We start from the raw sequence: 42,481 nt of genomic DNA, 5'->3' as shown, positions 1-42,481 counted from the left end.
TCGTTCAGTCGTGACAGACAGCGATCGGCCAGAAGGAGACATTCGTTTGCGTCGGAATACCCCCCCTATCCAGTCGTCAGGCATTAAGCACTGTTGAGATGGTCGCGTATGAACTCGATGAACCGCTGGGTCTTCGCAGGAAGCAGCCGTTTTTCGGTCAGTGCGTAGACCGAGATGCGAGTGCGACTTCGACGAGATGTGCCACATCCTCGAAGGCACCGTGCGCCTGACCGATGCGGACGGCGTGGCGAAGACCTTCGGGCCGGGGGGATTCGTTCGTGGCGGCGGCGGGGTTCAAGGGAACCTGGGAAAACATCACGCCGATGCGCAAGGTGTATTTCATTCTCGGATGAGTTCGGCCCGGGCGGATAACGATGACAACTTTGCCGTCGCCTGCCTGGGCCTGTCCCGCCCCGGCTCCGGGTCCGTCACCCGCGGATCGGACTTGCGCCCGGCCCTGGCAAGCCGGGACGACGCGTCGTGCGAGCAATCAGGTATGCGCCTCGCCTGGGAACGCCGGCAGCCCGTACGTCAACGCAAGCTCCAAGGCCGGTTACAAGGGGTATAACTATCAGAACAAAAGGCGGGTCACCCAGAATAGGTCCTCCAAAGGCAGCGCCCGGGCCAGGCGCCCCAGGCCTGATCGGCCGCCTGCGGCGCGGCGCGGAGCGATGTGATGAGTTCCAGAGCATGGCGATGGGCTCGCAAGAGCCTTCTTGGCTACATCGAGCTGGCCTTGCTGGTCGCTCCACTGTGCGCCAGCGCCATGTTCAAGTGCCAAGCCAGGGACGGAGCCATCAGCTACACCAGCCAAGCCATCGCCAGCGCCCGCTGCACTCGTCTGAATGGCATGGCGGGCGCCGGTGTCGGCGCCAAGGCAATGGCCCTGCCACGGCTTGTGCAGGACGACGACTCAGGCGCGATGCGGATTCGGGTGTTCACCTTCATCCACAGGGGTATTCGTCAATATGTAAGCCGGCGCCCCGTCGGGATTTCCGCACGGGTCGATGTCGTTGAGCTCTATTACATCAAGGGCTGCTATCTGTGCATGGCGCCGAAGGATTTCAAGGTCACCTCACTGCGCCTGGACACCCAATCCTATCGGCGGGAGATCGAAGCCGCTTCGGGTCATTATGGTGTCGACAGGGCGCTGGTCCGCGCAGTGATACATGCCGAATCGGCGTTTCGCCCCAACGCCATTTCCGAAGCCGGCGCCCAGGGGCTGATGCAGTTGATGCCCGCCACCGCCGAGCGCTTCGCCGTGGACGATCCGTTCGACGCACGACAAAACATTCGTGGCGGCGTGCGCTACCTGGCCTGGCTGCTCAAGCGCTTCAACGGCAACCAGATGTTGGCGTTGGCAGGTTACAACGCCGGCGAAGCGTCCGTGGTCGAGTACAACGGGGTGCCTCCCTACGCCGAGACGCAATCCTACGTCACCCTCGTGCAGTCCTTGACCGAACGCTATCGCAACCATCGCTAGTACCGTAGGGCGCATAACCCGGAATAGGTAATACGCCGGGCGGGGAATGGTTCAAGCGGACGTACACTCAACGAAGGCAAAGCCATGGCCCGTCCGATCATGACATCACCACATTAATGGTGATCGTCGCGCAGAAGCCCAAGAGACACAGGATCCCGACACCATAGAAAACGGTGCGCCAAGGCTGGACGCCCTTCAGGTATGCCAACGTGTGCAGGACTCTGGCGATGGTGAACAGAACGCTCAACCACGCCGTGATGGAAGCAGGTACGTTCATGGCAACGGCGAGCCCACCCAGCGCGAAGAATGCCGGGATGCTTTCCAGGTCGTTCGCCCAGGCCCTTGCCGCGCGAGTCACTTGCGCAAGCTCCTTTTCACGAGCGATTCGATTGAAAACAGCGGCGTCCTCTGTGTTCGTGAATGCCCTGAAGCGTATGCGGAAGAAGCCCTGGTAACAGGAGACCGCGAACATCTTGAGGAACAGCACAACCACGCAGAGTGCGTAGACGGTCAAAGCACTGGTCATGCCTGACGCGCCCTATTAAAGCCTTTGACCACGAGGTACAGCAGCGGCCCCACGGAAACAAATACAGCAGTCAGTATCAGGTAGGGAAGCAGGTCAATGAGTGAACCACCTCGCGATCGGTTGTCTTTCGCCATCCAGATGCAGGCCAGCGCTGCCATAAGGTACAAGTCGATAACCAACTGGGCAGTGTCAGGTCGGGAAATCAGCTCAAGCCCGAAGGCCAACAGCGACTGCTCAGCATTCAGCATCGTCCAGCCGGTATACATCGAAAAGAGCACCAGCGATGCCAGCGCAATGAGGCGAAGTACCATAGTCCTGTCCTTGGTAGGGTTTCCTGGCACAGTAGTGGTAGGGTTGCTGGCGCTCAATGACCTGTGAGGTCATGAAAGCCGAGCACAAGGACGTCAGAGGCGAAGCATGAGTAATCACCTGTTCCATCATAAACATCCCCCGCCGGCCACAACGGCGGGCCAGCACGTGCGCCACCTACGTCGGCAGGCAGGGCTAAGCCAACTCGATCTTGCACTCATGGCCGGGGTTTCGCAGCGCCACCTCAGCTGCGTCGAAACCGGCCGCGCCAAGGCGAGCACAAGTACCTTGCACGCCATACTTTCGGCCCTTGGAGCGCCGCTGGATCACTGCAACGAAGTCTTTCTTGCCGCTGGGTACGCGCCCCGCTACGCCGCAACGTCGCTCGATGCGCCCGCCCTGGAAATGGTACACAAGGCCATCGATCACATCCTGCGTGCGAACAATCCGGCGCCTGCCATCGTTATCGACAGCAACTGGGATATCACTGCTGCGAACGTGAGCACGGGGCTACTGCTGACGATGGCGGGGGTGGCACAGGACGTGGCGTCAGGTTTCAATCTGCTGGAAACACTGCTCTGCCCCGGCGGACTCGGTGATCGGTTGGCCAATGCACAGGAGATCCGTGCTGCTGCGTGGCAGCGCGCCTCCAGAGAGTCAGTCGGCAATCCAGCGCTCGCAAAGCGCTTGCGCAACCTGCCAGCTCCAGCCATTGCCTTGCAGAAACCCTCTGTCAGCCCTTTGCTGCTGACCCGTGTGTGCACCCCGGATGGAGAGTTGAGCTTTCTCTCAACCTTCACTACCTTCGGCATGCCCCTGGACATCACCGTGGAGTCGCTGCGAATCGAACATTTGATACCTGCCGATGTGATGACCAAGCGCAGGATGATGCATGCCTTCGAAGATTGGAACGCGGATGACGGCCAATCATGAATGGCCGCACAACCCAATAGCGGACATTCACGAAGGTCTGCTTTCGGCCATTAGCGGTCACTCCACGTGTTTCGGAAATTAGGGGCGATTCAGAGAGCGGCCGGTAGCAAACGGTTAGAACGTCAAATATTCGCACCAATTTAGACACTGTTCTTCCTTCCGCTATCTATGAAATCTGGCGAATCGTTTGATCATATCTATCTTGTAAGTGTGACTCTTTGAAAGCACCTTTGATTGCCTGACGCAGAAAGACCTCCAAGTCTTTCTGCGTCAACAACACAACCAGCCCTGATTTATTTCGGTTTATTATATTAGAGATGTGACGATAATAAGTGTTTTTCACTTCCTCACCACGGAAGGCAATGATGCCAAATCGTCCAAATGTGTCATTAAGGTAATAGTTGATCTGATGAAAATCACTTGCGCTTAGGTCTTCGTAGTTCTTGCATTCCCATACGACTTGGGTAGAACCGTATTTATTCCTTATGACTTCCCAAAAACCGTCAGGCGCTCGGTTAGATGCTATCCAATCACGTATTGAGGCGCCATCGTGACTTCGCTCGTGCGGTTGAACATTCGTCAAAGACCGAAAGAAACACAGTTTGATGATATTGCCTACAATTTCTTCAAACCCTGCAGCCCCCGACGGTCCTTTGGGCAAGGTTCGCAAATTATCTAATGTGTCCTGCAACGCGCCTTTATAGTCATCCAAGTTAAAGGTGTCGGGCAGCTCCTCTAGGATGCCTTCATTCTTCAGCTGCGTTTCGTCGCGCAAATCCTTCAACAGCAGTGGCTGAAGGTTTAGTGCTTCGTGGTAGGTAGGATGAATATAGAAAGTTGAGCTGTTATCAAATGATGGCTTAGCATTTGAATCTTTGCCAGACTCTTTGTACTCGACAGTTCTTTTTCGTCGAATACCAAGAAAACCGATCCCATACAAAACTTCGACAAAACGAAAAGGTGTTGTGTAGTCGTAAAACCAACCGTTGCAGTACTTGTTAATAGACTCCGTAACCAGCAATTTTTGAATAAAATCTTCAATTGCCACCAAGGTATACTCATTGCCTAAGCCAAAAAAGTACTCGAGAATTAAACTGATATTTGGATAATTCTCAGCATACTCATCCCCCAAATCCTTGAGTCTACTTGTGCTATAGCGTTTGGACGCTACATCCATGTCTGCGTCTCTCACCTTTTGGTTGCCGTGATTAATGGCTGAGTCTATTGCATAGCTAGTTAGCATCAGTACATCCCGAGGCCGATGCTGACAGAGGCTCATCACTGAGGGCACGCTAGTCTTTGAATCTTCCTCCTCAAAAAAACAATTCCATGCCTCTCCCCCTAGTTTTGGCTTGGTAGTAAAAGGCTTTACCAATCGACGTTCTACAAGCTCGGTAAGTTTTTCAGAAGACCAGTCAAGAAAAACCACTGACGTCTCAAGCCTCGCAAACTCATTATCGAGGGAACGAATTCTGTCATAGATGTTTTCACGTATGAAAACATAGGGTTTTACGTGCGGAGTTGACGCGATTAGTCTCACCGTGGCATGCATCAATGCCATGAGGCATATGATAGCTGAGCCAGAACCATCCCAGGACTCATCTAGACGATCAATTAAGATGATATAACTCATTGGTGAAGAAAATGAAATTTGATTAATTTCGGCCAGCAGGTTCTTGCTTCGACTTATCTGACGAAGCCATAATTTATCATTATCTTTGGTGTATGCATCAAAAATTTCTTCGGTCAAATTCAAAATGCGCTGATCAAAATCACAATCTTCTATCAGGCCTCTTTCTCGTCGGATAGTATCTGGCGCCTTGTCGAAACTTAAACGCCCTTCCATGACCCATATCTTGATCACCTCATCGATCAAAGCCCTTTCCATCGAGTGCATTAACGATTTGAAAGGACGCTGCCTTGTGTCTAGAAACAACTGCTGCTCTAGTGGAAGCCGTAAGAGATCAAATATCTGTGGAACAATATTGATGGTTCGGGGAAAACGCCGCTCAACTTCAAACGTAATCGCGGTTTTCCCGGCGCCGCGTCGACCTATAAAAAAACAGTTAGAGCTATCCGGATTGAGCGCAGAGAGAGTCGCCGGCGTAGTGACGAATAATTCATGATCACTCCTAATTATATCGTACTCTGCAAATGCTTGGCCCAGTTTTACTCGTTGCAAAGCATCTTTAGGTAACTGAATTTTCGCCAAAGGTAACATCCTTGTGCTTATCAGAGACGCATAAAAAGGGGTGAGTAGCTCTAATGCTCCGCAGCGTAGATTAGCTGAATTCGGCGAAATCTCCATCCACGAACGGTTATTGGTTGGGTGCCAGGATTCATCTTTTCACCGATCCCATCGGTCACTTGCATAAGCCGACCGCCTTGAGACTCCTTTTGGCTCCACGCTCTTATGAACGTGGGTCATGTTCCGTCAACGTCAAGCGTCCGCACTGGGCCGATCTGTACCTGTCGCCACCCTAAACTATTGGGCCGATTCGGACCTTGGTAACAGACAGAAACCGGCCAAAAGCTGTCTCTCACTATTTAGGAAACCTCGGGAGTTCATGTAAAAACAATCGAACCCAGATGGAGGAATACTGACATCGGACTTACTATCTATGCGCTAGAATTTCTATTCACTGGCCTTATCTGCAAAGGAGCAACTCCGGTGGCAAAATTTTCATGGCCTGCCTACCCAAAGTCAAAAGCTGAATTTGAGCAGCTTATGGCCGCAATTGATGATCTTCTGGCGGTGGAGGAATTGAAGCCCTTTCAAAGACCTCTTCACGTAGGACGAAAGTTCTGGGAAGCGTTCGGTTGGGGCGGGTTAGCTTTGCCGGCAGACGAATTGGCGGACCAGCCCGGGTTTCAGGGGGACGTTCTGATGGCCAAAGCCCTTCGCTGGTATAAGGAGACGCTCGGAAATCGATTGAATTCCTATTTCGAATTAGGATATGTACCCGCACTACTTGGTCGTACAATTTGGCGCGTTCGGCTGGCAGGATGGTATGGGACAGTAAATTTTTTTGCGGACAGAAACTTAAGCAATAAAGGTGTCAGTAAAGGAACTAAGACTACTTTGCCCAGTATGAATATATTGACACTTATTGAAGATCTACCTCAAGGGATGGTTGACCGCCTCTCCAGTTCTGAGATCGAAGCTCATTTTCAATTCCATATGTTTGCAGTAGAAAGCATTCAGTGGCGAAATAATCTGCCATGTACCAATATTTTGACTGTTGCAAGAGACGACTATAATTGCTCCACGCAAGAGATCCTCGAAGATCGCTATGCCCAGGCAAGATGGGCCGCACAGCAATGCGTTGAAAAGACGCTGAAAGGTATGCTAGAGATAGCTGGGTCGGCCTATCCTAAGGGAGGGCGAGGTCATGATCTTAGTAATTTAGCTAAAATGCTTCATGAAGAGCATGGCGTAGTCATTAATAATCATTTAATTAAAACAGCGCATTGTTCAACAGGTGCCAGATACAAGGATGAGCCCTCAACTCAGACGCAGGCGCTGCATGCAAATATAGCAGCGCTGGGGATATACGATACTTTAAGTAAAAGCCCGCAAGTCGAGAAGCTACTGGCTGACTACTATAAGGAGCACTCTGCCATCTAGTTTGATTGTTTAAGCAGTGAAAATATTTGTGGCTTTTCTTAATCCCTTCGCCAATAAAAGAGTTTTTAGCTTATGCAGAAGAGAGATGATGCTTTTTCTATAAAAATTAATGATCCGGACTTGATTGATGATTCTGGAATAGTAGCAATGGAAAACATTAATGATGTGTTGCTTTTGATCTTTAAAGAAAATAGTATTTACAAGCTATTAACGGCTGTTTCAACTGACCCACAAAAAACCCAGCCAGATACCGGGCACACATATGAAAAAATAGCAGTTCTTGGCTCTGCCTCTCCATATGTGGCCCGGATATTTCTTCAATTTAAACGTATGATTGATCAAGTTTTTCCGGAGGACTCCATAAAGCCAAAGCTTCTAGAGCAGGTTTGGAGTCTAAACGAACAACTACTGCACTGTGCGCAGTTTGAGTCTAATATTCGTGAGCAGCTTGATGATGTTATGCATAAGTGCGATACCATCATTGAACAGAACAAATCCAGTCGCGCCATCCCGCCGCTCGCTAAAGTTAAAAACTTAGAGAATTACGCAAAATCTTTCCTTTTGGTTGGAAAACAATTTTTAATAGACTGCTTTAAACTAATAAGCCTGTTTACTGACTTGCCTTTGGGCGCAAGAGATGAGGCGCATTTCGATAAGCATATAAAGTGGCTGGAGCAGAATCGCCCTGCTTTAAATAAGCTATGTTTAACCCTCGGTAATGACCTGTCTTGGATTCGTAGATTGTCGGAGTGCCGGAATGCTATTGAGCACTCTGGGCCAGGCCAGTCACTTACGATAGAAAATACAAAGCTTCATCCTGGTAATAAATTTTCACTCCCGACTTGGAGCTACGATCTAACAAATAAAATAAACGTACAAGAATCGTCCATCTCTATTCACCAAGAGCTTGATGCTTATTTAAATAACATGCTTTATTTGCTGGAGGACATTCTTCTCTTCTGTATTTCCGAAAGCTTGCCCAATGATGGGATGTTTTCAATATATCAGCACGCTGAGGCAGACATAAAGCCGAGCTGCCCTATTAAGTATTACGCAAGTCTAAGTATTGAGTTTTATTCAAAACTAAATCCAGTTTAATTTTTGCGGTGATCCAAGTTGACATCCGGGCATGATCAAACTGCACTAAGTCTGCAAGATAGATTTGAGTTGAAATCGACGTTAGCATCTATTTTTGGCCGATCCCCGTTCACAGTGATCGGCAGAAAGCGACCCAGGCTGTGTGAAAACGCGTGCGCCGTTTCGAAGTGTGCGTTGCTACGTGAAATCTGCCAGCGTTTTGGTTAACCAGCAGACTGGAAATTTGCGTAGGAACGCGCTTTTCGTTCCAGTCCTGACTGTCAAACCTGCTCCAAAACGTTTTCACACAGCCTGGACCCAGAGCGGACGCTCACGGCTGCTCGCCCAGACTTTTTAAGCAATTTTTCCCTTTACAAAGTTGATCGCAGAGCAAGCCCTTTCAAGGGCTTGCATCTTAGCGTTTAGAGATATAAATCTGGTTGATGTTGTTGGGATAAACGGTACGATTCGTGATCTCAGCAACGTCAATGGTCGTATTGAAATATCGCCCGGATTGATTGTCCTTGTCTTCTTTGAAACCGTAGTGAAGCAGTGTATTGGAGCACGCCACAAGGTATTTACCCCGCTCATCATCCCTGCCCACGATAGCAACCCAATGATCGCCCATCCTGCCATGCTCAAATCTGGCTAATTTCTTCACGCACAAAACCGCCACACACTCGGTGAAGTCCATAGTTTTAAGAGACTGAATATCGATAGCAGTGACGACAGGTGAATCTTGTGAACCATCAGTCATTACATCGAAACTCGTCGTGATGAACGCCCGCTTTACCTTGACGTCTGTGGCATCGCTTTGAATCCCAAAATCGCTGCCTTCACCTAACACGAAGTTGTGCAGCGATGGTGTGTTGCCGATAACTACCATCCACTGTTCAGAATGTTTTTGGATGAACTTTGACGCTGTTTCCTTAGGGTGTTTGAGCGATTTGTACGCGTTGAATAGAGAATAAATTAGACATAGACCATCAAAGTTACCTTGCGCAAGAACTCGTTGAATCTGGCTCAAAATAGGAATCCATGACTAGTAGGAGAATATGAATTTTACACACCTGCGCGGTACACGGGTGAACCGCACCGGGTTTCGTAGACATGTTTGAATGGCTGCTCCTGGCAGTTTTCTGCCTGTCACGAAGGGCAGAAATCGGCTATCAGCGGCAGTACCGTGTTTGCCCTGCGCTCGCCGGACGCTCCGCGAAGAGCATCTGGCGAGCCAGGCGCGGTTACTGGCCGATCAACTGAGCACTTTTCACGGCACGTTGCGTGAAAGTACCCGGCGCCTTAGCGGCCTGCTCGCGATGGCATCGACTCAATTTTCCGATCTGTCCCAAATCTTTCTTGGCATTTTCCGGCGTTGTGTCGCTTTTTAAGCTTGCTGAAACGTTTCATCAAGTTTATAAAAATGGCACAAATCCAAGAAAGGCTGCTGCCATGACCCCGCTCAAACTCTTTGTTGCCCTTAGCGCACTGTCCGCTGCCTCCCACGCCATGGCCTGGGATTACGTTCTGCTCGACACCGACAAAGCCGCCCAGAACTGGCAGACCACCAGCCAGCAACTCGGCATAAAAACCGACAAACCCTTCAGCGTTACCCTGCGCACCTTGCACGGCGGTCGGCAGGAGGGTGTCAGCATCGTCGACATCGATAACGGCACGATGAAACTCTCGGTAGTGCCGACTCGAGGAATGAACGTCTTGCAGGCCTCGGTCGGCAATGTGCGCATGGGCTGGGATTCACCGGTCAAGGAAGTGGTCAATCCGTCCTTCATCGAACTCAATGGCCGCGGTGGTCTGGGCTGGCTGGAAGGTTTCAATGAGCTGGTCACCCGCTGCGGATACGAATGGGTCGGCCACCCCGGCGTCGACAATGGCGAACTGCTGACCCTGCACGGTCGGGCCGCCAACATTCCTGCGAACAAAGTCACCCTGCACATCGATGAAAAACCACCGTACGCCATCACCCTGCGCGGCGAACTGAAAGAGCAGGCGTTCAAGAAGGTCGACTTCTCCGTCGCGACCGAACTGGTCACCGAACCCGGCAGCGTAGTGTTCGCCCTCAACGACACCCTGACCAACAACGGTGACTATCCGAAGGAATACCAGGCGCTGTATCACAGTAACTTCAGCACCCCGTTCCTGGAGCAGGGCGCTCGTTTCGCCGCGCCGGTGAAACAGGTGTCGCCGTTCAACGACAAGGCCAAGGGCGATCTGCCAGACTGGCAAACCTACCGCGCACCGACCAAGGACTACGACGAAACGGTTTACAACGTGGTGCCGTATGCCGATGCCAAGGGCGATACGTTGACCGTGTTGCATAACAAGGCCGGCAGCCTGGGCGTTTCGGTCGGCTTCAACACTCAGACACTGCCCGTGTTTTCCTTGTGGAAAAACACCGATACCCAAGGCCAGGGCTATGTCACGGGGCTGGAGCCGGGGACAAGTTTTTCCTACAACCGCCGTTATCAGCGGCCACTGAATCTGGTACCGACAATTGGGCCGAAGGAACATAAGCAGTTCCGCATCAGCTACAGCTTGTTGGCGGATAAGGCGGCTGTGGATACGGCCTTGAAGCAGGTGAGCGAGATTCAGGGTGGGCGGGAGACTGAGGTGCGGCAGACGCCGTTGGTTGATCTGACCAAGGGGTGACACCGACTAGAGCATTGTCGACCGATATTGCAGCGCCTCGGCCAAATGTTCGCGTCTGATCCCGTCGGCTTGTTCAAGGTCCGCCAGCGTGCGCGCGACCTTGAGCAGTCGATGGGCCGCTCGCAACGACAGAGTTAAACGCTCGCAGACAGGTGGTCAATTCGATGCAATTACGCACATAGGCACACCGATCGGGAAAAATGGCCTGCCCCTGTTCTGAGGCAGACCGGTTTGCGTTCAATTCACTTCAGATACCACCCCCAGGGTTCGCCGTTGTAGCGGGTGATCTGCTTGGTTTCCAGGTAGTTGTTGTAGCCCCACTCGCCCAATTCGCGACCAATGCCGCTCTGCTTGTAACCGCCCCAGGGTGCCTCGACGAAGGTTGGTTGCGAGCAGTTGACCCACACGATGCCTGCGCGAAAACCGCGAGCGACCCGTTCGCAGCGCGGGATGTCCCGGGACATGACCGCTGCCGCCAGGCCGAACGGCGAGTCATTGGCCAGTCTGATCGCTTCGGCTTCCGTGTCGAATGCGCGCAAGCACACCACCGGGCCGAAAATTTCCTCACGCCATACCGAACTGTCTTCGGGAACATCGGCGAAAATCGCTGGCGTCAGGTAATAACCCTTTTCCGGATAATCCGGTCGCACACCGCCCGAAACCAGCCGCGCTCCCTCTTGCTGACCGGCTGTAATCGCCGCCAGCACCTTTTCCAGTTGCCCCTGACTGACCAGCGGTCCGAGCTTCACCCCGTCCTCGAAACCCTGGCCAATCTGAATCTGCTCGGTAGCGGTAATCAGGCGCTCCAGCAGTGCCGGGTATAACGCGCGCTCCACCAGCACCCGCGAAGTGGCTGAACAGACCTGGCCCTGGTTCCAGAAGATCCCGAACAGAATCCACTCCACGGCGGCTTCAATGTCGCTGTCGGCGAAGATCACGAAGGGTGATTTGCCGCCCAGTTCCAGGCTGATGTTTTTGATATCGTTCGCAGCCGCCTGCATGATCTTGCGCCCGGTCGGCACACTCCCGGTGAAGGCGACTTTGTCGACATACGGGTGTTTGGCCAGCGGCGCTCCCGCCTCGCGCCCCAGGCCAGTGATCACGTTCAGCACCCCGGCCGGCAATCCTGCCTTGTCAGCGATGCCCGCCAGTTCGAGAGCAGTCAACGGCGTCAGTTCGGAAGGTTTGAGTACCACGGTGCAACCTGCCGCCAGCGCCGGGGCGACTTTCCAGGCGGCCATCAGCATCGGGAAGTTCCACGGGATGATCGCCGCAACCACACCGAGCGGCTCCTTGATCACCGATGACGTGAAGCGCGCATCCGGCAGATCGATCGACTGTTCACTCTGTTGATCCGACTGCTCGGCCAGCCCGGCATAGAAGTCGAAGCAACCGGCGGTGTCGGCGATGTCCCACAATGCTTCCGGCAACGGCTTACCGTTGTCGCGCACTTCGATGGCCGCCAGCTCATCCTGACGGTTGCGGATACCCTCGGCGATTCGGCGCAGGACCTCGGCTCGTTGTGCACCGGACCAGCGCGGCCAGTCCCCTTCATCAAACGCCGAACGCGCAGCCGCAACCGCCCGGTCGACGTCCTCGAACGTGGCAGAAGCGACCCGCGCCAGAACCGACTCGTCACTCGGATCGAGCGTGTCGAAAACACCGCGTTGAACCGGGGCGACCCATTCACCGCCGATGTACAACCGTTGATAGTCACCCATGGGACACTCCTTGATCCGCCGGTGTCGACGCTGTTGGTACAGCTGTTCGGCGACCTGCAATTGCTCGCGGTCATTGACCCCGAGTACGTCGATTTCATCCACTTCCACGGCAGTGACCGTCAGCCCCGCCTCGTTGGCCACCGCCAACGCATCGGTGAGATAAAACTCACCCTGGGCGTTCTGGTTGCCGATACGCTCCAGCAGCCACAGGCAGGTATCGGCGCGCAGGCCCATGACGCCGCCATTGCAGAAGTTGATGTCCAGCTCCTTCGGGCTTGCATCTTTGGCTTCGCGGATTGCGCGCAAACGCCCCTGCTCCACCAGCAACCGCCCGTAAGGCCCCGGTCGTTGGGTGTGGAAACCCGCCACCGCCACGGCCGCACCATCGATCAATGCCCTGCGTAAACGGGCCAGGGTCTGCGGGGTAATCAAGGGTGAGTCGCCAAACAGCACCAACACACAGCCCTGTTGCTGTTCGTGCGCCTGCAATACCGGTCGGGCCGCGAGCACCGCGTGGTGCCGTGCCCAGTTGTTCGTGCTGGGTAAAGACCTGCGCTGTCGGTGCGACCTGTTGCACGTACTCGGCCACCGGCCCGCCGCCAGCGCCAACCACCACCGCCCGTTGCTCGATACCCGCCGCCTCCACCGCCGCCAGCACATGGCCGAGCAGCGGCCGATTGCCCACCGGATGCAAGACCTTGGGCAGCGGCGAACGCATCCGCGTGCCCTGCCCGGCCGCCAGAATCACCGCCAGCGTCGACCAGCCAAAGTTGTCGCTCATCGCGATCCTCCTGTGTGCATCCTGGCTTCAGGCCGGATCGCGATAAAACACGTCGTCGGCATACGGGTACCACCAGTCCTGAATCTTCGGCTGATGATCGATGATGACCATTTTCGAGCGACGGAACGCTTCCAGCCCCTGACGCCCGAGTTCACGCCCAAGACCCGACATCTTCCAGCCACCGAATGGCAGTGCATCGTTATCGATCAACGGATTGTTGACCCAGACCATCCCCGCCTCCAGACGCTCGGCGGCTTCCATGGCTTCGGCCAGGTCCGTGGAAAACAGCGAGGCACCAAGGCCGAACGGCGAATCATTGGCCAGCCGCACCGCCTCGTCGAAATCGCTGACACGACAGATCGCCGCCACCGGGCCGAAGCACTCTTCCTGAAGTATGGCCATGTCGCCAGTCACCCCGGTGAGGATGGTCGGCTCATAGAACCAACCCACGCTGTGCCCGGGTGGAATCCGCCCGCCACAGACCACTTTCGCACCCTTGGCCACGGCGTCATCGACCAGGCGCATGACTTTACTGCGCGCCGCTTCGCTGACCATCGGCCCGATCTCCGAGCGCTCCAGGCCATGGCCAATGCGCAAGGCCCGGGTACGCTCGGCGAACTTCGCGACAAATTCGTCATGGATCTCTTCAACGACATAGAAGCGCTCGGCCGACGTGCAAATCTGCCCGCTGAGATGGAATGCAGCCGTCACGGCACCCGCCGCCGCGACATCCAGCGGTGCATGTCTGGAGATGATCAATGGATCGCTGCCACCGGCCTCGATCACGCAAGGCTTCATTCGTTCGGCGCAGGCCACTGCCACGGCTTTGCCCGCCGCGACACTGCCGGTGAAGGCCACCGCATGGGTCTGCGTCGACTGCACCAGTAACTGCGCGGTCACAGCATCACCCGGCACACAAGACACCAGTCCCGGCAACAACGCGGTGAAATGCTCCATGAACTTGAGGGTGCACAGGGTCGTGGCTTCCGCCGGTTTGATGATGCAGGCGTTGCCCGCCGCCAGCGACGCAGCGACCGTCCAGCACATCAACAGGATCGGAAAGTTGAACGGCATGATGTGCACGCTGACGCCATACGGCTCATAACGCACATGCTGGAAGGAGCCGATCTGCGTGGTGCCGGCGACCTTGCCGGCTTCGTCCCGGGCCATTTCCGCGTAGTAGCGAAAGATCGGCGCACAGTTGGCCAACTCGCCCATGGCTTCGGGAAACGGCTTGCCCATTTCCAGGGTCATCAGGCGTGCGACTTCGCGGTTGCAAGGCACGTTCTGCTCTATGGCATTGGCCAGTTGATGCAGGCGCGCGGCGCGGCTTTTCGCATCGACCAGACGCCATTGTTTTTGCGCGGCGGTCGCGGCATCGATGGCGGTTTGCACATCGGCTTCGCCACACACGCCGACTTGCCCGACCGGTTGCAGGGTCGCGGGGTCGAGCACTTCGCGCACGCGGCCATCGGTCAGCGGCAGGAACTCGGGATTGATGAAACGCAAGGCAGAATCGCTGTTAAACGTGGCCATGGGATGATCCTTGAACCAATCGATAAGGGGTTTCACGCAATGTCGCCAGGGTCTCGGCGGGCAACTCATTGCGCCAGCCCGGCACATGCCAGTCGAGCCATTTGCGCAGGGGCGCAAAGGCCTCGGCGTCCAGTGCCCGAACAAACAAACCAAGGGTGCGCGGCAGATGCGCCAGGTAACCGTGCTTGCCGTCACGGCCGGCCAGGCGCACAAAAATCCCCAGCACCTTGGCATGACGCTGGGCCGCCAGGCGCCGGTAATCTTCGAGAAAACGCCGCGCATCGAGCTCCGGGCGCTGCAACAGGTAATGTTTGATCAGTGCCACCCGCAACGCCTCGGGCACATCGCGACGGGCGTCTTCGAGCAGCGACATCAAGTCATAGGCCGCCGCCCCGACCAAGGCGTCCTGAAAATCCAGCAAGCCACAGGTCGCGACGCCTTTGCGCCCTTGCAGCAGCATCAGGTTGTCGACATGGAAGTCGCGCAGCACGAGGGCTTCGCGGCGTTTCGCGACATCGCGGCAGGCGTCGGCGAACAGCGCCAGATACTCATCGCGCAGGGCCTGCGCCGTCTCTTCGCCGATAAGCAAAGGCACGTACCAGTCGATAAACAACCTGTACTCGTCCGCCAGTCGCTGCTCGTCGTAAGGCGCCAGCTCCGCGGCTGGCGCTGCACGGTGCAACGCCACCAGCGTATCGACCGCCAGGTGATACAGCTCCGACTCCGGATGCCCGGCCGCCAGCAACCGGGTGTAGGTGTCGTGACCGAAATCCTCGATCAGCGCCAGCCCCGCCTCTTCATCCACTTGCAGCAAGGCCGGCGCGGACAGGCCCAGCCCTTGCAACTGCCGGGCGATCCGCACAAACGGGCCGATGGGTTCGCTATGGGGCGGCGAATCCATCAGCAACAGGCCGGCGCCGTCCAGGCGGAAGTAACGCCGGGTCGAAGCATCTGCCGGCAAGGCAACCAGCACTGCCTCGGCAAAACCGGCACGGGCCAAAAAGGCTGCGCGCTGGTCCTCACGGCTTGGCAATGACGCCAGTGCATCTGTCATGGCGATCACCGGATCATGTAGACCTTTTTGATGGTCTCGTGGACGGTGCACACACCCTTCCAGTCCTTGCCGAAGAAGGCGGCGGTGTCTGGCTTGATCTCGATCACTTCGCCGGACTCGTGGACGTACGTGCAGCGGCCCTCGAGGAAGTGGCAGAACTCGTCGCTGGTGACATGGCAAAACCACTTGCCCGGGGTGCAGATCCAGATGCCGCATTCGGACTGGCCTTCGGGGCCTTTGTGCAGCACCACGCCGGAGACACGGGATTCACCCTCAAGCATGGTCGGGATCACGCCCCAATCCTTGACGTCAGTGATGCTCAGCGGGTCGTACAGAAACGGGGTTGTCATGTGTTGTTCTCCAAAAAAATCAGTTCAAAAAGGTTCATCACATAACCTGTGGCGAGGGAGCTTGCTCCCGCTGGACTGCGCAGCAGGCCCTGCTTTTCAGGTGAAGAGCTGGGGGGCAGCTTCGCTGCCCAACGGGAGCAAGCTCCCTCGCCACAAGTCCAGTGTCAGGTCCAGGTCCGGTGTCAGGTTCAGGCGAGCATGTAAACGTTGCGCAAGGTTTCCCGGACGTCGCATTCGCCCATCCAGCCGGCCGGGAACAGCACCAGGGTGTTGGGGCGCACTTCAATCACTTCACCGTTGTCGTTACGGTAAGTGGCGTGACCCGCGATGAAGTGGCACAACTCGTCCCGGGGAATCGACAGCCGCCAGCGACCGGGGGTGCAGACCCACAATCCGCTTTCCGGGCTGTTGTTCGGGCCCTTGAACAGCAAGCGGCCGCTGGAATGCGAGACGCCTTCGACAGCGTCGCTCTGCACGCCCCAGTCCACCAGGTCGGTGCGGCTGCTGACGGCTTCGAGGTACGGCGTGATACCCGCCGTGGTGGATGAGTCAGGCATGGTTAAGCACCTTGTCGAGAATCGCGGCTGCATCTTGCGGCCCTTTGCGTGATTGCATCTGCGCGCTGGTGCGCTGCAAGCGTTGGCGCATCGCCTCATCGTTGAGGCAGGCATGGAGTTTTTCCGCGAGCTGTTCTTCGCTCCATTCGTAGCGGTCGAGCTTGAAGCCGTGACCGCTTTCTTCAGCGCGCATGGCGTTGTCGTGACCGTCCCAGACGTAGGACATGACGATGGCCGGTTTGCCGAAGAACAGGCACTCGGTGAAGCTGTTGTTGCCGCCGTGGTGGATCACTGCATCGACCTGGGCAATCACAGAGGGCTGCGGGAACCAGTTGGAAATCTGTACGTTGTCCGGAAGGTCGGTGTATTCGTCGAGGTGCTCGCCGACGTTGAACAGCGCCCGGTAAGGCAACTTGCCCACTGCATCGATCAGGCGCTTGAGCAACTCGACATCACCGGAACCGAGGCTGCCGAAGCTGGCGTACAGCAGCGGCTTGTCGTTGTGGGCGAGAAACTGCGGAATCTCGTAGGGCGTGTCGTGGCGCACGCAGCCTTGCAGGTAATGGAAACGCTCGGCCGGCAGCGGATGGCGGCGGTCGAACTTGACCGCGTCCGGGTACAGCAGCAGGTTCATGAATGGCGAGGCTTCAAAGAACGTCCCCAACGGATAGGGCTCCTCACCGTGGGCCTGCAGGAACTGGTTGAAGTCATCGTGGATCGGCCCGACCACTTCCTCGAAGCGCTGGCGGAACTGCGCGTGGCCGGCCTTGTCGTCGATGCTCATGCCCGACAGGTGCGGCGGGATATCCGGGTCTTCGATCTCGTTTTCCGAGCAGGAAATGATCCGCACCCATGGTTTGCCGTACTGCTTGATCGCCGGGAACAGGATCACGTTGTCGACGCAGATCAGGTCGGGCTTGACCTTGTCCAGCACCGCCGGCAGATCCTTTTGCGCCCACTTGGCGGTTTCGACAATGGCCGCCCAGCATTCCTTGACATAGTTGTCGATCTGCTCCAGCGGCGACTTGCGGAAATTCGGAATGTGCCCATTGATGAAGTCGACCCAGTAACGGGCCATCTCTTCGGCCGGCATCGGCGCCGACATGTTGACCATGTGTTCTTCAAAACCATAACCGGCGTACACACCGCTCATGCCCGGGTCGGTGAGGAACACCGCTTTATGGCCCAGGGCTTCACACGCCTGGGCGATACCGACTGAGTTCAGCGCCGGGCCGTAGGCGGCTTCGGGGAAGAATGCGATCACTTTCTGTTTCATCGAGTGCTGCTCCTGCCTGGTCTTTTTATTGTTCAGCGTGTCAATACGCGGGCATGCCGGGCTTGCCAGCCCAGCCGGATGGTCGTGTCGATTGCAAAATGGGCGAATTCAAACTGTGAGGACGGCACGCGCACGATCAGCGGTTTGTCGCTGAGCGGTGTCTGCACGTGCAGGTTGGTGTCGAGGCCGTGGTAGGCGATTTCGACGATTTTTCCGCTGACCTGATTGGGGCAAATCCTGCCCTGCTCCGTCAGCACTTGCAGGCGTTCGGGGCGCACCACCACGGCGACGGATTGACCGGAAACCAGCGGCGCGTCGGTTTCCACGCTCAACTCCTGGCCATTGACCCGCACCGAGTGCTGACCCGAGCGCACGCCTTCGAGCAGGTTGCTGACGCCGATGAAGTTGGCGACAAAACGGCTGTTGGGGTTTTCGTAGAGTTCGGTCGGACTGCCGCACTGGCACACCTTGCCGCCGTCGAGCACCGCCATGCGGTCGGACATCACCAGCGCTTCTTCCTGGTCGTGGGTGACGATGATGAAGGTGATGCCGCTCTCGTGTTGCAGACGCTTGAGTTCCAGTTGCATCTTTTCCCGCAGCTTTTTGTCGAGGGCACCCAAGGGCTCGTCGAGCAGCAACACCCGCGGACGCTTGACCAGCGCCCGGGCCAGCGCCACGCGCTGACGCTGGCCACCGGAGAGCTGATCGGGCTTGCGCTCGGCCAGTTCACCGAGCTGCGCAGTGCTCAGCACCTCATCGACCCGGCGACGGATTTCCGTTTCCGGCAGGCGTTCCATTTCCAGACCGTAAGCAATGTTCTTGCGCACGGTCATATTGGGAAACAGCGCATAGGACTGGAACATCAGGTTCAGCGGACGCTTGTTGGCCGGCAACGGCGAGATGTCGTTGCCGTCCAGGTAGATGCAGCCACCGCTGGGCGTCTCGAACCCGGCGAGCATGCGCAACAGTGTGGTCTTGCCACAACCGGACGGCCCGAGCAACGCAAAGAACTCGTTCTCGCGGATGCTCAGCGACACCTCGTCGACCGCCAGACCGTTGCCATAAGACTTGCTGACCTTATCCAGGATCAGTACCGCAGATGAATTATTCATGGGTGCGAGGAGCCTTGTTGAGACGCTGCGAAGCCAGCAGCGCGGTGATGCTGACCAGCATCACCAGCGTCGCCAGAGCGTTGATTTCCGGGGTGACGCCGAAGCGGATCATGGCGTAGATCTGCATGGGCAACGTGGTCGAGGCCTGGCCGGAGCCGGAGTTGAAAAAGGCGATGATGAATTCGTCCACCGACAGGGTGAACGACAGCAATCCACCGGCCAGCACACCGGGAAAAATCACCGGCAACAGCACCCGGCGGAAGGTGGTGAACCAGCTCGCGCCGAGGTCAATCGAGGCTTCCAAGATCGAATAGTCGAAGTGCTTGAGCCGCGTGCGCACCACCGCGCAGACGAAGGCGATGTTGAACACTGCATGGCTGATGATGATCGAGTGCAGGCCCAGGCCAACCTTGAGCAGGTTGAAAAAACTCAGCAGCGCAATCGCCAGCACGATGTCGGGAATGATCATCGGCGCCATCAACAAGGTGTCGACTACCTGGCCCTTGTCATTGCCTTTGCGGCGCAACTCGATGCCCAACGCCAGGAACGTGCCGAGCACGCAGGCGATGAAGGTGGCCGACAAGGCGACGATCAAGGTGTTGAGCGCCGCCGACAGGATCGCCGTGTTGTGCGCCAGTGCCGCGTACCACTTCAGCGACACGCCGCCCCACGCGGTGGGCAACCCGGACTTGTTGAACGACAGCAGGATCAACACCAGGATCGGTATATAAAGGAAGGCGTACACCAGACCCAGGTGCGAACCCAGCACGGTGGCGCTGACAGAACGTGGCTGACTCATGAGCGCGCCCCTTCTGCACGACGGGCCACCAGGGCCTGGATGAACAACAGGATCAGCATGATTGCGATCAGGAAAAAGCTCAGCGCCGCACCGAACGGCCAGTCCCGCGCCGTGAGGAATTGCGAATAGATCAGGTTGCCGACCATCTGCACCTGCTTGCCGCCGAGCAGGTCGGCGGTGATGAAATTGCCAATGCTGAGGACGAAGACAAACACCGCACCGGCGGCGATACCCGGCACGCTCAACGGCAGGATGATCCGGCGAAAGGTCATCCAGCCCGAGGCGCCGAGGTCTTTCGAGGCGTCCCACAGTTCGTTGTTGATCCGCGACAGCGACGAGAAAATCGCCAGAATCACAAAGGGGATGTAGTTGTAGACCAGCCCCAACACCACGGACGACTCGGTGTACAGCAGGCTGATGGGTTCGCCGCTGTAGCCGAACACTTGCAGCAGGCGGTTGATCAGGCCTTCGCGGTTGAGCAGGACGATCCAGGCGTAGGTGCGAATCAGGTAGTTGCTCCAGAACGGCAGCATCACCAGGAACAGATACACCGCCTGGCGCCGCCGTGGCGCCCGGGCAATCGCATAGGCCGCCGGGTAGCCGATCAACACCGCAAACACCGTGGCCAGCCCGGCGATTTTCGCCGACTTGAGCAGGATGCCCAGGTACAGCGGATCGAACGCGCGCTGATAGTTTTCCCAGGTGAACAACCAGTCGATGCCACCGTAGGCACCGCGTTCGACGAAGCTGTAGACCAGCACCAGCAGGCACGGAATCACCAGGAACATCAGCAGCCAGCCGAAGCCAGGCGCAAGAAGCCAGGCCGACAGACGCCTGTCAGCATGCAAAGCACTCATTAACCCTATCCTCCCGCCTCAGGACAGAGGCGGCTTGCGAGCGTGGCGAGGCATGCCGGGCATGCCTCGGATCGACGTGGCGTTAGTTCTGCGCCGCCATGATTTCGGTGACGGCGCGGGTGTAGGCCTTTTGCGTGGTGCCGCCCAGATCGCGCAATTGCTCCATTTTCAGCAGCTCGGCGGGGGCGATGGTCAGGTTGGGGTATTGCTTGAGCAGGTCCGCGGACAACCCGGCCATTGCAGCCTGGTTGGGGACTTTGTAGAGGATGTTTTCGGCGACCCAGGCATGGTTTTCCTTGGCCAGCATGAAGTTGATGAACTTGAAGGCCTGGTCCTGATGCTTCGAACTCTTGAGCACCACCATCGTGTCCACCCACAGGTCGGAACCTTCCTTGGGCACCACGAACTTGATCGTCGCGTTGGCTTGCGTACCGTAGTTGCACCAGCCGTCCCAGGCGTGGGCCATCAGCGATTCGCCGGAAGCGAGCTTGGAATAGAACGTGGTGTCGTCGAAGGACAGAATGCGTTTTTTGGTGGCGATCAGTTGGTCGCGAACAGCGGCGATCTGTGCAGGGTCACTGTCGTTGACCGACCAGCCCTTGGCGAGGAAACCGGCGCCGAGCATCCAGCGGTCGGTGGCCAGCATCGTCACTTTGCCCTTGAGGGCATCGCTTGGATTAAGCAGTTCGTTCCAGCTCTGCGGCGCTGGCGTCACCTTGTCGGAGCGATAGCAGATGCCGGTGGTGCCCCAGGTGTAAGGCACGGAAAACTGGTTGCCCTGGTCATATTCCAGGTGGGTGGCTTCGGGGTAGAGGTTTTTCAGGTTGGGGACTTTGACCGGATCGATGTCCGCCAGCAGTCCCTGTTTGTGCAGGACTTCGGCGAAGGGCGAGGAGACGAACACTACGTCGTAACCTTCACCGCCGGACGCCATCAGCTTGCCCATGATTTCTTCGTTGGTGGCGTGCAACGCCTTGTCGACGTCCACACCGCTGGCAGCCTTGAACTTCTCCAGCGCATCGGGGGCCATGTAGCCGTCCCAGATGGAAATCACCATGTCTTTCGCACTTGCAGCCTGTGAAGCGATCGCCAGGGAAACGGCCAATCCCGCGCACAGAAGATCATTCAGCTTGCTCATAAATACTCACCCGACGATTGTTTATTGTTGTGTTCGAAGGCAGTACGGCAAAACGAGAAACGATTGCTTGTGTTTTTTTTTAGAAATTAGGACCAGTATCAAAAGATGTCAACGCTTTTTTCCGGCCTGACGACTGGCCAGCGCATGACATAAGATGGGCAACTGAGTCCGACAGCGGATCACCACGAGAAAAGACGCTTGAGCACGACAGCCGAAAAAAAACCGCGCACCAATCACCTGGAACTGGCCCGACGCATCCTCGAGCACACCCAGGAAAGCGGACTGGTGGCCGGCGACCCGGTGGCCGAACAGGCCCTGGCCCGCACGTTCCAGGTGTCGCGCACGCTGATTCGCGGCGCGCTGAAAGTGCTGCTGGAAGAAAACCTGCTGAGCCATGAAGCCGGCAAGGGCTACCGATTACTGGCATCGCCGTCGGGCCAGGCGTTCAACGCCGCCCTGCCCCAGGCCGAGGAAGAAGAGCTGGCCGCTTCGGTACTGCGCGACCGCATGGCCGGGCGCCTGGGCGACAGCATCAGCATCAGTGAACTGATGCGCCGCTACGACATCGGCCGGCCTGCGGCGCAAAAAGCCCTGCAGCAATTGAGCGAAAGCCAGGCCATCGAGCGCGGCCCCGGCCAGTCCTGGCTGTTTCGCCCGTCGCTGAACAGCCTGGCCGCTCTCGAAGAAAGCCTGAAATTCCGTTTGATCCTCGAGCCCGAAGCCTTGCTCAGCCCGAGCTTCAACGCCGACCCGCAGCGCCTGGCGCTGTTGCGTAGCGCCATGCAAACCCTGCTCGCCCGCCCCGTGGAAGACTTCGACATCCAACAGTTTCGCGAACTGGACATCAGCTTCCACGAACTGCTGGCCCAGAGTTGCGGCAACCGCTTCATCAGCGACGCCCTGCTCCAGCATCAAGGCCTGCGCCGCCTGCCGAACCTGCTGCCGTCGGTCAGTGTGCACCGCCTGCAAGAAGCCCTGCGCGAACACCTGCAAATCATCGCGCAGATCGAACGCGGACAGATGGAGATCGCCGCCGACCTGCTGCGCCTGCACCTGCGCTTGAGCGCCGCGCAACGCCCGCAAACCGCCAACCGGGGCATCCCGCAAAGTCATCTGTTTGGGCGTCGTTAAGCGCCCTGCAAAAACATGATGATTTTTTTTTGAAAATAAGACAGCATCAAAAACACCTTAAGGAACGGCGGGTCTGACCCGCCATGGACAGTCCCTCGCCATGCAAAAACAAAAACTGATCGCCCTGTTTCCGGAAGCCAGTTTCGGCGCGGCCTTGAACTGCATTGGTATCGCTCAGTCGTTGCGTGAGCTGGACGCCAGACCGGTGTTCATCTGCCATGAGCATTTCCAGGGGCTGTTCGCCGAATATGGATTCGACGAGTACCCGATTCCGCAAGTGAGCCCGTTGTCGGCGGCGGAACACCAGCACTACTGGGAACGATTCATCGAGCGCAGCATTCCCTACTTCGACCAGACCCCACTGGCACAGATCGATAGCTACGTGGCGCCGGCCTGGGAAGCGATCATCGACACCGCGATCGAAGCGGAAAAGCCCTTGCAGCAGTTGCTCAGCCGCCTCAAGCCGGATGTGATCGTGCTCGACAACGTGGTGATGTTCCCGGCCATCGCCAACGCCGGCTGCCCGTGGGTACGGGTGGTGTCCTGCGCCGAGACCGAACTGCCGGATGCCGCTGTTCCGCCGTACCTGTCCGGATGTCTGGCCAGTGACACGAAGGCTTGTGCGCGTTACTCCGAGCAATACCTGAAGGCCGTCGCTCCGGCCCATGAACGCTTTTCGCAATTTCTCCTCGGCAACCATACGGCGCCCTGTCCTGCGGGGCAGTTCCTCACCGATTCACCCTGGCTCAACCTGCTGCTGTCGCCGACGCCTGTGCGTTATGAACGCCGGCAGCCGCTCGATCCGCAGCGCTACGTGTACCTCGACGGCTGCGTACGGCGGGAAGCGCCGTACATCGTCCCGGACTTCCCACGGCACAACGACGCACCGCTGATCTACCTCAGTTTCGGCAGCCTCGGCGCCGCCGACACCGGGATGATGAAGCGCCTGATCAGCACAATCGAAACCTTGCCCTACCGCTTCCTGGTCAACGTCGGCGCCTACCGCGACATGTACACCACCGTGCCGGACAACGTGTACCTCGACAGTTGGTTTGCCCAACCGGCGGTGCTCAAGGAGTGCCAGTTGTTCATCCATCACGGTGGCAACAACAGCTTCTGTGAAGCGCTGTACTTCGGCTTACCGTCACTGATCATTCCGTATTGCTGGGACGGCCACGACAACGCCGCACGGGCCGAGGAAGTCGGCGTCGGCCGCTACTTGCCGCGCTTCGCCGATCCACTGGCCGACCTGCCCGCCGCCCTCGAACAGTTGCTGGCCGATCAACCGATGAAACAACGCCTCAAATCGTTCAGCGAGCGCATGCAGGCGACCCGCGGCACCGACATTGCCGCACGCGCGATTCTCGCTCTACCCGATCTCTAGCCATAACAACAAAAACCGTCGGGCAACCGAACGCAATCGTCGCTGCCCGACACACCGCCGGAGTTTCAGCATGAATGCCCCACCGCGTCTCGATTCGCCAGGCAACGCCCTGCCCCATCCCTTTTGGCAGGACACCGTCACCCCGCCATCCGCCGCACCGTCCGTAGCCGGAACAGTGCAATGCGACCTGGCCGTGGTCGGCGGCGGGTTCACCGGATTGTGGACGGCCCTGCTGGCTCGCCAGCGCCAACCGGGTTTGAGTATCGCGATCATCGAGGCGCGGCGCTGCGGTGGTGAAGCCAGCGGACGCAATGGCGGGTTTTGCGCGCCAAGCATTTCCCATGGTGTATCGAACGCGTTCAAGCGCTGGCCTGAAGAAGCAGAGCAACTGATCCGATTGGGCCGGCAGAACCTCGATGAGCTGGTCGCCGACCTGCAACGCTTTGGCATGCACGTCGAATTCGAACGCCAGGGCAAACTTAACGTGGCCAGCCAACCGTGGCAGGTCGACGGCTTGCGTTCAATGCAGCGTAACTACGCCCGCTTCGGCATTGACTGCGAGTGGCTGGAAGGCAGCGACCTGGCCCGGAAACTCGACTCCCCGGCGTACGTGGCGGGCCTGTTCGAACCCAACTACGCCCTGCTCAATCCAGCAAAAATGGCCGCTGAACTGCGTCGCGTCTGCCTGGAGCAAGGCGTTCAACTGTTCGAAAACAGCCCTGTCTTGCAACTGGATGCGGACAAAGACAGCTTGCGACTGCGCACAGCCAATGGCGAAGTGATCGCCGGGAAAATCGCCCTCGCCACCAACATCGCCCCGCCATTGCTCGGGCACCTGAAGTCGAGTGTGATTCCGGTCTACGACTACAGCCTGGTCAGTGAGCCGCTGAGCAATGAGCAACTGGCGGCCATTGGCTGGACCGGCCGCTACGGCATTGCCGATTCCGGCAATCAGTTCCACTACCTGCGCAAGACCGCCGACAACCGCATTCTCTGGGCCGGCTTTGATGCCATCTACCATTTCGGCGGGCGCCGTGACGAAGCCCTGACCCAGCGTCCGCAAAGCTTTCAACGCCTGGCCGAGCAGTTCCACCAGACTTTCCCGGCCCTGGGCAATGTGCGTTTCAGTCACGCCTGGGGCGGCATCATCGACACCTCCGCACGCACCACGATGTTCACCGGTTGCGAACATCAGGGCCGCGTTGCCTATGCCTTGGGTTTCACCGGGCAAGGTGTATCGGCCAGTCGCTTCGCCGCGCTGAACATGCTCGACCTGTTGGCCGGCGAGCGCACCGAACGCACCGAGTTGCTGATGACTTCCAAGGCGCCGTTTCGTTTTCCACCCGAACCGTTGCGTTATGTCGGCGTGAAACTGGCCCAGCGCTCTCTGGCGCGGGAGGACCGCGACGGTCACCGCGACCTGCTGCTCAAGACCTTCGATGCCTTTGGCATCGGTTTCGATTCCTGATCCGGAGACCACCATGCCCACAGCCCTGCCCCGGCACGTCATCGACTTCGCCCGCGACCTTGCACCCCGTGAAACTGAAATCAACGACCCGGCCGTGGTCGATGCGCCTTATCGCAGCAAGAGTTGGCGGCACTTTGTGGCGCCGGAGAAAAACGCCGTGGCCGGCATCTGGGAGGCTGGCCCGCACCGGGAACGTTGCCAGTGCGATTACGATGAGCTTTGCCACATTCTGGAAGGCACAGTGCGACTGACCGATGCCGAAGGCACCAGCCGAACGTTCGGGCCCGGTGACTCCTTCGTGGTCGCCAGCGGATTCCAGGGCACCTGGGAAAACCTCACCACGGTGCGCAAGGTCTACTTCATCCTCGGCTAACCGGCGGATAGAAGGAGCAACAAAACACCTGTGGCGAGGGAGCTTGCTCCCGCTGGGCCGCGCAGCGGCCCCAAAACCTGATCATTCAGGTAGCACCGAGCAAACAGGGTTTGCGACTGCTGCGCAGTCGAACGGGAGCAAGCTCCCTCGCCACAGGTGTTGGGGGTTCGTGCTTTAAGTGGTTACTGGCGTACCTGATTGCGCCCGTTGCGCTTGGCCTGGTACAGCGCGTCGTCGGCGCGGGTCAGCAGGCTTTCCGGTGTGTCGCCGGGTTGTGCGTGCGCCACGCCGAACGAGGCGGTGATGGTGTCCAGCACGGTGTCGGTGCCCCGGGCCTTGACCCGCAGCGACTGGATTTTCAGACGCAGGCGCTCGGCAAAAGCGCCGGCCGTGGCCAGATCCGGGCAATCCTTGAGCACGACACAGAACTCCTCACCACCGTAACGCGCCGCAATGGCTCCGGTGGGCAGCGAGTCACGCAACACCTGGGCGACATGCTGAAGCACGCGGTCGCCCAACGGATGGCCGTACTGGTCGTTGAATTGTTTGAAGTGATCGATATCCAGCATCACCAGCGCCACGCCGGTCGCCGCGTTATTCATCGCCTGTTCAAGCTGGCGGTTGAAGGTGGTGCGGTTGAGCAATTCGGTCAGGCCATCGAGGGTCGCGGCCAGTTGGGCGCGCTCCAGCTTGTCGCGCAGGCTTTTGATTTCATGCTGCGCCGACTGCAACTGGGCGAGGAAGTGTTCCTGCTGCCCCTGCATCAGCCGGGTACTCTGTTGCAGCTGGATCAGGATGCTCGGCAAGCGATCGCTGGCCGGCTCTTCGAGCATCTGCAGGTATTGGCCAAGGCTGGCCTGGAAGTTCTGGTTACCTTTCACGCTGCGCGAAACATCGCGCTCCATGTCGTCGACCAGGTTGATCGCTTCCTGCTGCCCGGAGCGGGCGTCCGCCAGTTCATCGCGGATGATGTACTCGCGAAACAGTTTGGTCGCCGACTCCGGCGGGAAACAGTCGAAGTCGTTGACCACCCGGTCCAGGTGCCGGTTGAGCTCCGGTTCCTGGCCCTTGCTGTAGGTGTACCAGAGCGCGTAGTGCACCGGGTTGGGCGGAATGTTGTGACGAACCATCAACGGCACTGCCTGCTTGAGCAACGCCGCCGCCTCGCGGGAGTCTTCTGGATACAGCGCTAGAACAGTCGCACGCGTGTCTGATTGGCTCATGGCTTCACTGTGGTTGTTTTTATTTGGCGATTGGCAAACTCGCTGAGCATAACCATACGCCCGACAAACGACCATCCCTGACGTTCACAACCGTTCAACCCGATCAACCGTTGGTTGGCAGTAACCCGGCCATGTTCTGCCGCCGACGATAAGCGGTATCACGGTTGGCCAGCCAGTAGTACAGCGGCGTAGTGACCACCAGACCGACCAGCCACGACAGATCCGCACCGTCGATATGCACTGCCACGGGACCGGTGTAGATCGGCGTGTTCATGAACGGGATCTGCACCACGATGCCAATGGCGTAGGCCAACAGCGCCTGCGGGTTGAAACGGCCATAAATGCCGCCGTCGACGCGGAAGATCGAGGCGATGTCGTAGTCGCCCTTGTGGATCGCGTAGAAGTCGATGAGGTTGATCGCGGTCCACGGCACCAGCACCACCAGCAAGGCCAGCACCAGGTCGACGAAGTGCCCGATGAAATCCGCCGACGCGCCAATGGCCGCCACGCAGCAACCGGCGAGGATGATCAGCGACAGCACCGCCCGGCTCGAAGCAGTCGGAATCCAGCGGTGAGCAAAGGTTTGCAGCAAGGTGATCACCGAGAGCACCGCGCCATACAGGTTCAAGGCGTTATGGCTGATCACGCTGAGCAGGAACAGCACCAGCATCAACGGGCCAATGGCACCGGTGGCGAGTTTCACCGCGTCCATGGTGTCCATGCCCATGGGCGTGGCCAACACGGCAACAGCGCCGAACACGAAAGACAGGATCGAGCCCAGCGACGAGCCGAGGTAGGTCGCCCAGAACGTCGAGCTGACCTTGACGTCTTTCGGCAGGTAGCGCGAGTAATCGGACACGTACGGCGCGAACGCGATTTGCCAGAGCGCTGCCAGCGACACCGTGGCCAGCCAGCCGGAAATGTTGAAACTGCCGCGGGTCAGGAAGTCATCGGTCTGCACGTGGGTCAGGATGTAGCCGAACCCCAGCACGATGCCCAGACCCAGCACCCAGGTGCCGATGCGATTGAGTACGTGGATGAAGCGGTAGCCAATGATGCCGATGATCCCGGAGCCGAGGCCGCCGAGGACAATGCCGACCGATACCGGCACACTTTCGACCACGCCATGCAACGACTTGCCGGCCAGGACGATGTTGGAGGCGAAGAAGCCGATGTACATCACGCCGGCAATCACCACCACCAGCAACGCGCCCAGCGAACCGAACTGCGCGCGGCTCTGGATCATCTGCGGAATGCCCATCTGCGGGCCTTGGGCCGAGTGCAGCGCCATCAGCACACCGCCGACCAGATGGCCAACGATGATGGCGACAATGCCCCAGACCAGGTTCAAGTGAAACAACTGCACGCCGAGCGCGCCGGTGACGATGGGCAACGGCGCAATATTGCCGCCGAACCACAGGGTAAACAGATCTTTGACCTTTCCGTGGCGATCCTCAGGAGGGACGTACCCGATCGTATGTTTCTCGATGAGCGGGGCGGATGAAGCGGTGGTGGACATGACGAACTCCAAGGCAAGGATGAGTACGTGTTCGTACTTCGGTGTGCGCGGGTAAACCTGCGCATTTCTTGTTGGAGGCGATCATGGACAAAGAGCGGCGGGAGGAAAATTACTTAATTTGTACCTTTAAACCTTAAAAAACATTGCGCAGTAATGGCTATTTATCAGCAGGAAAAACCAATAAAAATCTGAACAACGAAATCCCTGTGGGAGCGGGCTTGCTCGCGAAGACGGCGGCACATCCAACATCGATGTGACTGACATACCGCTTTCGCGAGCAAGCCCGCTCCCACAGGGTCCTGCGTTTTAACTGACTACCATCACCACTGCGCGAAGGCGACAAAGCTTGAACCCGAGGTATCGCACTGTTTTTTGTGGGAGCGGGCTTGCTCGCGAAGACGGCGGCACATCCAGCATCGATGTGATTGACGTACCGCTTTCGCGAGCAAGCCCGCTCCCACAGGGTTATGCGGTGCCTGAATTACCGGGCAGCCCAGGCATTGAAGCGCTGTTCAAGCTCCTCGCCGTGGTCGACCCAGAATTCCGCATCCACCGCCCGGGCACCGGCCAGATTGGCTTCGGCGGTCGGCAGTTGTTCCTGCACGTCCTTGGGCAGCAGCGGCAAGGTCTGGCGATGCACCGGTCCGTAAGGGATGTTTTCCGAAAACACCTTTTGCGTCTGTGGCTGGCTGGCAAATGCGATGAAGTTCTCGGCCAACGCCTTGTTCGGCGTGCCTTTGACCACCGCCCAGTATTCCGGGTCGTACAGGCTCTGCGGCCAGACGATGCTCAGCTTCATGCCTTCCTTTTGCGCCGAGGCGATCCGGCCGTTGTAGGCCGCGCTCATCACCACGTCCCCGGCGACCAGCCACTGCGCCGGTTGCGCGCCCGCTTCCCACCACTGGATGTTCGGCTTGATCTGGTCGAGTTTGGCAAAGGCCCGCGTCACGCCTTGGGGCGTGTTCAAGACCTTGTACACGTCGTCCGCCTTGACGCCGTCGGCCAGCAATGCGATTTCCAGGGTGTACTTGGCGCTCTTGCGCAGGCCGCGCTTGCCCGGGAAGTCGGCCACGTTCCAGAAGTCCGCCCAGGATTGCGGGGCCTTGGCCTGCTTGCTCTGGTCATAAGCCATGACCATCGACCAGACATAAGTGGCTACCCCGCATTCGGTCAGCGCACCCGGGACGAAATTCGCCGAATCACCGAAGCGTCCCGCATCGAGTTTCTCGAACAGGCCCTCCTCGCAGCCGCGCAATAGCTCGGGGCTTTCGACTTCCACCACGTCCCAACTGGTGTGACCGGCCGAGACCATGGCCTTGATCTTCGACAGCTCGCCGTTGTACTCACCGGCGATGATGTTGCCCGCACCGCTGGCGTTGAAGGGCTGGAAGTAGGCTTTATCCTGGGCCTGTTTGGTAGCACCACCGAAGGAAATCACGGTGAGGTCCTGGGGGGCCGCCCACACACTGGCACTCAACAACGCCAGGGCAAACGGAACACTGCAACGCAAGGATCTGGACATGGATCGCTTCCTCGGGCCTGTTCAGCCCTTTGTTGTTATGGGTGTTCGGATTCACTCAAGTAAGCCGCCAGGCGATCCATCAAGCGGTCACAGGCCGCCATCTGATCAACGCTGACGAATTCATCGGGCTTGTGCCCCTGATCCATGCTGCCGGGACCGCAGACCACTGACGGAATGCCGGCCTGATCGAACAGCCCGCCTTCAGTACCAAAGGCCACGGTGCTGAAATCGTCGCTGCCGCACAGCTGGGCAATCAGCCGGGCTGCGGCGCTGTCGGCGGGTGTCGCCAGGCCCGGATAGGCCGAGATTTTTTCAAAACGAATGGACGTGTCGGCTTTCACCGCCTGCATCGCCGGGAGCAAGGTTTGCTCGGCGTAGTTTTGCAACTCATTGGCGACCGCTTCCGGAGCAAAGTCCGGCAAGGCGCGCACTTCGAAATCGAAACGGCAATTCTCCGGCACGATGTTCAATGCCGTGCCACCGGAAATCACACCTACCTGCACCGTCGAATACGCCGGATCGAAGCGTTCGTCGTGATGCTGCGGTTCGGCCAGGCGCGTACCGATTTCACCCAGTCGACCGATCAGCCGTGCCGCCTGCTCGATGGCGTTCACCCCATAAGGCGCGTAGGCGGAATGGCACGGTGCACCGTGTACGTGGCAACGCATCGCCAGTTTGCCCTTGTGACCAAGCACCGGTTTAAGCTCGGTCGGCTCGCCGATCAAACACAACGCCGGCGCCGGGATGCGTTGCGGCAGCACTTCCAGCAAACCGCGCACGCCGAGGCACCCGACCTCTTCGTCATAGGAAAACGCCAGATGCACCGGGCGGCGTAACGGGCTGGCGAGAAACATCGGCACAGCGGCCAGCACCGAGGCCAGATAGCCTTTCATGTCCGCCGTGCCGCGACCGTAAAGCTTGCCGCCCGCCTCGCTCAGGCAAAACGGCTCGACCGTCCACGCCTGACCGTCCACCGGCACCACGTCGGTGTGCCCGGACAGCACGATGCCGCCGGCCACACGCGGGCCGACCGTGGCCAACAAGTTGGCCTTGGTGCGCTCGGCGTTGTAGATCAGTTCGCAATCCACGCCCAGTTCGTGCAGGTAGTCACGCACGAACTCGATCAGCTCCAGGTTCGAATCGCGGCTGACCGTGGCGAACCCGATCAACCGCGCGAGCATGGCGCGGCTGCGCAACTCACTCATCGCCGGGCACTCCATAGCTCGGGGCAAGAGTCGGATTGAGGGCGCGGGTCAGGTAGTCCTGCAATTGCGGCTCGTAGGCTTTCCACAGTTTGCCCAGTTCACCGATCGGGTTTTCATCGGCCCAATCCACCCGCAGATCGACAATCGGCCAGGTCAGGTCACCGACCACCGACAGCGCCGCCGAATGCACCGCGCCGGCTTCGCCGCCAGCCTCCTGCCCGGCCTGCAAGGCGTTCATCAGCCGGGTCGCGAGGCAGCCTTCGCTGTTTTCGAACGCCGCGACCATGGCTTCGATCACCCCACTGTTGGCCAGCAGATTGCCGGCCGCCACGCATTGCTCTCCAGCCAAGGCATTGTTGATGCCCAACGCATGATTGCCGCTGAACACCGCCGTGCGACCCTGGGCATCGACCACTGCCACTTGCCGATACTGGCTGTAGCCATTGCGGGTCAATGAGTGGTCCAGTGCCTGGGGCGGCGCCGAGCCGTTGGCCAGTTCATCGAGGATCTGCGGGCCGAGGGCCGGCAGCGTGATGTTCTGGCTCGACACCGCGCCGACCCCGGCACGCAGCCACGGGCAACGCGCGCCGACGGCAATGCTCGAAGAGCTGATGGCAATGCCCAGCTGGCCGGTCTCGGCGCAGCGACCAACGATGGAAAAGGTCATGGCGAATTCCTTATTCAGGGATGACAGCAATCACATCAATTTCCATCAGCCACTGCGGCTGGCCGAGGGCACTGACCACAAGGCCGGTGGAAATCGGGAACACACCCTTGAGCCACTTGCCGACTTCCTGATACACCGGCTCGCGGTAGCGCGGGTCGATCAGGTAAGTGGTGGTCTTGACGATGTGGCTCAGGTCGCTCCCCGCCTCTTCAAGCAATTGCTTGACGTTGCGCATGGCCTGCTCGGCCTGGGCACGCGGATCACCGAGACCCACCAGTTGACCGTTGAAATCGGTGCCGACCTGACCACGCACATACACCGTGTTGCCGGCACGGACGGCCTGGCACAGGTCGTTGTCGAGCGTCTGGTTCGGGTAGGTGTCTTTGGTGTTGAACATGCGGATGCGGGTATGAGTAGGCATTAACGAACTCCCATGAGGCTGGCTTTCTGAATAGGTGCACGGGCGGCGTCGGCTTGACGCTGGGTCGCATCCCGATAGTTGAAATAGGTGTGCTGTTTAACGATGTGATCGGCAATGTGCTTGGCGTCGTGCCAAACGCCCCAGATGAACGCTGAGCCTCGGCGGGACTGCCACGGCAAACCGACGAAATACACGCCGGGCTCGGCCGACACGCCGCGCTGATGCTGCGGCTTGCCGTTTTCCTTGAAGGCATCGACCTTCAGCCAGCTGTAGTCAGTTGAGTAACCGGTGGCCCAGATGATCGTGGTCACGCCGGCCTTGAGCAGATCCAGTTCAAGGATTGGATTGGTCACACAGTCCGGGTCCGTCAGCATGGCGCGGGCTTCCGGTTCCAGCGGCAGGTCCAGGCCATTGCGTTCGATATAGGCGTCGGCCTTGTCGAGCAGCGCGAGGTAATTTTCATCGCCGCGGCGGATGTTGTCGGCGAGGTTGTCTTCGAAACTCACCACCGCGCCGTTGAACGATTGGGTCAGGCCGACCAGTGTCATGCCTTGATGGGCCAACCGGCGGAAGTCCACGGTGTGGCCGCCACGGGCACCGCTCACGGCGATGGTCACGTGCTCCTTGCCCGGTTGCATGGCCTCGGCATCCCACTCGCCGAGCACCCCCAGCCACCAGCAGAAATCGCGATTGCGATAGGCCCGCGGCGGACGGTCGTGGGCACCCACCGACAGGTAGACCTGTTTGCCGGAACGTTGCAGTTCATCGGCGATCTGCACGCCCGACGAACCGGCGCCCACTACCAGCACCGCGCCTTCGGCGAGTTGCTGCGGGTTGTAATATTGGGCGGAGTGAATCTGGGTGATGCCGGCGATTTCGGGAGCAATGGGCGGAATGGCCGGACGCTGGAACGGGCCGGTGGCGACCACTACATGCCTGGCCTCGATCACACCGTCGGAGGTTTCGACAGTGAAACCCGGACGATCAGCATTACGCTGCACTTTCCTGACTTCAACGCCAGTGCGGATCGGCGCGTTGAATTTGCGTGCATAGGCTTCGAAATATTCAGCCACTTGCTCTTTCCCGGCGAAGGCATCCGGGTCCAGGCCGTCGAATTCCAGGCCCGGGAAGCGGTCGTGCCAGGCCGGGCCGTTGGCCACCAGCGAATCCCAGCGGCCGGTGCGCCAGGCTTCGGCGATACGATTGCGCTCCAGGACAAGGTGGGGCACGCCGAGCTTGCTCAGGTGTTCACTCATGGCCACGCCGGCCTGGCCGGCGCCAACAACAAGCGTATCAATTTCGGTTTTATCAACTGTCATGGCTGTGCACTTCTGAAAGGTGGTTTGATTCAGGTCGGTCATGGCTGCCGCCTCGAGTCTGATCACTGTTGTTCTTCTGCTGCGGCTATCGGTGTCAGGGTGTTGGCCGCATTCTGTTCGGAGCCGGGAAATAGCGAAATTATGTTTTTTGTGGTCGCTGGCGAGGAAAAAGCGACGAGGCGACCGGCTGGCCGCATGAGGTTGCGGCGGACCCGATCCCGGCCTATGGTCCTAGCGATGCAATGCCTGCGATTGACGCCTGATGGCACACCGCAGGTCGCTGTCCACCCAGTGCGAATTTGCGCAAGGAAGTGATGACATGCCTGACAACTCCCGCCCTGCCGTGCTCGAACTGATCGGCAACACGCCATTGGTGCGCGTCAGCCGATTCGATACCGGTCCGTGCACGCTGTTTCTCAAACTCGAATCGCAGAACCCCGGTGGATCGATCAAGGACCGTATCGGTCTGGCAATGATCGATGCCGCCGAACGCGATGGCCGCCTGCGTCCCGGTGGCACCATCGTCGAAGCCACCGCCGGCAATACCGGCCTCGGTCTGGCGCTGGTCGGCCGGGCCAAGGGCTACCGGGTGGTGCTGGTGGTGCCGGACAAGATGTCCACCGAGAAGGTCTTGCACCTCAAGGCCATGGGCGCCGAGGTGCACATCACCCGTTCCGATGTCGGCAAGGGCCATCCCGAGTATTACCAGGACGTCGCCGCACGGCTGGCGGCGGACATTCCCGATGCGTTCTTCGCCGACCAGTTCAACAACCCGGCCAACCCGCTGGCCCACGAATACAGCACCGCGCCGGAAATCTGGGCGCAGACCCAGCATGATCTCGATGCCATCGTCGTCGGCGTCGGCTCGGCCGGTACGCTGACCGGCCTGACCCGCTTCTTCAAACGCGTGCAGCCGGATCTGGAAATGGTCCTGGCCGATCCCGTCGGTTCGGTGATGGCCGAATACAGCCGCAGCGGCACCCTTCCCACCCCCGGTTCGTGGGCGGTGGAAGGCATCGGCGAAGACTTCATTCCGTCGATTGCCGACCTGTCCAGCGTGCGCCACGCCTATTCGATCAGCGACGAAGAAAGCTTCGACCATGCCCGCCAATTACTGCGCGCCGAAGGCATTCTCGGCGGCTCCTCGACCGGGACCCTGCTAGCCGCCGCGCTGCGTTACTGCCGCGAACAAACCGAACCGAAACGAGTGGTGAGCTTCGTCTGCGACACCGGCACGCGTTACCTGTCGAAGATCTACAACGACCAGTGGATGAACGATCAGGGCTTGCTGCAACGCAAGCACTACGGCGACCTGCGCGACCTGATTGCGCGGCGTTTCGAGGATGGCCGGGTGATCAGCGTCGGCCCCGATGACACCCTGCTCACCGCGTTCCAGCGCATGCGCCTGGCGGATGTATCGCAGCTGCCGGTGCTGGTGAACGGCAAACAACTGGTCGGTGTGATCGACGAGTCCGACATCCTGCTGGGCGTGCACGAGGACGCCGCGCACTTTCGCAAACCCGTGGCCAGTGCCATGACCGACAAACTGCAAACCCTGCCACCCGCGGCTACGCTGGCTGAGCTGGAGGCAGAACTGGGCCGTGGACTGGTGGCGATCATTCAGGATGCCTCGGGTTTCCACGGCCTGATTACCCGAACCGACATGCTCAATCACCTGCGGAGATCCCTGTCATGAGTCAGCACGATGAAAACGCCCCGCCACGGGGCTTCGCCACCCGCGTGATCCATGCCGGGCAAACGCCGGACCCTTCGACCGGGGCGCTGATGCCGCCGATCTACGCCAACTCCACTTACCTGCAACAGAGCCCGGGCGTACACAAAGGCCTGGATTACGGGCGCTCGCACAACCCGACGCGCTGGGCGCTGGAGCGCTGCGTGGCCGACCTCGAGGGCGGTACCCGGGCGTTTGCGTTCGCCTCGGGTCTGGCGACCATTTCCACGGTGCTGGAACTGCTCGATGCCGGTTCGCACATCGTCTCGGGCAATGACTTGTACGGCGGCACCTTCCGCCTGTTCGACAAAGTGCGCCAGCGCAGCGCCGGGCACCGTTTCAGCTACGTCGACCTGACGGACCTGGCGGCGTTCGAGGCGTCCCTGCAAGACGACACTCGGATGGTCATGGTCGAGACACCGAGCAATCCCCTGCTGAACCTCGCTGACCTTGCCGCCATCGCCCGCACCTGCCGCGCACGCGGCATCATCTGCGTGGCCGACAACACCTTCGCCAGCCCGTGGATCCAGCGCCCGCTGGAACTGGGTTTCGACATCGTGCTGCACTCGACCACCAAATACCTCAACGGGCACTCCGACGTGATTGGCGGCATCGCCGTGGTCGGGCAGAACGCCGAACTGGCGGAGCGCTTGGGTTTCCTGCAAAACGCCGTGGGTGCCATCGCCGGTCCGTTCGATGCTTTCCTCACCCTGCGCGGGGTGAAGACCCTGGCGCTGCGCATGGAGCGACATTGCAGCAACGCGCTGGAACTGGCGCAGTGGCTGGAGCGTCAGCCGCAAGTCTCACGGGTCTACTACCCCGGCCTGCCATCGCACCCGCAACACGAACTGGCCCAACGGCAAATGCGCGGTTTCGGCGGGATGATTTCCGTCGACCTCAACAGCGACCTGGCTGGCGCCAAACGCTTCCTTGAGAACGTGCAGATCTTCGCCCTGGCCGAGAGCCTGGGCGGTGTGGAAAGCCTGATCGAACACCCGGCGATCATGACCCACGCCACCATTCCAGCCGCCACCCGCGCACAATTGGGCATTGGTGACGGGTTGGTGCGATTGTCGGTTGGCGTCGAGGACGTGAAAGACTTGCGTGCTGATCTGGCACAAGCGTTGGCAAAGATGTAAATCACCTGAATTGCGCGACACCGCACAACCTGTGGGAGCGGGCTTGCTCGCGAAAGCGGTGGATCAGTCGGCAATGACGTTGCCTGACACAGCGCCTTCGCGAGCAAGCCCGCTCCCACAGGTCTTTTCCTGTTGCAATGCTGGTCAAGCACGCAGGAGTCCCTATAATCGCGGCGTTTTCGTCTACCCTCACGAAGCGTCGTGCAGCAAACAGCTTGTGCGAGGCGCATCGACATTTTTCCGCTATTGAACCGGAGAACTTCCATGCTCAAACGTACCCTGGCATTGGCCGCTGGCCTGACCCTATCCTTTTCCGCCCTGCTGACACAGGCTGCCGACACATTGAAAGTCAGCGCCATTCCTGACGAAGCCCCCACCGAACTTATGCGCAAGTTCAAGCCTCTAGGTGCCTATCTGGAGCAACAACTGGGGATGAAAGTCGAGTTCGTACCGGTTTCCGACTACCCGGCGGTGGTCGAGGCCCTGGCCACAGACCGCATCGACATGGCCTGGCTGGGCGGCTTCACGTTCGTGCAGGCGCGTCTGAAAACCGGCAACGCCATTCCATTGGTACAGCGTGAACAGGATGCCCGGTTCACCAGCAAATTCATCACCGCCGACCCGGCCGTCAAGTCGCTGGCCGACCTCAAGGGCAAGTCCTTCGCCTTCGGTTCGGTTTCTTCCACGTCCGGCAGTTTGATGCCGCGTTATTTCATGCTTAAGGACGGTATCAAGCCGGAAAGCTATTTCAGCCGCGTCGGTTACTCGGGCGCCCACGACGCTACGGTCGCCTGGGTCCAGGCCGGCAAAGTAGACGCCGGCGTACTCAATGCCAGCGTCTGGGAAAAACTGGTCGCGGCCGGCAAGGTCGATACCGACAAGGTCAAGGTCTTCGCCACCACGCCGGCCTACTTCGACTACAACTGGACCGTGCGCGGCACCCTCGACCCGGCCCTTGCCGATAAAATCAAGGTGGCCTTCCTCGCGCTCGACCCGGCCAACCCGGAGCAAAAAGCGATTCTGGACCTGCAAGCCGCCAGCCGCTTCATCGAGACCAAGCCTGAGAACTACAAGGGCATCGAGGAAGCCGCGCGCGCTGCCGACCTGCTGAAATGACATTGCATCTGAACCGGGTCAGCCTCACCCACGGCAATGACGTGCGTGCGCTGCATGAGATCGACCTGCACATCGGCGCCGGTGAGCAGGTCGCCATAATCGGTCCGTCCGGCGCCGGCAAGTCGAGCCTGCTCAACGTGCTGGCCACCGCCCTGCGCCCTGACAACGGCGCGGTCGAGGTACTCGGCGAGCACGCCTGGCAGCTGGGTGCGCATCGGCGTCAGCAACTGCGGGCGCGCATCGGTCTAGTGCATCAGGCGCCACCGCTGCCACCGCGGCAGCGGGTGGTCACGGCGGTGCTGGCCGGAAAGCTTGGGCAATGGGGTTTTGCCAAAAGCCTGCTAAGCCTGCTGCATCCGGTGGATGTGCCTGGCGCCCGCGCAGCCCTGCTTAAACTCGATCTGGGCGACAAGCTGTTCGCCCAGTGCCAGCAATTGTCCGGCGGCCAACTGCAGCGCGTGGGCATTGCCCGCGTGCTGTACCAGGCGCCGGAAGTGCTGCTGGCCGATGAGCCAGTGTCGGCGATGGACCCGGTGCTGGCCGGCCACACCCTGTCAGTCCTCTGCCGCCACGCCCGGGAACACAACGTGACGCTGGTCGCCAGCCTGCATGCGGTGGAACTGGCCTTGGCGCACTTTTCACGCATCATCGGTTTGCGTGACGGTCAGATCCTGTTCGATCTTCCCGCTAGCGACGTCGACCACGAATTGCTCGACAAGCTCTACGCCAACGAGCAACTGCTATCGCCGCCCGCTCCGGTGGCGCCCTTGATCCTGCAGATTCCCCGATGCTGAAGCGCGATACACGAGATCCGGCCACGCGCCTGCGCCTGCTGCTGACCCTGCTGGCCATTGCCCTGCTGTGGCCGGGTATCCGCTACAGCGAACTGGACCTGGGTGTGCTGCTCAAGGCCGATAGCCAGAGTGAGATGGGCCGTTTTGTTTCGGCCTTCTGGCCCCCCGCCCATGGCGAAGAGTTCTTGCAATTGCTGTGGCAAGCCACCCTGCAGACACTGGCCATCGCCACCGCCGGCATGGCCCTGGCCCTGCTGTTGGCCATCCCCGCCAGCCTGCTGGCCAGCCGGGCGCTGTCGCTGTCGGCGGCCTCGCGCAGTGGTCGCCCGAGCGCCCTGGGTCGGCTGTTGCGCTGGCCGGTGCGCGGGTTGCTGATCTTCCTGCGCAGCGTGCCGGAAATCGTCTGGGCCTTGCTGTTCGTGCGCGCCGTCGGCCTCGGCCCGACGGCCGGGGTGCTGGCCATTGCCATCACCTACAGCGGCATGCTGGGCAAGGTCTATGCGGAAATCTTCGAATCGGTCGACCAGCGTCCCGCCCATGCGCTGCTGCAAGCCGGCTGTGGTCGGCTGACGGCCTTCTGCTACGGCATTCTGCCCAATGTCGGGGCGGAGCTGCTGTCGTACACGGTGTACCGCTGGGAATGCGCGATCCGCGCGTCCGTGGTGATGGGCTTCGTCGGCGCCGGCGGACTGGGCCAGCAGATCGACCTGTCGCTGCGCATGTTCGCCGGCGGTGAAGTGGCGAGCATGTTGCTGACCTTTTTCGTATTGGTGCTGTTCGCCGATCAGATCAGCCGCCTGCTGCGTTGGAGGTTCGCATGAATCGCCTGATCAACCTGCTGCTGATCCTCTGTATCGGCGCAGCGGTCGTCGCCTCGTTCAGCTATCTGGGCATCGACCTCGGCGAGCTGGGTGGCAGCAGCAACCTGAAGCAGATGGGCGCCTACGTGCTGCGCTTTCTCAGCCCCGACCTGAGCGCCGGCCACCTGCAAGCCATCGGCCGTGGCGCCGTGGAAACCATGGCGATGTCGGCCCTCGGCACCCTGCTCGCGGCGGTGTTTGGCCTGCTGTTGGCACTACCGGCGGCCGGGCGTTTCGGCTGGCTGTTGCAGAGCGCGTCGCGACTTGTGCTCAATGGCCTGCGCGCCATTCCCGAACTGGTGTGGGCCGCGCTGATGGTGCTGGCGGCCGGACTCGGCCCGAACGCCGGTACCCTGGCGTTGGCCATGCACACCACCGGCGTGCTCGGCCGACTCTTCGCCGAAGCGCTGGAAAACACCCCGCCGGGACCGGCCAACGCGCTGCGCCTTCAGGGCGCCAATGTGGTCTGGGCCTTCTGTTACGGCACCCTGCCGAATCTGTTCCCACAGTTGCTGGCGTACATCCTGTACCGCTGGGAAAACAACATCCGCATGGCCAGCGTGCTCGGCTTTGTCGGTGCCGGTGGTTTGGGGCAGATGCTTTATGTCAGCCTCAGCCTGTTCCAGGAAGCCCAGGCGAGCACGGTGATTCTGGCGATGTTGCTGTTGGTGTTTGCCGTCGATGGGCTGAGCAGTTGGAGTCGCCAGCGTTGGGTTAAGGCTTGATGGGGGATTGCATGGATTTGCTCAGCTGTTTGCATTAGAGCTGAGCAGGCATTTGTATGGAGTTGACTGCCGCTTTTTATGGTTATGACCCGTAGAAAACGACCCAAAGCGGCCGGTGGGGACAGGCAGAAACCGGCCAGTAGCAGTCGTTCCCTCGCGTTAGGATTGATACAGAAAGCTGTCATGAGTAGCGATCGAGTCTGCAGATTTAGTGACGTCGGGGCTATAAGGGGCCCCGACGCATCCGGTTCGCTTCGTCGCCCGGGGGTGGAGCAGAGGTGATCGTTCCCTCATCTGAGATGCGACGCAAGCGGTCACTCCGCGCTCGCTGACCAACCGCATTCGCCTGTGGATTCAACCGGTCGACGCATCAGATTGACTAAATGGCATTCCCTTTAAGCCTATTTGTGTTTCTGCTTCATCGCTTTATCGCGTTCATTTCAGGCAAGAAAAAACGCGCCGTCAACCAGCAGGTTATGGTTGAAGTCGCAAAGACTATGATCATTTCAATAATATAGTCCGCGAACTGAGCACTCTTAACCCCGTGCACGACAGTGGCGACAAACAACAACATCCACAACATAGCCAAGCCCCCCCGTCAAGGAAATGACCACGCAGTTGCGCGTAGTCCTGTGGATTTTTTTTAACGCGATCAGCGCTGCGAACCCCAGAAATGGGAGTAAAAAAACCACCTGCGCAATGAGCGGAGCCGCTATGGGCATTAGCACCAGCTCGGTGCCCCTTACCTCGCCCATCAGCCGTGCATTGCTCGCCAAATGTACGAGCAGAGCCACGAATTTGACGACACCAACGATGAGTCCAAGCATCAAGGGGCAGAAGAAGAATGCAAAGAATACTTTGCGTCGTGGGTAACTCACTTTACTCATGGGGTACAACCTTGGTTTGACCGTCCGCTACTGGCCGATTTCTGCCTCTGACGTGGGGCCGCGTGCGACCCAATACGGTCGTTTCGTTGCTTGCTAAGTCATGTCATAGCTCAACGAGCTGCAAACATCCCTGTTGACAGGCTGTGAGAATCTCTTGCGCCAACTGGTCATCGGCCACAGCTCGAGCTAGTGCCAAGCCACCAATCATCCCTACGGCAATTTGCACAGCATGCTGGCGTGTATCCGTCTCTGTCGTCGATTTCAGTCCGGATTCCAGGCGTGTAATGAAAGCTGCGAGCACTTTGGTGTAGCTCTCCTGGATGGCTCCGTCCTGCTGAGCAGCATCATTGACCATGAAAGCTAACGGACAGTGCATACGGCTTGCATCCCGATGGTCCATGCGCAGATAGTCTTTCACTACCTGTTGTAAACCGTCTTTACCAGCCTCTTCCAGTATCGCGCCCCCCGCGTTCGCGGCATTTCTAATAGCTTCGGTGTAAAGCTCCGTTTTGGATGCGAAGTGACTATAGAAGGCCCCCCGGGTCAATCCGGCACTCTCCATAATTGAGTCAATACTGACTTTTTCGAAACCTTCTAGTGCGAAGAGTCGCGCTGCGCTATCCAGAATCATCTGTCGAGTGGTTGCGCGCTGTGTAGCAGGCCAGGGCATACATCTTCTCCTCAGTAAAGCGTGAGATGGAGTATGACAAAACGGGACTTTATGTTCTTGAACATAAAGTCATACCGACCAGAATTGCCGACTCTTCCCTCAAGGAGCTACTCATGAGATTGCACATACTGGGACCTGGATTTAGCACCTTCGTACGTAGTGTCAGACTTTACTGCGAAGAGAAAGCGCTGGATTACACACACGGGATGCACGTGGATGGTAAAACGATCACGCTCCACAGCCCTGAACACAAAGCACTGCATCCTTTTGGCAAGGTCCCGGTGTTGCTGCATGGTGAGCGGAACGTAATCGAAACAACCACCATTTGCCGCTACCTGGATGAAGCCTTTGCGCATACTTCTCTAAGACCCGCAGACTTGGCCCAGAAGGTAAAGGTCGATCAGTGGTCCGCTGCCCTGGCGATGTATGCCGATGATCGACTGATACGTCGTTATCTTTTATTGCTGGTTTCACCTGCGCAGCCGTCACGCCCTATCGATAGAGAAGCTGTGGCTAACGCCGAGC

Annotated in this window: 41 protein-coding genes and 2 pseudogenes; 17 read left to right on the top strand and 26 right to left on the bottom strand. The window is 58.9% G+C overall.

Going from position 1 to position 42,481, the window contains the following annotated elements:
• Positions 1-83: 83 nt before the first annotated feature.
• Positions 84-176: pseudogene (locus tag PMI28_RS31105) on the bottom strand (LysR family transcriptional regulator); the annotation flags it as partial.
• Positions 177-196: 20 nt separating this feature from the next.
• On the opposite strand from PMI28_RS31105, the gene PMI28_RS31560 reads away from it, so the two are divergent.
• Both PMI28_RS31560 and PMI28_RS14080 read left to right on the top strand, forming a co-directional pair.
• Entirely contained in the window at positions 197-568 is a 372-nt protein-coding gene (locus PMI28_RS31560) for a hypothetical protein (protein WP_007987118.1), read from the top strand.
• Positions 569-676: 108 nt separating this feature from the next.
• Entirely contained in the window at positions 677-1,483 is an 807-nt protein-coding gene (locus PMI28_RS14080; protein WP_007987116.1) for a lytic transglycosylase domain-containing protein, read from the top strand.
• A 97-nt stretch (positions 1,484-1,580) separates the two neighbouring features.
• Here the strand turns inward: PMI28_RS14080 and PMI28_RS14085 are convergent, their stop codons facing one another.
• Both PMI28_RS14085 and PMI28_RS14090 read right to left on the bottom strand, forming a co-directional pair.
• The gene (locus PMI28_RS14085; protein WP_007987113.1) at positions 1,581-2,009 is read right to left on the bottom strand and encodes an MAPEG family protein; all 429 of its coding nucleotides are present in this window, start codon (positions 2,007-2,009) and stop codon (positions 1,581-1,583) included.
• The gene (locus PMI28_RS14090; RefSeq protein ID WP_007987112.1) at positions 2,006-2,320 is read right to left on the bottom strand and encodes a DUF2834 domain-containing protein; all 315 of its coding nucleotides are present in this window, start codon (positions 2,318-2,320) and stop codon (positions 2,006-2,008) included. Before PMI28_RS14090 ends, PMI28_RS14085 begins: the two co-directional genes overlap by 4 nt.
• A 106-nt stretch (positions 2,321-2,426) precedes the next feature.
• Between PMI28_RS14090 and PMI28_RS14095 the strand changes: the two genes are divergently transcribed.
• Positions 2,427-3,251: a helix-turn-helix domain-containing protein gene (locus PMI28_RS14095; RefSeq protein ID WP_007987110.1), complete on the top strand. Its 825-nt coding sequence runs from the start codon at positions 2,427-2,429 to the stop codon at positions 3,249-3,251.
• A gap of 166 nt (positions 3,252-3,417) precedes the next feature.
• On the opposite strand, the gene PMI28_RS0128550 is transcribed toward PMI28_RS14095, so the two are convergent.
• The gene (locus PMI28_RS0128550) at positions 3,418-5,463 is read right to left on the bottom strand and encodes a P-loop ATPase, Sll1717 family (RefSeq protein ID WP_033063343.1); all 2,046 of its coding nucleotides are present in this window, start codon (positions 5,461-5,463) and stop codon (positions 3,418-3,420) included.
• Between the two features lie 459 nt (positions 5,464-5,922).
• Between PMI28_RS0128550 and PMI28_RS14100 the strand changes: the two genes are divergently transcribed.
• Complete coding sequence (locus tag PMI28_RS14100) at positions 5,923-6,879, top strand: HEPN domain-containing protein (protein WP_007987106.1); 957 nt, start codon at positions 5,923-5,925, stop codon at positions 6,877-6,879.
• 72 nt (positions 6,880-6,951) lie between these two features.
• Positions 6,952-7,977, top strand: a complete 1,026-nt coding sequence (locus tag PMI28_RS14105) for a hypothetical protein (RefSeq protein ID WP_007987105.1) — start codon at positions 6,952-6,954, stop codon at positions 7,975-7,977.
• Positions 7,978-8,371: 394 nt separating this feature from the next.
• Here PMI28_RS14105 and PMI28_RS0128545 read toward each other — a convergent pair whose 3' ends face one another.
• The gene (locus PMI28_RS0128545; protein ID WP_033063342.1) at positions 8,372-8,983 is read right to left on the bottom strand and encodes a hypothetical protein; all 612 of its coding nucleotides are present in this window, start codon (positions 8,981-8,983) and stop codon (positions 8,372-8,374) included.
• 422 nt (positions 8,984-9,405) lie between these two features.
• Between PMI28_RS0128545 and PMI28_RS14110 the strand changes: the two genes are divergently transcribed.
• The gene (locus PMI28_RS14110) at positions 9,406-10,620 is read left to right on the top strand and encodes an aldose 1-epimerase family protein (protein ID WP_007987101.1); all 1,215 of its coding nucleotides are present in this window, start codon (positions 9,406-9,408) and stop codon (positions 10,618-10,620) included.
• A 6-nt stretch (positions 10,621-10,626) separates the two neighbouring features.
• Here PMI28_RS14110 and PMI28_RS29665 read toward each other — a convergent pair.
• The 12 genes and pseudogenes from PMI28_RS29665 to PMI28_RS14155 all read right to left on the bottom strand — a co-directional run.
• Positions 10,627-10,764: pseudogene (locus tag PMI28_RS29665) on the bottom strand (hypothetical protein); the annotation flags it as partial.
• 98 nt (positions 10,765-10,862) lie between these two features.
• Positions 10,863-12,341, bottom strand: coding sequence for an aldehyde dehydrogenase family protein (locus PMI28_RS0128540; RefSeq protein ID WP_033063346.1), 1,479 nt, complete (start codon positions 12,339-12,341; stop codon positions 10,863-10,865).
• Between the two features lie 166 nt (positions 12,342-12,507).
• Positions 12,508-13,059 (bottom strand): hypothetical protein, encoded by a 552-nt coding sequence (locus tag PMI28_RS29660; RefSeq protein ID WP_238540691.1) that lies wholly within the window; start codon positions 13,057-13,059, stop codon positions 12,508-12,510.
• Positions 13,060-13,149: 90 nt separating this feature from the next.
• On the bottom strand, positions 13,150-14,658 hold the full coding sequence (locus PMI28_RS14115; RefSeq protein ID WP_007987097.1) for an aldehyde dehydrogenase family protein: 1,509 nt from the start codon (positions 14,656-14,658) through the stop codon (positions 13,150-13,152).
• The gene (locus tag PMI28_RS14120) at positions 14,645-15,712 is read right to left on the bottom strand and encodes an aminoglycoside phosphotransferase family protein (RefSeq protein ID WP_007987095.1); all 1,068 of its coding nucleotides are present in this window, start codon (positions 15,710-15,712) and stop codon (positions 14,645-14,647) included. Before PMI28_RS14120 ends, PMI28_RS14115 begins: the two co-directional genes overlap by 14 nt.
• 5 nt (positions 15,713-15,717) lie before the next feature.
• On the bottom strand, positions 15,718-16,062 hold the full coding sequence (locus tag PMI28_RS14125) for a cupin domain-containing protein (protein ID WP_007976122.1): 345 nt from the start codon (positions 16,060-16,062) through the stop codon (positions 15,718-15,720).
• 188 nt (positions 16,063-16,250) lie between these two features.
• Positions 16,251-16,619, bottom strand: a complete 369-nt coding sequence (locus PMI28_RS14130) for a cupin domain-containing protein (protein ID WP_007987092.1) — start codon at positions 16,617-16,619, stop codon at positions 16,251-16,253.
• Entirely contained in the window at positions 16,612-17,895 is a 1,284-nt protein-coding gene (locus PMI28_RS14135; RefSeq protein WP_007987091.1) for a nucleotide disphospho-sugar-binding domain-containing protein, read from the bottom strand. The genes PMI28_RS14130 and PMI28_RS14135 overlap by 8 nt, the downstream gene beginning before the upstream one ends.
• A 32-nt stretch (positions 17,896-17,927) precedes the next feature.
• Complete coding sequence (locus tag PMI28_RS14140) at positions 17,928-19,007, bottom strand: ABC transporter ATP-binding protein (RefSeq protein WP_007987089.1); 1,080 nt, start codon at positions 19,005-19,007, stop codon at positions 17,928-17,930.
• The gene (locus PMI28_RS14145; protein WP_007976115.1) at positions 19,000-19,806 is read right to left on the bottom strand and encodes an ABC transporter permease; all 807 of its coding nucleotides are present in this window, start codon (positions 19,804-19,806) and stop codon (positions 19,000-19,002) included. Before PMI28_RS14145 ends, PMI28_RS14140 begins: the two co-directional genes overlap by 8 nt.
• A complete protein-coding gene (locus tag PMI28_RS14150) occupies positions 19,803-20,663 on the bottom strand; it encodes an ABC transporter permease (protein WP_007987087.1) in 861 nt (286 codons plus the stop codon). The genes PMI28_RS14145 and PMI28_RS14150 overlap by 4 nt, the downstream gene beginning before the upstream one ends.
• An 82-nt stretch (positions 20,664-20,745) precedes the next feature.
• Positions 20,746-21,801, bottom strand: a complete 1,056-nt coding sequence (locus PMI28_RS14155; RefSeq protein ID WP_007987085.1) for a polyamine ABC transporter substrate-binding protein — start codon at positions 21,799-21,801, stop codon at positions 20,746-20,748.
• Positions 21,802-21,999: 198 nt separating this feature from the next.
• Between PMI28_RS14155 and PMI28_RS14160 the strand changes: the two genes are divergently transcribed.
• The 4 genes from PMI28_RS14160 (at position 22,000) to PMI28_RS14175 (ending at position 26,157) form a co-directional block, all read left to right on the top strand.
• Positions 22,000-22,932: a GntR family transcriptional regulator gene (locus PMI28_RS14160; protein ID WP_007987084.1), complete on the top strand. Its 933-nt coding sequence runs from the start codon at positions 22,000-22,002 to the stop codon at positions 22,930-22,932.
• Between the two features lie 100 nt (positions 22,933-23,032).
• Positions 23,033-24,316, top strand: coding sequence for a nucleotide disphospho-sugar-binding domain-containing protein (locus PMI28_RS14165; RefSeq protein ID WP_007987082.1), 1,284 nt, complete (start codon positions 23,033-23,035; stop codon positions 24,314-24,316).
• A 70-nt stretch (positions 24,317-24,386) separates the two neighbouring features.
• Positions 24,387-25,784, top strand: coding sequence for an NAD(P)/FAD-dependent oxidoreductase (locus tag PMI28_RS14170; protein WP_007987080.1), 1,398 nt, complete (start codon positions 24,387-24,389; stop codon positions 25,782-25,784).
• A gap of 13 nt (positions 25,785-25,797) precedes the next feature.
• Positions 25,798-26,157 (top strand): cupin domain-containing protein, encoded by a 360-nt coding sequence (locus tag PMI28_RS14175; RefSeq protein ID WP_007987078.1) that lies wholly within the window; start codon positions 25,798-25,800, stop codon positions 26,155-26,157.
• A gap of 182 nt (positions 26,158-26,339) precedes the next feature.
• On the opposite strand, the gene PMI28_RS14180 is transcribed toward PMI28_RS14175, so the two are convergent.
• From PMI28_RS14180 to PMI28_RS14210, 7 genes are all read right to left on the bottom strand, one after another.
• The gene (locus PMI28_RS14180) at positions 26,340-27,380 is read right to left on the bottom strand and encodes a GGDEF domain-containing protein (protein WP_007987076.1); all 1,041 of its coding nucleotides are present in this window, start codon (positions 27,378-27,380) and stop codon (positions 26,340-26,342) included.
• Between the two features lie 103 nt (positions 27,381-27,483).
• The gene (locus PMI28_RS14185) at positions 27,484-28,899 is read right to left on the bottom strand and encodes a purine-cytosine permease family protein (protein ID WP_007987075.1); all 1,416 of its coding nucleotides are present in this window, start codon (positions 28,897-28,899) and stop codon (positions 27,484-27,486) included.
• A 481-nt stretch (positions 28,900-29,380) separates the two neighbouring features.
• The gene (locus tag PMI28_RS14190; protein WP_007987073.1) at positions 29,381-30,421 is read right to left on the bottom strand and encodes an ABC transporter substrate-binding protein; all 1,041 of its coding nucleotides are present in this window, start codon (positions 30,419-30,421) and stop codon (positions 29,381-29,383) included.
• A gap of 35 nt (positions 30,422-30,456) precedes the next feature.
• Entirely contained in the window at positions 30,457-31,626 is a 1,170-nt protein-coding gene (argE, locus tag PMI28_RS14195) for an acetylornithine deacetylase (RefSeq protein WP_007987071.1), read from the bottom strand.
• A complete protein-coding gene (locus PMI28_RS14200) occupies positions 31,619-32,293 on the bottom strand; it encodes a DUF1028 domain-containing protein (RefSeq protein ID WP_007987069.1) in 675 nt (224 codons plus the stop codon). Before PMI28_RS14200 ends, argE begins: the two co-directional genes overlap by 8 nt.
• Before the next feature lie 10 nt (positions 32,294-32,303).
• The gene (locus PMI28_RS14205; protein ID WP_003201555.1) at positions 32,304-32,714 is read right to left on the bottom strand and encodes a RidA family protein; all 411 of its coding nucleotides are present in this window, start codon (positions 32,712-32,714) and stop codon (positions 32,304-32,306) included.
• Positions 32,714-34,075, bottom strand: coding sequence for a flavin-containing monooxygenase (locus tag PMI28_RS14210; RefSeq protein WP_007987067.1), 1,362 nt, complete (start codon positions 34,073-34,075; stop codon positions 32,714-32,716). Before PMI28_RS14210 ends, PMI28_RS14205 begins: the two co-directional genes overlap by 1 nt.
• A gap of 277 nt (positions 34,076-34,352) precedes the next feature.
• Between PMI28_RS14210 and PMI28_RS14215 the strand changes: the two genes are divergently transcribed.
• The 6 genes from PMI28_RS14215 (at position 34,353) to phnE (ending at position 40,399) form a co-directional block, all read left to right on the top strand.
• Positions 34,353-35,729 (top strand): pyridoxal-phosphate dependent enzyme, encoded by a 1,377-nt coding sequence (locus PMI28_RS14215; protein ID WP_007987065.1) that lies wholly within the window; start codon positions 34,353-34,355, stop codon positions 35,727-35,729.
• Complete coding sequence (locus PMI28_RS14220) at positions 35,726-36,904, top strand: trans-sulfuration enzyme family protein (RefSeq protein WP_007987063.1); 1,179 nt, start codon at positions 35,726-35,728, stop codon at positions 36,902-36,904. The genes PMI28_RS14215 and PMI28_RS14220 overlap by 4 nt, the downstream gene beginning before the upstream one ends.
• Positions 36,905-37,168: 264 nt before the next feature.
• Positions 37,169-38,020, top strand: coding sequence for a putative selenate ABC transporter substrate-binding protein (locus tag PMI28_RS14225; protein ID WP_007987061.1), 852 nt, complete (start codon positions 37,169-37,171; stop codon positions 38,018-38,020).
• Entirely contained in the window at positions 38,017-38,814 is a 798-nt protein-coding gene (locus PMI28_RS14230; protein WP_007987059.1) for a phosphonate ABC transporter ATP-binding protein, read from the top strand. Before PMI28_RS14225 ends, PMI28_RS14230 begins: the two co-directional genes overlap by 4 nt.
• A complete protein-coding gene (locus PMI28_RS14235; RefSeq protein ID WP_007987057.1) occupies positions 38,808-39,635 on the top strand; it encodes a PhnE/PtxC family ABC transporter permease in 828 nt (275 codons plus the stop codon). The genes PMI28_RS14230 and PMI28_RS14235 overlap by 7 nt, the downstream gene beginning before the upstream one ends.
• Complete coding sequence (gene phnE, locus PMI28_RS14240; protein ID WP_007987055.1) at positions 39,632-40,399, top strand: phosphonate ABC transporter, permease protein PhnE; 768 nt, start codon at positions 39,632-39,634, stop codon at positions 40,397-40,399. Before PMI28_RS14235 ends, phnE begins: the two co-directional genes overlap by 4 nt.
• Positions 40,400-40,935: 536 nt before the next feature.
• Here phnE and PMI28_RS0128535 read toward each other — a convergent pair.
• Together PMI28_RS0128535 and PMI28_RS14245 are read right to left on the bottom strand one after the other, a co-directional pair.
• A complete protein-coding gene (locus PMI28_RS0128535; protein ID WP_007987053.1) occupies positions 40,936-41,286 on the bottom strand; it encodes a hypothetical protein in 351 nt (116 codons plus the stop codon).
• A gap of 103 nt (positions 41,287-41,389) precedes the next feature.
• Complete coding sequence (locus PMI28_RS14245; RefSeq protein ID WP_007987051.1) at positions 41,390-41,956, bottom strand: TetR/AcrR family transcriptional regulator; 567 nt, start codon at positions 41,954-41,956, stop codon at positions 41,390-41,392.
• A gap of 113 nt (positions 41,957-42,069) precedes the next feature.
• Here PMI28_RS14245 and PMI28_RS14250 point away from each other — a divergent pair.
• Positions 42,070-42,481 (top strand): glutathione S-transferase family protein (locus tag PMI28_RS14250; protein ID WP_007987049.1); only part of this gene is annotated, 412 nt, incomplete at its 3' end.

The sequence above is a fragment of the Pseudomonas sp. GM48 genome, from assembly GCF_000282335.1.
Taxonomy (GTDB): Bacteria; Pseudomonadota; Gammaproteobacteria; order Pseudomonadales; family Pseudomonadaceae; genus Aquipseudomonas.
The sequence above is the reverse complement of the archived record's forward strand: the minus strand, read 5'-3'. Positions and strand labels throughout refer to the sequence as shown.

Bases quoted from the DNA above. Each gene is read 5' to 3' on its own strand.
- PMI28_RS14105 (WP_007987105.1), top strand. From the start codon at position 6,952: ATGCAGAAGAGAGATGATGCTTTTTCTATAAAAATTAATGATCCGGAC.
- PMI28_RS0128535 (WP_007987053.1), bottom strand. From the start codon at position 41,286: ATGAGTAAAGTGAGTTACCCACGACGCAAAGTATTCTTTGCATTCTTC.
- PMI28_RS14135 (WP_007987091.1), bottom strand. From the start codon at position 17,895: ATGAAACAGAAAGTGATCGCATTCTTCCCCGAAGCCGCCTACGGCCCG.
- PMI28_RS14185 (WP_007987075.1), bottom strand. From the start codon at position 28,899: ATGTCCACCACCGCTTCATCCGCCCCGCTCATCGAGAAACATACGATC.
- PMI28_RS14215 (WP_007987065.1), top strand. From the start codon at position 34,353: ATGCCTGACAACTCCCGCCCTGCCGTGCTCGAACTGATCGGCAACACG.
- PMI28_RS14225 (WP_007987061.1), top strand. From the start codon at position 37,169: ATGCTCAAACGTACCCTGGCATTGGCCGCTGGCCTGACCCTATCCTTT.
- PMI28_RS14220 (WP_007987063.1), top strand. From the start codon at position 35,726: ATGAGTCAGCACGATGAAAACGCCCCGCCACGGGGCTTCGCCACCCGC.
- PMI28_RS14235 (WP_007987057.1), top strand. From the start codon at position 38,808: ATGCTGAAGCGCGATACACGAGATCCGGCCACGCGCCTGCGCCTGCTG.
- PMI28_RS31560 (WP_007987118.1), top strand. From the start codon at position 197: ATGTGCCACATCCTCGAAGGCACCGTGCGCCTGACCGATGCGGACGGC.
- PMI28_RS0128540 (WP_033063346.1), bottom strand. From the start codon at position 12,341: ATGGGTGACTATCAACGGTTGTACATCGGCGGTGAATGGGTCGCCCCG.
- PMI28_RS14155 (WP_007987085.1), bottom strand. From the start codon at position 21,801: ATGAGCAAGCTGAATGATCTTCTGTGCGCGGGATTGGCCGTTTCCCTG.
- PMI28_RS14150 (WP_007987087.1), bottom strand. From the start codon at position 20,663: ATGAGTGCTTTGCATGCTGACAGGCGTCTGTCGGCCTGGCTTCTTGCG.
- PMI28_RS14245 (WP_007987051.1), bottom strand. From the start codon at position 41,956: ATGCCCTGGCCTGCTACACAGCGCGCAACCACTCGACAGATGATTCTG.
- PMI28_RS14120 (WP_007987095.1), bottom strand. From the start codon at position 15,712: ATGACAGATGCACTGGCGTCATTGCCAAGCCGTGAGGACCAGCGCGCA.
- PMI28_RS14115 (WP_007987097.1), bottom strand. From the start codon at position 14,658: ATGGCCACGTTTAACAGCGATTCTGCCTTGCGTTTCATCAATCCCGAG.
- PMI28_RS14170 (WP_007987080.1), top strand. From the start codon at position 24,387: ATGAATGCCCCACCGCGTCTCGATTCGCCAGGCAACGCCCTGCCCCAT.
- PMI28_RS14090 (WP_007987112.1), bottom strand. From the start codon at position 2,320: ATGGTACTTCGCCTCATTGCGCTGGCATCGCTGGTGCTCTTTTCGATG.
- PMI28_RS14205 (WP_003201555.1), bottom strand. From the start codon at position 32,714: ATGCCTACTCATACCCGCATCCGCATGTTCAACACCAAAGACACCTAC.
- PMI28_RS14080 (WP_007987116.1), top strand. From the start codon at position 677: ATGAGTTCCAGAGCATGGCGATGGGCTCGCAAGAGCCTTCTTGGCTAC.
- PMI28_RS14175 (WP_007987078.1), top strand. From the start codon at position 25,798: ATGCCCACAGCCCTGCCCCGGCACGTCATCGACTTCGCCCGCGACCTT.
- PMI28_RS14085 (WP_007987113.1), bottom strand. From the start codon at position 2,009: ATGACCAGTGCTTTGACCGTCTACGCACTCTGCGTGGTTGTGCTGTTC.
- PMI28_RS29660 (WP_238540691.1), bottom strand. From the start codon at position 13,059: ATGCGTTCGCCGCTGCCCAAGGTCTTGCATCCGGTGGGCAATCGGCCG.
- PMI28_RS14190 (WP_007987073.1), bottom strand. From the start codon at position 30,421: ATGTCCAGATCCTTGCGTTGCAGTGTTCCGTTTGCCCTGGCGTTGTTG.
- PMI28_RS14125 (WP_007976122.1), bottom strand. From the start codon at position 16,062: ATGACAACCCCGTTTCTGTACGACCCGCTGAGCATCACTGACGTCAAG.
- PMI28_RS14200 (WP_007987069.1), bottom strand. From the start codon at position 32,293: ATGACCTTTTCCATCGTTGGTCGCTGCGCCGAGACCGGCCAGCTGGGC.
- PMI28_RS14130 (WP_007987092.1), bottom strand. From the start codon at position 16,619: ATGCCTGACTCATCCACCACGGCGGGTATCACGCCGTACCTCGAAGCC.
- PMI28_RS14095 (WP_007987110.1), top strand. From the start codon at position 2,427: ATGAGTAATCACCTGTTCCATCATAAACATCCCCCGCCGGCCACAACG.
- PMI28_RS14210 (WP_007987067.1), bottom strand. From the start codon at position 34,075: ATGACCGACCTGAATCAAACCACCTTTCAGAAGTGCACAGCCATGACA.
- PMI28_RS14110 (WP_007987101.1), top strand. From the start codon at position 9,406: ATGACCCCGCTCAAACTCTTTGTTGCCCTTAGCGCACTGTCCGCTGCC.
- phnE (WP_007987055.1), top strand. From the start codon at position 39,632: ATGAATCGCCTGATCAACCTGCTGCTGATCCTCTGTATCGGCGCAGCG.
- PMI28_RS14165 (WP_007987082.1), top strand. From the start codon at position 23,033: ATGCAAAAACAAAAACTGATCGCCCTGTTTCCGGAAGCCAGTTTCGGC.
- PMI28_RS14140 (WP_007987089.1), bottom strand. From the start codon at position 19,007: ATGAATAATTCATCTGCGGTACTGATCCTGGATAAGGTCAGCAAGTCT.
- argE (WP_007987071.1), bottom strand. From the start codon at position 31,626: ATGAGTGAGTTGCGCAGCCGCGCCATGCTCGCGCGGTTGATCGGGTTC.
- PMI28_RS14230 (WP_007987059.1), top strand. From the start codon at position 38,017: ATGACATTGCATCTGAACCGGGTCAGCCTCACCCACGGCAATGACGTG.
- PMI28_RS14145 (WP_007976115.1), bottom strand. From the start codon at position 19,806: ATGAGTCAGCCACGTTCTGTCAGCGCCACCGTGCTGGGTTCGCACCTG.
- PMI28_RS14180 (WP_007987076.1), bottom strand. From the start codon at position 27,380: ATGAGCCAATCAGACACGCGTGCGACTGTTCTAGCGCTGTATCCAGAA.